Below are 57,671 nucleotides of genomic sequence, written 5' to 3' on the forward strand. Positions count from 1 at the left end.
CAGACCATTTTGGTAGGATAATCTTTTCTGTTCAATAACCATAGAACGCTTGCAGTGCATTACGAAAGATTGTTTCCGTTCTGTGGGGACACAGACCGGGGATTATGAATAAAGGTCATCAATCCATGGTCTGTGTCCTCACAGGCCATTTTGGTAGGATAATCTTTTCTGTTCAATAACCATAGAACGCTTGCAGTGCATTACGAAAGATTGTTTCCGTTCTGTGGGGACACAGACCGGGGATTATGAATAAAGGTCATCAATCCATGGTCTGTGTCCTCACAGACCATTTTGGTAGGATATCCTTTTTTTATTCCATAATTGATATCCTTTCAGAATGCTACGACTGGTTGGGTTCCGTTCCAATCCATGGTCTGTGTCCTCACAGACCATTTTGGTAGGATAATCTTTTCTGTTCAATAACCATAGAACGCTTGCAGTGCATTACGAAAGATTGTTTCCGTTCTGTGAAGGCACAGACCGGGGATTATGAATAATGGTCATCAATCCATGGTCTGTGTCCTCACAGACCATTTTGGTAGGATAATCTTTTCTGTTCAATAACCATAGAACGCTTGCAGTGCATTACGAAAGATTGTTTCCGTTCTGTGGGGACACAGACCGGGGATTATGAATAAAGGTCATCAATTCATGGTCTGTATCCTCACAGACCATTTTGGTAGGATAATCTTTTCTGTTCAATAACCATAGAACGCTTGCAATGCATTACGAAAGATTGTTTCCGTTCTGTGGGGACACAGACCGAGGATTATGAATAAAGGTCATCAATCCATGGTCTGTGTCCTCACAGACCATTTTAAAAATCCCTTTTTTATTCAATAATCGGTAAAGTCTTTCAGAATGCTACGACTGATTGGGTTCCGTTCTGTGAAGGCACAGACCGGTGATGATAAATAAAGGTCGGTGCGGTTTGTTGAGTCTTTGCAGCGTTGATGAAGTATCAGCATTTGAAACCGGGCCGAAAATACCAGTTACATTTTTTGCCATTTAGCCCCGGTTGAAGCGATACCCTGCAGCAACGAGGAACGAGGCAGTGAAGCGTAAAGCGTAAAACGGGAGGACACTTGGTCGTTTGCACAGGCATTGCGCTTCTAAAAAAAAAGCGTTTTTGAGAATTTGCAATCCTATTTTACATGCTAAATTGCTTTTAGCACCCAGGTTTCGCGGATTCTTCCAGTTTTATTGGCCTGCTCCTTCATTTTTTTTAACAATTCACTATCAATGTATTTTAACGAAGAAAGCTGATGCCAAACTGAGGTTGCTTTGGTTATCAATTTGAAACCCTGTGAGAGAAAGAACTGCTCTGCCTGCTTAAAACTTTCAAACTTATTATCTTCTACGTGATGCGCTTCCAAAAACTGGGAAAAATGATCATTGGTTTCATTTTTAAGCGCAGGTCGTTTAACGTAAACATCAGCAGTAATCCAATAGCCTCCTCGCTGTTTTAATGATTTATGGATGGTTTTACACAACGATATCTTTTCGTCGGTGCTTAGATACATCAATAAACCTTCGTTAATGATGCTTACCGGGCCAAGTGGCATCTGATTTATGGCATTTAAGAAAACCGGTTCATCCAATGCATTTAGCGCTTGGGTTTTGAGCTTACCTTTTAGGTCTAATTTCTCGTTGATAATTAAACGGTCAACCAGATCTTTTTTGATATCGATTACACCTGGTAAATCGGTATCTAAATAATAAATTGTGGGATGCCTTAAAACCAAATCGAGGCCTCTAAAAGAATAACCGGAAGAGATTTCCAAAATATTTAGAGAGCCTGATGCAAAAAGTAAACTATCCAGAGATAAATATCTACTTTCAAAATGTATGAGCCTTTTTAAAAAAACATCATCAAAATTTCTGTTCGATAAATGTTCAAGGGCATCATTACCATACATTAATTTAACGGCATCAGCAACAAAGGGGATATTGGTTAAGCTTTTAGCCAGTAGTAACGATTTTGCTGAAGGACTTATGGAATGGTAATCACGGCTCATTTGTAATAATAGCAAAAAAACTGCGTTTAAAACGGATGTTTATTAAAAGCCGACTGGCTCATTGCGCTTTTTTCGTACAGGGCAATGCAGTATTTATTAAATGTTGGATCAAAGTTTACTTCTCCAGGCTGTAAGGCATTTGGCACATTTTTGCCCTGCATGAAGAAGTAAACCTTGGTATTTCCATATTTGGTATGCGGCATTAAATTGCCATAATCTTCCATTTCTTTCCAAACAGAATCCTTAACTGTTATGATGTAAATCCGTTGTACAGGACCAGTATTGTTGGCATTCCTGTATTTTACTATTTCTTTAAAACCTGCGCTCATATCTTCAATGCCGGGTTGGTTAAAAGTATCCTTAACCATAAAGAAAACCAAGATTAAAACGATTGCAGTAATAATGTAAACCAGTGATTTTTTTGACATGGCTACAATAAAGGCAATATTTTTTCCATAACAGTCAAGCCTTCGTCAATATGTTTTTGTTCAATGCAAAGTGCCGGGCGGAAGCGGATGGTTTTCTCTCCACAGCCCAAAAACATCACATTATTTTCCAGTCCTTTGGCTATAAAAGCATTTCTCATTTCTTTGGTCGGAAAATCGAAAGAACATAACAGCCCTCTGCCGCGTACATTTGTCATTTGATCGAACTGATGGGACAGTTTTTCGAGATTATCCCTTAAATAGGCGCCAACCTTTGATGCATTTTCGCAAAGCTGATCTTCCTCTATAATCTGTAAAATCTGTGTAGAACGGACCATATCAACCAAATTTCCGCCCCAGGTAGAATTGATCCGGCTGGCCACTTTAAATACATTGGTTTCAATCTCATCCACCTTATTGCCAACCAGAATACCGCATACCTGCATTTTTTTTCCAAAGGCTACAATGTCTGGCCTTGCTTTTTCGCTAAAATGTTGGTGGCACCAAAACTTACCGGTTAAGCCTACACCTGTTTGTACTTCGTCGTAAATCAAAAAAGCATCGTTTTCATCGGCCAGTGCTTTTAACTGGATTAAAAACTCCTCGCGCAGGTGGTTATCCCCACCTTCTGATTGTATGGGTTCTACAATAATGGCACATATTTCATCTTTATTGTTGGCAAAGGCTTTCTTAATCTGTTGGATGGAAGTTTCTTCAGATTCGATAGCGTGAGTTAAATTGCCTCCAGAAAGCGGAAATTTAACTTCGGGAACCGAAACCCGAGGCCAATCGAATTTGGCAAACCATTTCGTTTTATCGGGCAGGGTATTGGTTAAGCTTAAAGTGTAACCTGTTCTGCCGTGAAAAGCTTTTTCAAAGTGTAAAACCTTAAAACCTTTTTCTTCAGTATATCCTTTGGCAAAGTTTTTCTGTACTTTCCAGTCCATAGCTACCTTAATAGCATTTTCTACAGCCAATCCACCACCTGCAATAAAAAAAGCATGGGGCAGATAATCCGGAATGCCAACCTTGGCGAACGTTTCTACAAACTGTGCATATTGCTGTGTATATACATCAGAGTTTGAAGGATTGGCCAAAGCCGCTTGAAAAAGATTTTTTTTAAACCCTTCGTCATTGATCATTTTAGGATGGTTGTAGCCCAATGGAACAGATGCAAAGCAGGTAAAAAAATCGAGTAGGGTTCTGTTGTATTTCGAATCGTAAATGTAGGCACCGTTACTTTTCTCCATATCGTAGGTCAGGTCGAAACCATCAGCTAAAATATGCTTACTTAATGCTTCGTTAACGCGATCTGCAGGTACTGTTAATTGATACATAAACTTGGTTTTGGTATATTCCAAATTTAGTTAAATGTGCCTAAAATTAAAATTTAAGCACTTTTTGTACCCATAAGGCAAAAAATAGGTTTAAACAGTTTAAAGTATGATTATAGACAATTTCGGATTTTGGACTGCGCAGATGTGGAAAACTTTTTAACATAAAAATCTGATTGAGACGCTCTTTTGTCTTAAAACCAACCCGCAATTTATCTCCATTACCGTTCAGAAACAGAATTAATTTTACTGCGATTAGCATACCTCATCTATACTTTAATTACGTTTTGGCTTGAATATTTTCAGACCTAAAGCGGCTTAAATGCAACATGCACAATTTTTTATATGCGCTATCGTTTTGAGTATATTTTGGGTAAAAAATGGTTTTCTAATATCGATTTTGGAACAGGTTAGTTGGGAAAATGCCATTGTAAGCCTCTAAATATTATTATTTTAGCACTTGAAAAAAGACAAATCCGCCTGGATTAATTAACCAAATAAATTTATAACAACAATCTACAGCTATCATTTACCTACCAATTTCTTTATGAAAAACAAAATTAACCCCAAACATCTTATCGTGCTTTGTTCGGTACTATTTTTTATCGGATGCGCTAAAACGGAACCTGTACCCGAAGTTACGGTGCCAACTTCACCAACTTATTCTTTTGCAGGCACATCGCCTGACGAGCTTATGTTTGAGGATGGTGAAGCCATGTCGGTAATGACAAGCGAAAGCAGAAGATTTAATGTTAGCAATGTTCTACGTGTTACTGCTGTGAACAATACAACCATCGAGGTTGCTAATTTTGCACCGGTTGATATCTCTGACGCCACAATCATTGCATCTATCGTTGGCCAGCCAGAGAAAATAAAATTATTGCATATCGGAACCATTAAGGGACACAGGATTAAGCAAATCCCTTATCCTTTTATTAGTGGGCAGGTTGAATATCCTGATATTAATAATAAAATGGTAAACCTATCAGCCTACAGGCAAGCAGGTATCAATCCAACCGCTATCAGTTTTGAATTTACGGGTACAACGCCATTAATCAACAAGCTTAAAAAGTTAAGTGTTATTAAATGGCAGCCCAAAATGCATGATTTTGATCCGGAGAATTTAGATAACAACTGGTTAGATGAGCCCACTGCAAAGCAATTTAGGATGTTTACCGGTTTCATAATCAATTTTGCTTACATGTACACCGATGCATCCATGCACGGACGTTTAGTTGATGAATTAGTAATAGGCAATGATGGTGTAACTGCACTTACTACGGCTGAAAAAGAGGCCGATTGGATAAAAGCCCAAACGCGTACAACAATCAATTGCGGTTTAACTGATACACGTAAAGTTTCTGGCCTAGGTGGCGGGAGTACTTTCGGTATCCCAGACTGGGTTACTTTAAATTTTATGACCAATAGCTATACCACACCTTTTCATGAAATGGGGCATGTTTTGGGTTATAATCACAGTTCATCCATGACATATCCCCAAAACAACAGGGGTAATGTACCGGTATTCATGGCCAGGCAGGATGAAATGAATAAAGCCGGTGATTTTCCGGTAACCATACGCAATTATTATAAACCTGATGATGTGCCGGCACCCAAAGCTGTTCCTTCGGGCTTTGTACAAAGGTTTGGCTTGAAAGACGAATGTATTTATTGATCTGCTGTTAATCTGTAATAGAGATCAGGACAACTAAAACCTGAAAAGTTTGAAATCTTAGGATTTTAGGTTTTTCAGGTACCAAAGTGTTATCCTTTTAATACCCGAAAAACCAGTTGCCGTATTTTTTAATATGATATTCGGCAATGTGTATAAATATGGGTATTACATCTATTATTTAATGGCCTTTGTCTATTTCGATCTCTTTAAAAAGGAATCAACAATACATTTACATTAAGAATCAAATCAACGGGACGATTTAGAAATCTTATTTAGGCTCCACAGTAATGTGGGGCCTTTTTTTTATCCACCAATTACATGCATTAAATAGTTCAGTGCTTCGGGCGAATGAAGCGCCAAAGTAGAAATTTTGTTCAAACTATTATACTGTGCTGACCATGTAGCTTAGAATTTATCCTTCATTCCAAATAGGCCCATCAAACCACCTGTGTGGATAGCAAGAATCTTTTCATCTTTGCCGACTGTTCCTTTCTCTTGCAGATCTTGAATGGCATAAAACATTTTTGCCGTGTAAACCGGATCTAAAAGCAAGCCTGTTTGTGCAGTAAAGCTTTTAATAAAACTGATCAGTCCGGGCGTGGTTTTGGCATAACCGCCAAAGTGGTAGTCGAGATGAAGTTGGAAATGGGTAGAAATTTTGGTGTGCTGCGCTATTTCATCACCAATAAAAGCAGCGCCTTTTAACACCGGAACAACATGAAGTTTGGTGTTTAATTGATGCTGTTGAATTCCTTTAAGTAAGCCCGCGGCAGTTGTGCCGGTTCCGGCAGCGCAAAATATATGGTCGTAGGATTCAGTTAATTCGCCGATTACTTCTGCACATCCTGTTACAGCTTCAGCAGAGGCGCCACCTTCATCAACAAAATAAGCTTGGGTATCATCGGCAAAATAGTGTTCAAAGAGATTTTGTTTATGGCGGTAGTGCTCGCGGTCGGTAAAAATAAGTTTCATGCCAAATAAACTACAGAGCAAAAGCATTTCATTTTTTACTTCTTCACCTCTTACAAAAGCGGTAGCTGTTAAGCCCGATCTTGCGGCTGCAGCCGCGGTAGCCACAAGGTGGTTTGAATAGGCACCCCCAAAAGTTACCAAATGTGTTTTGTTTTCTGCTGTAGCCTTTGCCAAAATATATTTCAGCTTGCGCCACTTATTGCCCGAAATATAAGGATCGATCAGGTCATCGCGTTTAACATAAAGGCTGTTAAAAGGAGCAAATTCTATTTTTTGTACTGGGCTGTATAATTCTTTAAACACGTGTAAAAATAAAAAACACCTGAGTATTTCAGGTGTTTTTGTGCATTATAAAATGTATGTGTTGGTTTATTGACCAATTCCCAAACCAATTCCGGCATTAACCATACTGTATTTTGCTGCGGTATAAGAGCCATAAAACTTAAAGAAACCAAATTTTAACTGGAAACCCAAGCTTGCCCTGGCGCCGTCTATATCGGTCTGTTTAACCGAAATCGGATCGGTGTAATTTACAGAACTGCCGTTTCCGGTATCGAAAGAATAAGTACCTAATGCTTTTAAATTGGTATTTGAGGTTTGGTAACCCACGCTGGCAAATGGAGTAAAGAATAAAATCTTTTTAGATACAATGGCATCAAAATTCACCCCGTTAAATTTGGCATCGATATGCTGATTTGAGCCTGTTGAGTTATTGATGTTTAATGGCAGGTCATATCTATATTGAGTAAAACCACCGGCAATGGCAATATCTACCGGAACAAGTTTTTCGGCTGTGCCGCTCATAAATAAAGGTAAAAGTTCAATTTTTGCACCGAAACCGATCATAGATAAGCTTCCCAGATCGCTGCCCAGTTTTACTTTTGGCATTGCCCTTAAGGTAACATCGATGTTTTTTGGTAAGCCCAATGTCGCCTGTATCTGTGCTGATGGAACAATGTGGAAGCCCAATCCTTTTGGAAGGTTAAAGAAGGTGGTGGTTGGCAATCCGTTGCTGGTGTAAATTTGCATGCGCCCGCCCACCTCGTCGTTACCAAAAGCCGTAGGGCCAATTGATGATGCACCAACTGCCGGCTTAATGTTGCTCAAGCCCAAAGCATTTACATCATAACTCCGCGAAGCCTGTGGTACAAAAGCACCCGATACCGAAAATCTTACATCGAATTTTAATAAGCCTTTTGATTTTGCGGTGTTGCTCCATCCATCTGTTAGGCCAACACCCAATCCTTTATAAAGTGGATCGAAATAGGCGTTAACTAATTTAGTCGCGTCTGCCGGACCAGATTTAAATAAATCTCCAACATTTTGCTGTGCACTTACTTTTTGAACACCAAAAAGTAAAACTAAAGCCATAACTGGCTTAAAAAGGAAAGGTTTTTTCATAATATACTGTTTAAACATAGTTAACTACAGTATAAAGATAGACGGATTTTTTAAAACTAAAATCATTCCAAAAATCTTGCATTTAAAAGTTTATTTTTGCGCCATGGAAAATGTGGTCGAATTGCAGGAATCAGAAGAGCAGGAATTATATGAACATTTAAAAATAATTGTCGATAAAGGGCAATCCTTGCTGCGTATTGATAAATTTTTAATGGTGCGTGTAGAAAATGCCTCGCGAAACCGTATCCAGAATGCAATTGATGCAGGTAATGTACTGGTTAACCAAAAACAGATAAAAGCAAGTTATAAGGTTAAGCCTTTTGATGAGATTTCTATTGTTTTGCCCCATCCACCACGTGATACCGAAGTTTATCCTGAAGATTTACCGCTCGATATTATTTATGAAGACTGCGACCTATTAGTGGTAAATAAAGCTGCCGGTATGGTGGTACACCCTGGCTTTAACAATTATACGGGCACGCTGGTTAACGCTTTGGCCTTTCATTTTGAGCAGTTACCGCAGTTGCCGGGTAACGATGGCCGCCCAGGTTTGGTACACCGCATTGATAAGGATACTTCAGGTTTATTGCTGATCAGCAAGAATGAAAAGTCGATTACACACCTGGCCCGTCAGTTTTTCGATCATAGCATTACCAGAAAATACATTGCCCTGGTATGGGGCGATATTGAAAATGATGGTACGGTTACAGGTTATATCGGCAGAAGTGCAAAAGACCGCCGTGTGATGGATATTTATGATGATGAAGAAAAAGGCAAATGGTCGGTAACGCACTATAAAGTATTAAAGCGTTTGGGTTACGTAACGTTGATCAGTTGTGAGCTTGAAACGGGCCGTACCCATCAAATCAGGGCGCATATGCAGCACATAGGGCATCCGTTGTTTAACGATGCCATGTACGGTGGTGATAAGATTTTAAAAGGAACTACGTTTAACAAATACAAGCAGTTTGTAGATAATTGCTTCGAACTGTTGCCGCGCCAAGCTCTGCATGCGCAAAGTTTGGGCTTTATCCACCCAACAACTAAAGAATACATGTACTTTGAATCGCCATTACCGGCCGATTTCAAAGCTGGCTTAACCAAGTGGGAAAATTATATCGCTACATCATAAAATATGCCTCAAGAGTACCTTTTATTTAATGATGAGTTTCATGCGGCAGATGCTCCAGTGCTGATGGCCTCGAACAGGGGTTTCAAATTTGGAGATGGCTTGTTTGAAAGCATGCGGATGATTAACAACAAGCTTCAGTTTGCCGATTTACATGCCGATAGGCTAACTGGAGGCATGAAAGCGCTGAAAATGGATGGTCATGCTTTGATGGATGATTACTTTCTGCGCCAAAAAACGGCCGATCTCGTTAAAAAGAACAGATGGAATGGAAATGTGCGTTTCCGGTTATCTGTTTACAGGGGAGGTGCAGGTGTTTACACGCCCGAATCAAATAAAGCCGGTTATGTTTTAGAAGGAATTCCGCTGAAAACAACAGCGTATGAGTTAAATAGCAAAGGTTTGATTATCGACGTATTTGACGAGATGACCAAGGCGGTTAACAAACTGTCTAATTTCAAAACTTCAAATGCCCTGCTTTACGTAATGGCCGGACTTTTTAAAAGCCAGAACCGTTTAGATGAGGCCATGATTTTAAACCAGCATGGTTTTCTTTGCGAAAGCATCAGTGCCAATGTATTTGTGGTATATAAAAACCAGATTTATACGCCTGCCTTAACAGAAGGTTGTGTAAGCGGGGTAATGCGTACGGCCATTATGCAGCTTTGCAAAATGAACGATATGGCACTTATAGAAGCGCAGATTAATCCCGAAATATTGAAAGAGGCCGAAGAGGTTTTTATTACCAATGCTACACAGGGTATTCAGTGGGTGATGGGCTATGGCCGTAAACGCTACTTTAACGAGGTAGCCAAGTTTTTGATCGATAAGCTGAATGCTTTTTAGTTCATTGGTTCATTAGTCATTAGTTGATTAGGAATTGGCTAATTGCATATAGCGACCAATTTTTAATACTTTTGCTTAAGGCGATAGTCATATTATCCCAATTCATTGGGATTAGTATCTCTCCCAATAGATAGACCCTGAAATAAATCCGATAGCTATCGGATTTATTTCAGGGTGACGATATTAAACTAAAAATCATCAGTAATAAGTTGTAATGGGAGCCCGCTAGGTGTTTTGGACTAACATTTACAAACGCATCCCCCTTAAAAAATCTTCGATCAGCATGCGTTTTTTACCCTCGTATTGGATGTCTAAAAGCTTAATAAAGCCATCTTTTGTGGCAAATTTTAGATAGGTTTTACCATCTGTTAAAAAGCCTCCGGCTGCAATGCCAGGTTCTTTATCTTCAATTTCGGCCTTAAACACTTTCAATGTTTTATCGTTGAGCATGGTAAAAGCAGTAGGGTATGGACTTAAGCCCCGGATTAAGTTATGAACGTTTTGCGCAGGTTTGGTCCAGTCTATTTTACAATCCTCTTTAAAAATTTTCGGGGCATGTTTCAAATCTTCGCTTTGCGGCTGCGGCTGTTCACTAATGTTGTTATCTTCAATGGCTTTAAGGGTTTTAACCAAAAGATTGGCGCCAACATGCATCAGTTTATCATGTAATTCGCCTGCGGTTTCATCATCGGCTATGGCAACGCTATCGCTGAGTATAATATTCCCCGTGTCAATTTCGTGTGTTAGGAAAAAGGTGGTTACCCCGCTTTCTTTTTCTCCGTTTATAATGGCATGGTTAATCGGTGCAGCACCGCGGTATTGCGGTAATAGCGAACCGTGTAAGTTAATTGTTCCTTTTGGAGGCATATTCCACACCACTTCTGGCAGCATCCTAAAGGCTACTACCACCTGTAAATCGGCCTGGTAAGATCTTAACTCTTCAATAAATTCGGGATTTTTAAGTTTTTCGGGCTGCAGTATAGGGATCTGTTTTTCCAGCGCATATTTTTTCACGGCACTTTCGTTAATTTTCTGTCCGCGGCCAGCAGGTTTATCTGGTGCCGTAACAACGGCAACAACATCAAAATTGGCCTGTACCAAGGCATCTAAAGAAGCTACAGCAAAATCGGGCGTACCCATAAAAACTATTTTCATAAGAAAGTGTTGTGTTTTAAAATAACGCGGATACCCGTGTTAAAGTTTTGCAAAATAACTAAAAATAAACCCATACTTATAGGCAAAAATGGTACAAGGTAAAGATGTTGTAAAGGCCAGTGGTTTAGTATATGTAACCGACAATATGCCTGGTATTTACCGAAAAGGTAAACCTGGTAAATTTCATTATGAAGATAAGGATGGAAATAAGGTAGCTGATGAAAAGCATCTCGACCGCATAAAATCTTTGGTTATACCACCTGCATGGCAGAATGTATGGATTGCCAATAAGCCCAATGCCTACCTGCAGGTTACCGGAACTGATGCTGCTGGCAGGAAACAGTACAAATACCATACAAAATGGACCAGCCGACGCTCTGAGGATAAATATTTCCGTTTGTTGGAGTTTGGCAGAGCCCTGCCAATAGCCCGTAAAAATTTACAGAAAGATTTAAGGAGAAAAAATTTAGACGAACGCAAGGTATTGGCCATTTCGGTAGATGTGCTGCAAAAAACACTCATCAGGGTGGGCAACGAAAGCTATAAGCAACTGTATGGCTCTTTTGGCCTAACCACACTCAGAGATAAGCACGTAAAAATAAATGGAAGCAAAATTACCATGGATTTTGTGGGCAAAAAAGGGGTGCAGCAAAAGGTAGAGTTAAACGATAGGCTGCTGGCCAAGCTGGTTAAAAAATGCAGGGATATTCCTGGGCAGGAGCTTTTTCAGTTTTACGCCGATGGAAAGGAGCACAAAAGTATCGACTCGGGGAAGATAAACAACTACATTAAAGAAATTACCGGCGATGACTTTACCGCAAAAGATTTCAGGACCTGGGGCGGAACCCTCGAAGCATTGCGCCAGTTTGCCAAATGCCAGATAAACGAGAATGCCGACCTGAATACAAAAAAAATGGTTGTTGCTGTTTTAGACTGTGTTGCAAAAAAATTGGGCAATACACGAGCTGTTTGTAAGAGTTCTTACGTATATCCCTTACTTATTACGGCTTACGAGAATAACCAGCTGGAGAAATATATCAAGAAGATGAACAAAAACTCGCTCAGTGGCAAACAGGGGTTGGAGCATGATGAAAAGGTTCTGTTGTCCTTTTTAAAAGCCAATAGTAAGTAAAAAACCATTTATATTTGTTTTTTATCATATTATGCAAATTAATAAAGAAGATAAAAGTGAAATCTTCAACATCCTGATTACCGAATCGCCAATGCCCATAGCGCTGTATGTTGGCGAAAAAATGATTATTAAAGTAGCCAATAAAGCCATTTTAAAAGCTTGGAACAAAGATGAGCGTGTAATTGGAATGGAACTGGCCAAAGCGCTGCCAGAGCTTAGCGACCAGCCCTTTCTAAAAATCCTTAACGAAGTTAGAAAAACGGGTATAGCTTATGAGGCTAAAGGAGATAGGGCAGATCTCCTCATCAACGGTAAAATGCAGACCTTTTATTTCGATTTTACCTACAAACCCTTAAAGGATGATGACGGCCATGTTTGGGGCATACTCAACAATGCAACCGATGTGACCGAACTGGTAAAAGCAAAGTTTAAATGCGAACAGAGTGAAGCACTGTTTAGGCAGATGATTTACGATGCGCCGGTAGCAATCGGTATTTTAAGGGGAAGAGAACTGATTATTGAAGATGCCAATGATGACCTTTTAAAAATATGGGGTAAAACAAAAGCCATAATCGGTTTAAAACTGTTAGAAGGCTTACCCGAAATTATCGATCAGCCTTTTCCACAATTGCTTCAGGAAGTTTACAACAGCGGTGTTCCGCATTATGGTTACGAAACCATGGCTATACTAGAACGGAATGGCGTTTTGGGCAATTATTATTTCAATTTCGTATACGATCCCATCCGCGATCAGAATGGAAATGTTTCGGGGATTATGGTGGTTGCCAATGAAATTACCCTTCAGGTTGCGTCTAAAATGGAGGCTGCAAAAAGCGAAGAGCGTTTCCGTAACCTTCTGATCGATTCGCCAATGGCTACCGGATATTATGAAACAGAAGATATTATCGTAAAACTGGCGAACGATGAAATGCTCAGCTTTTGGGGCAAAGATAAGCGCGTTATCGGTTTACCGATGATTGAAGCCGTGCCTGAGCTTAAAGACCAACCCTTTCTTGATATTTTAAAAGAAGTATACCGAACCGGTGTGGCTTACCATGCCGATCAGCAAGAAGCCATATTGCCCGTTAATGGCGTGATGCAAAAAATGTGGTTTAACTTTACGTATAAACCGCTAAAAGATGCCAATGGTAAAGTATATGCAATTTTGCATGTGGCTTTAGATGTAACCAAACAGGTACAGCTGCAGCAACAGAAAGATGAGTTTTTAGGAATTGCCAGTCACGAATTAAAAACCCCGGTAACCAGCATTAAAGCCTATGCGCAGGTACTGGAAAGGATGATCAGAAACGAGGGCGATGAAAAAAAGGCTGGTATGGTACGTAAAATGGACCTTCAGCTAAACCGCTTAACAGGTTTGATAGGCGATTTGCTGGATGTTACCAAAATTCAATCAGGTAAAATGACCTTTAACCCTACTGAATTTAATTTTGATACTGTTGTAGCAGATATTGTTGAGGAAATGCAGCACATTAGTTCAAAACATAAAATTAACAGCCATTTAAAGGGTAATGTAACAGTAATTGCAGATAAAGAACGTATCGGTCAGGTAATTACCAATTTTCTATCCAATGCCATCAAATACTCTACCGATGCCAATGCTATAGATGTTTTTACTTTTATCGAAGATGAAGAAGTAATTTTAAGCGTTAAAGATTATGGGATAGGGATTTCTGATGAATTGCAGCACCTTGTTTTTGATCAATTTTACCGCGTTGGGGGTAACCTGCAGCATACCTATCCGGGTTTGGGCTTGGGACTTTATATCTCCTCAGAAATTATAAAAAGCGAAGGTGGAAGAATATGGCTGGAAAGTAAAGCGGATGAAGGATCTACCTTTTCTTTTGCATTAAAATTGAAATAGCATAGGCGGGTAGTAAAGCTTACCCATACTATTTATTCTTTAGGTGCATTTTTTATAGGATGTACCGGTTGCTCTTCGTTTTCCCATTGTTTAGCCGGGTTATTGGTTTTGCTGGGCTTATTTGGCAAACTGTCGTTTTCCTTTCTAACCGTTTTATGGTCTTTGGGTTCCCTTCCTTTTGGTACTTCTTCTTGGTAATTGCTTCCGGGTTTATCACTTTTAACTTTAGGACCGCTCATAATAGTAAGGATTAAATGACTAAATTTTGAATTAATTAATGCTGTTAGGATTTGATGGAATTATTGTTCAACAAATCCTTTATTTAATAACAATTCCCGATCTGTTAAGTTTGAAAAATTGCTTTAGCATTCAATCATACCCTCAATAACTCATTCAACCAATCACTCATTCATTGAATCCATTCTGTCATTCATTCACTCAATCATTCTGTCATTCAATCCTTAATTATAAAGCAAATATTTCTTGCGCATGGTTTTATAGGCATTTAAGCCCGGTGCCCAGCTTGCCCGTATTTCTTCTTCAGTTTTTCCGTCAATAATCTGTTGCCTAAAATCTGCAACACCAACCAGGCGCTCAATGGTTCCCATCTCTTTGCTCAGCTTGGTATTAAAGAAGTCTTCTTTCCTGGGCGATGCTTTATATAGCTCGATTATCCAGCTTAAATTTACTTTTTTCGATTTCCTGAGTTCAGCTGTATCATAATTTCTTAAATCCAGTCCATAACACACCTGATCTTGAAATAAAGGCGTTTCTGACATGCCTTTTATGCTTTTTGGTGTAAAACTGAAATCGAATTTACCTTTTAAATAAGGCGCTCCTACAACGGTAAAAGGGAACATGGTGCCGCGGCCGTGGTTTAAATAAGTTCCCTCAAACAGGCAGGTAGATGGATAAAGCAAAATAGCTTGTTGGGTATTTAAGTTTGGAGAAGGCTTAACAGGCAAAGTATACTCCATGTCGTGGTTGTAATTGGCGTTTTTAATAATGGTAATCTTGCACTTTAACTTATCCTTTAACCAGCCTTCGCCATTAAGCATTTGTGCATATTCGCCAACGGTTAAGCCATGCGCAATAGGGATGGGCTGTATACCGATCCCCGACTTAAATTTAGGATCTAAAATGGGACCATCAATTAAATAGCCATTTGGGTTAGGCCGATCCAATATCAACAGCGGTTTATTGTTGGCGGCGCAGGCTTCCATTACGTGCTGCAGGGTATTAATGTAGGTATAAAAACGCACGCCAACATCCTGGATGTCAAAAACCATAATGTCAATATCGGCAAGATCTTCTGCCGTAGGCGTACTGTGTTTTCCGTAAAGAGAAATGGCTTTAATGCCAGTTTTAGCATCAATATCATCATTTACGGTTACACCTGCGCTGGCATTGCCCCTAAAGCCATGTTCTGGACCAAATATTTTCTGAATTTTAACACCAAGTTTTAACAAACTATCAACCGATGTTTGCATGCCGATAACCGAAGTAGGATTAACCACCATGCCCACTCTTTTCCCCTTTAAAATAGAAAGGTATTTTTCTGTTTGTTCGGCACCTGTTTTAAGTGCTGATGGCAATTTTGGCGTTCTGATCAGCAGTTTCCTGTTTTCGAGGCCTTTCTTGCCCGTAACTTCCTGTTCAAGCGGTTTTGGCTGCCCACAGGCCGATAATGCAATTAAACTGGTTAGCGCAAGGCTGATATATTTTTTCATCTGTTTATGTTGTTAATTGGCAATGAAACAGTAACAAAACAATTTACCCAAATTTTTGATTTATGCTATTGGTCATGCTTATTACAACTTGATCATTGATTTTTAAAGTTGGTTATTTATTTTTAAAAATGCCATTTTTAAAAAGGAATTGAGCATTTTTGTTACTTATAACCTTTTAAATTGAATTTCGAATATTTTATAGCAGGGCGTATAGCCGTTAAATCTGAGCGTACTTTTTCAAAGCTTATCGTTCGCATTGCCATAGCGGGTGTAATGTTAAGTTTGGCGGTGATGATTCTTTCCATCGCCATTATTAAAGGTTTCAAAACGGAGATTCAGGATAAGGTACGTGGCTACCTGGGCGATGTGCAGGTTACCCGCTATGATTTAAATAATTCTTTTGAACATTCTCCTTTTGTACTGGATAAAGCAACCGTTAATACGCTTAAACAAAATCCGGACGTTGAATATTTTTATCCTTTTGCCACCAAACCGGCCATTCTTTCGGCCAATAACGAAATTGAAGGCATTAATTTTAAAGGAATAGATAAAAACTATAAATGGGATTACATTAAACAGCACATCATCAGTGGAACAATAATCGATTTTGCTGATAGCACTGCTGCTATGCAAGAGCTCTTAATTTCCAATTACACAGCAAACCGGTTAAAACTTAAAACAGGCGATGATTTTATCATGTATTTTGTACAGAACCAGTTGCGGCCTCGCAAATTTAAGATTGTTGGTATTTACGATATCGGCGTTGAGGATATAGATAAAGGTTTTGTACTGGGCAACCTCAATATTATAAAACGCTTAAACAACTGGCAGCCCGATGAAATTGGTGGGATAGAGATCAGGATTAAAGATTTTAGCAAGCTTAAGCCTATTGCAGAGGGCATTTACGAAAAACTTCCCCGCAATTTGCGCTCTTATTCCATTGAAGAAAATTTCCCCAATATTTTTACCTGGTTAGGTTTGCTTGATGTAAACACGAAAGTGCTGTTGATTTTAATGCTTATTGTTGGTGTAATTAATATGGTTACCGCATTATTGATTATGATTTTAGAACGGACCAATATGATCGGCATGCTTAAATCATTCGGGGCAAGCAATTGGAGCATTATGAAAATATTTTTGTACAATGCGGCTTACCTTATCGGCATTGGTTTACTCTTGGGGAATATTTTAGGCCTTGGACTTGGATTTTTTCAACAGGCCACCCATATTTTTAAGCTTAACCAGGCTTCTTATTTTTTGGCATATGCGCCAATAGAGTTTCATTTTATCGATGTACTGCTGCTAAATATAGTAACGGTGGTGGTGTGTTTAACGGTACTGATTATTCCTTCGGTTTTGATCAGCAATGTTTCGCCATTAAAAGCAATCAGGTTTAAATAAAAAAACTTGGGTCATCGAACCAGATCGTATCCGATGCCCAAGCCAACCTTCAACCTAAATTTTTGTTAACTGTACCTTTGCAGTTTTTGTGTTTTCTTTTTGCAGTCCCTGTGGGTATGGCAACACATCAATAAGTTTTAATGAGTAACGGGCACCGTTTATAGTAACATCCGCGGTATTGCCAAGTGCGCCACATTCGCCTTGGCATAAAGTAATATCTTGAACGGTATTGTTGCTGGTAATGCTGAAATATGCTTTTGCCTCACCCATCCTTATGCAATTTGCATTTATGGGGCATCGGCTATCGCTTATCGTTGTTAGTTTTAAGGTAGAAGTGCCGATATATTTGGAAGTATTAACCGCAAATTCGTAATCAACTGTATTGCTTTCCATTTTCTTTTTGCAGCCCATTGCGCATAAGCTAAGAACTGTGTAAAGGATAAATAATTTTTTCATTGTATTGAGAGGTTAATCGGTTTTTTGTAAAATGTATTTGTAATCCAGATATGCATAAGAAGTGCTTGGCGAAAGATCAGTTTTGGTGTTAAACTTTTTGGTCAGGGTTAGATCGGTTGCGTTGCTTTGAATTTCGTATTCTCCATTTAAGATCAGGTTCCAGTCAAAATCGGCTGTCCATACATTTTCATCGGCAAAATGAGCAGTGCCATTTTTAAAGCTATAGCTACCTGAGCCTCCTGATGGTTTTAGGCTGGTATTGCCAGTTGGCGTAATATTAAACCGGCCATTTTTTAAGCTAATGGTAATGGGATAGGTTGATGGAACAGCTTTGGCACTATTGGTAACCACCAATACCCCTGTATAGTTTCCATCAATCAATCTATCAACATTTGTAGGTTTCTTGCACCCAAAAAATAGGAGCATAACAAATACCAGCAGGTATATTTTAGCTTTCATGCTCCTTAAACGGAGTTGAAAAAAGAAACGCTACAGTTTAAACAGAAATCCAATCAATACCCTGCGTAGCATGGATAAATTCGGTACGCGGTGTTAAATTTAAATAGGGGTAGGTAACTTTAGAAAGGTACAGGCCCGTTGGGTGGGCCGGATCTAACGTTTTGGGCGTTTTGAGGTTGATCAACAGGTTTTCAAATTCAGCTATACTTAGTTCTCCCTTGCCAACTTTTAAAATTTTGCCCATTAAAATCCTGATCATTTTACTCAAAAAACGGTTACTGGCAATGTGGAAACGGATTCGGTCGCCTTTACCGTTTACAAATAAATCTGCCTCCATTACATTGCAAATGGTATGTTCGTATTTATTCGGCTGCGTGCAAAAGGCTCTGTAATCTTTATATTTTGGCAAAAGATTTACCGCTGCTTTCATTTGGTGCAGATCGAGGTTGGGTTCTAGGTAAAAAGAACTCTGGTTACTCAAAAAAGGATCTTTATAGGTATGGATAAAATAATCGTATCTGCGCTGAACGGCATCAAAACGGGCATGTGGTAACCCTTCCATTTTAATGATATCAAAAATGGCAATGTTTTGTGGCAAGGCCTTATTTAACCTGTAAAGCAGATCGAAATCAAATTCAGTTTCAATATCGGCATGGAAAAAAAACTGACTGGCGTGTACGTGCGCATCCGTTCTTCCGCAACCGATTATGGCAATAGGAAATTTAAAAATCTGGTGAAGCGCCTTTTCAATAACATCTTGCACGCTAATGGCACCTGGCTGTTTTTGCCAGCCATTATAATGCTGACCTTGATAGGCAATATGGAAGAAATATCTCATTATTTTCGGCTGCAATTTTACACAAATTTTAGCATCAGGAATATTAAATTCATATTTGCCGTATAAATAATCTGTATGAATTTAACGAACTGCCCCTGCGGAAGTGGTTTGCAGTACCAAAACTGCTGCGGGCCCTACCACTTAAAACAACATGCAGCACCAACTGCCGAGGCTTTAATGCGTTCGCGTTACTCGGCTTTTGTGGTTTTAAATGCAGATTACCTGGTGGATACCACACATTTCAGTAAAAGAAAAGGAAATTCGAAAGAAGCTTACCTTAAAAGTGCAAAAAATACCAAATGGATGAAGTTGGAGATTTTGTACTCTGGTTTTAATGTAGTAGAGTTTAAGGCTTATTATCTGAATAAAAAATTACAGATTGAGGTATTGCACGAAAAATCCAATTTTAAGTTAGTTGATGGTAAATGGTATTATGTGGATGGAGAATTTTATCTATAGTAAAAAGTCATTTACATTGTCGGGTGTAACAGAATCGCAAATTTAATATGAAATTTGCGATTGTATTCGCAAAATTTATATAAAAATTGCGAATTTACTCCTTTTGGCTATAATTTCTTAGCCTCATTCCAATACACATCCATTTCGGCAAGCGTCATATCGGCAAGCGCCTTCCCGCTTTCTTTTGCTTTAGTTTCGAGATACTGAAAACGTTTTATAAATTTTTTATTGGTTTTTTCCAGGGCGTTCTCTGGATTGATATTGATAAAGCGGGCATAATTGATCAACGAGAAAAGTACATCTCCAAATTCCGACTCGGCCTTTTCAATGTCGATAGCGGTATTATCGGCTACATTAAATTCGGTTTTAAACTCCTGCAGTTCTTCTTCTACTTTTTCCCAAACCTGGTTTTTATCCTCCCAGTCAAACCCTACACCGCGTGCTTTCTCCTGAATCCTCGAAGCCTTTACCAATGCAGGCAATGAACCTGGAACGCCTGCTAAAACGGATTTGTTCCCTTCTTTCAGTTTTATCTGTTCCCAGTTGCGTTTAACATCTTCTTCATTCTGTACCTCAACATCGCCGTAAATATGCGGATGGCGGTTAACCAGCTTGTCGCAAACACCATTTAAAACATCTGTAATATCGAAATCATTGGTTTCTGATGCGATGCGGGCATAAAAGACCAGGTGCATCATTACATCGCCCAGTTCCTTTTTAACCTCGGCTAAATCGCCTTCTAAAATCGCATCGCTCAGCTCATAAGTTTCTTCAATGGTTAAGTGGCGCAAGGTTTCCATGGTCTGTTTTTTATCCCATGGGCATTGCGTACGTAAGGTGTCTAAAACAATAAGTAAGCGTGTAAAAGCATCTGCTGGGCTATTAGCGCTGGCAGGAATTGGATTGTTGGGCATGTTGGTATAATAAATTATCGAACGCTAAAGTACCAAACCCAAGCCATTAAGAAAAATTGAAAGGGAATTCTGAACCATAAATATTTTGGTCCTGGGCCCGGTTGATATAAGTTTTCGTAATTAATGCGGTGTTTTGCAGCATAAATATTTGCTGGCAATAGGCATATCAAGAAAACAATTAACACTATGCCGGTAAAATAGCGGGTGTAAACAATGGTTAAGCCTATGGCGAATAAGATTTCGAGCACGCCGGTCAATACTATTATTTCTACTTTTTTGGGGATGAAAAGAGGTATCATTGCGGCCATACTGGTTTTAAATTTAAAATGCCCAATGGCTGTAAAAAGCAGCATTACGCTCATGGCCATGTTGCCTGCAAAAATATTTCCTTTATCAAACTGGGTATGGCCACCAAATGCAAGTAATGCGATATAAACAATCAGTAAAACAAATAAGGGTTTCATTGTTTAAAATAAGCTTGTATCAGGTAATAATATTGAAAGCTATTAATATGGTTGCAATAAACAGTACAACCAATCCTGAAAGGAAAATAAAATCGGCAGTTTTTTCCAGGCGTTGGCTTACGCTGTTTCCTTTCCGCATAGAAATGAAGGATAAAATACAGCTGGTCATAAAAAACATTACCGCCGCCACGGCAAATTCATCAATGAGCGAGCCATCAGTAAGGTTCAGCTTTTTTAAAGAAGTGAGTACAATAAAGCATATGCCGAGCAAATTGGCCGAGGTACTTAAAATATGTGGCGAGCGGTTTTCGGCCATTAGTCTTTTTCTTCGAGTTTAATTCTTTTAGTGATCCGGTAAACACGCTTTTTCTTTTCGGGTTTATGCTCTTCGCCCATTAAAATGCCCCAAGGCTTCAGGGTATCAACCCTATCGAAGATTATTTTAAGCATAGCCAGGTATGGGATACACAAAAACATACCCGAAATACCCCAGATCATTTCGCCAACAACGATACCGATAAAGGCAAAAAGTGCATTGATTTTAACTTTTGAGCCCACCACCAGAGGCATTAAAATGTTGCCATCGATGGCATGAACGCCCACAAAAGCGACCAGCACAAGTAAAACCTTACCTGCGCCTGCAGTTGCAAAAGTGATTAAACAGCTGATCAGTAGGGCAAAGAATATCCCTAAATAAGGAACCACATTAAAAATACCGGCTACCAAGCCCAGTAAAACGGCGTATTTAACCCCCAGTAAACTTAATACAGCAATCATTAAAACGGTAACGATCAACATCTGTAAGAAAAGGCCAATAATGTACTTTTTAATGATATATTGAATCTGGCCGACAATTTCGGTTACTTTTTCCTTATGTTCTTCTTTAAAAACAGAAGTTAAAAAAGTAAACAATATCCTTCTGTAGTTCAGGATAAAAAAGGTGAACAAAAGTGTAAAGCCCAAGAACAATAGGGTAGAAGATAAAGTAGCCAATGTGGTGGCCACTATGGCTGCACTGGTGGCCAGTGCTTTCTCTGTACTATCATTTAAATAAGCAAGTTGTTTTTCTGAGTTTACGTGGAAGGTTTTCGAAATCCAGTGCTGCAGTTCGTGATAAGAAACATTGGCTTTTTCTTTTAACAAAGGCCAATCGGCCCATAAATCGCTTAGCTGATTGCCAAAAAAGTAAATAATGCCCCCAATTACGGCAATCATTAACACCACCGATAACAGGGTAGATAAACTTCTTTTGAACTTAAACCTCTGTTCTAAAAAATTGGCAACAGGCAGCAATAAAATACCCATTAAAAACGAAAATAGAAGAGGGGCCAGCAACGATTGCCCCAAAATAGCAATGTAGGTTAAACTGATTAAACAGAACAGAACAAGTGCTAGTTTTGGCAGAAAAGATAATTTGTCTTTCATAAAAAGTTTAAAATCCTGTTTAATACAAAATGCCTGATGAATTGTTTCGATCAGGCATTTAAATATAATAGATTATTCGCTTAATAAATGCTTGCCTTATCTAAAAGTGAAATATCTTCGGCATCGAGTTTTAAATTTGCGGCTTCGGTAAAGGATTTTAACTGACTTAAATCGGTAACACTGGCAATTGGTGCGGTAACCGATGGATGATAAATTAACCAGGCCAAAGCTACCGATGCCTGTTCTACTTGGTGTTTATCTGCAACCTGATCTAATGCTTTTAGGATGTTGAAACCACGTTCGTTAAGGTATTTCTTAATCCCGCCGCCGCGTTTACTTTTATTTAGATCGCTTTCACTGCGGTATTTTCCGCTTAAGAAACCGCTTGCCAGCGAATAGTAGGTAACCACTCCCAAATTATGTTCGAGACAGATTTTTTCGTGTTCGGCCTCAAACCCTTCACGGTCGTACAGGTTGTAGCCCGGCTGATAGACTTCGTAGCGCGGTAAGTTATGTTCGTTTGAGAAGATAAGTGATTCTTTTAAGCGGTTGGCAGAGAAATTTGAGGCCCCGATCCAGCGTACTTTACCATCTTTGATCAAACTTTCGTATGCACTTAAGGTTTCTTCAACGGGTGTTTGTTCATCATCGTAATGCGAAAAATACAGGTCAATGTAGTCGGTTTGCAAACGGCTTAAAGAGTGTTCTACTTCGTTGATGATATAATCTTTTTTAAGCGATTTGCCCTGGCCCATATCCGAGCCCACTTTGGTTGCAATAACCACATCGTGCCGTTTGTTGTGTTTTTTTAACCAGTTGCCTATTATGGTTTCCGATTCTCCGCCTTTATTTTCAGGTACCCAGCGCGAATACACATCAGCGGTGTCGATAAAATTAAAACCGGCCGCTATAAAATGGTCTAAAATGTCGAACGATTTTTGCTGGTCGATGGTCCAGCCAAAAACATTTCCTCCAAATACAATGGGCGCTATATTTAAATCTGATTTACCTAATATTCTTTTTTCCATGATATGAATGTTAATGGTATTTTAACAAATCTATTGGCCGGTAGTTTTTTTCGGAAGTCGAAATTGTGTCAAAATGATGTGATGATGTGAGTTGGATCGTTGATCTTATCATTCCATCCTCTCTCATCCATTTTCCATCTCACATCCCTTTTACTGCTCTTAGCATTTCTCTTTTTCCTGGTGCACCTGGTAATTTTTCGATGCTAAATCCATTGGCTTTTACGGCTCTTTTTAGTTTTCCGGTAATGGCATAGGTTACAAAAGTGCCTCCATCTTTTAAGAAACTGCAGGCGTGGGCAATAATTTCATCGCTCCACATTTCGGGCTGGTGCTGAACAGAAAAGGCATCGTAATAAATAAGATCGAATTTTTTGTCTGTATGGAAAGCCTCTAATGTGTTATGGGGTATTTCGAGCTGGCCAATTTGTGGGAGCGGTTGTGCAGCAAGCAATGCCTGATCGTAATTGTCCATAAAAGTATTCCAAACATTTTCTGGTACATATTCACTGTAGCCCGTTTGCTCGATGAGGTCTTTCGTTAAGGGAAAGGCTTCAATACTGGTATAATCGAGTTTTATGTTATTTTCTATGCAGTAGGCTAGGCTTAAAATAAAATTCAGTCCCGTGCCGAAACCAATTTCCAAAATAGCGATCTCAGATTTTCCGCTCGAAGCAAATTTCAATCCCGCATCAATAAAAACATGCTTACTTTCTTGCAACGCACCATGTTTGCTATGATAATGTTCGCCAATGGTTTCATTGTAAAGCGTGTTGGAGCCATCGGCTGTTTGGGTAATTACGTTCATAGTTCAGGATTTATTAATTTCAGGATAATGGTGTAAATATAGGCACAGGATTGATATGATTTCTGGATAAATCAGAAAGGCAGTAGTGTAGTACGGCCAATTTACTTTTCTCTTTAATGTTTTGTTGTTAGCTTTGAAATATGGATATCGAATCGTTTAGAGAATATTGCCTGGCTTTACCGGGTACAACAGAAGGCATGAAATGGGGGCATTTGTGCTTTATGATTGAAGAAAAAATGTATTTTATCATTGCGATTGATGAGGATAACAGCTTCTCTATCAAATGCGACCCTGAGGAGTTTGATGCTTTAACGGCAAGAGACGGCATACAGCAGGCACACCACATGGCCAAACGCCAATGGATACGCGTTGATAACCTCGAAGTTTTTAATGATACAGAGCTTAAAAAGAGGGTAGCAGCATCAAGGGCAATGGTTTTGGCCAAACTGCCAAAAAAAACTCAGGCCAAATATGCTTAATCTGACCTGAGTTTAATTTTTTGCTTTACGGCTGGGGTTGTTGATGAGTTCATTTTACATCTTGCACCTCACATTTTCCAGCTCTTTTATTGCTGTTCGTTTTTCGGTTCTTCTTTTTTTGTTTCCCCTGCTGCTTTCAGTTCTTTCGATTTCATGATATTAAATTTGTACATCTCTTCAATGCCTACCAATTTTCTGGTACATTTTTCAATATCTGTTCCTTCTTCCCATAAATACGGACGGAAACTATAGGTTTTACTACCATCTAAATTGGCAATAAACTGGTTCCATGTGCTCCAGCGTAAACCTTTGTAAAATTTAGACAGATCACTGTCAAAACAGAATACCAAAAACTCGCCATAGCCTGCACCAAGTGGCTGCCAGGTTAAACTGTTTGGTTCAAGGTAATACACGTTTTTGATATCTGGCCCGAGGCCGCCATAATTAATGGCAAAAAAGCCGCCCACTGCATCATCGGCTATCAGGAGGTAGGGCAGGTTATCACCATATTCTTTTATGGTTTTCCCTTTGTTCCATTCGGATACGGAACGTGGCAGGCGTTCGCTACCTGAACCTAAAATTCTGATCCAGCCGTTATCAACCATTATGCCGCCGGTATTGTAAATTACCGAGCCCAGTGTAGAGTAGGTAGAAATCTGCGTATTGTAAAGCACTTCTTTCGCTTTTGCGGTATCAAGCGGAAGAGTTTCGACCTTATTTTTAGCCGAATCGACCCATTTTTTTACCAGGGGCCATGCCGGATCTTTTTTGTTGATCAATTCTTCGGCACTAAATAGTTTATTTTGTGCCATACCGGTTAACGAAAGAAAGGTTAAGCCAATAATAGAAAGAGTTTTAATCGCGCTTTTCATGTAGTGGATGCTAATGTTTTTCCAAAGATAGAATGATAATTAAGAATTGCTGAAAGTAGTTGGCTGATTTTTTGATTGTTTTGGACACGGATTAGCGTGGCGGCTAGAAATGTCAGATGGTAACATAGATGGTTGGCATCACACCAATAAAAACAAAGCGTCCCGATTAATCTCGGGACGCTTGCAATATAGGGATGATATCAATATGTTTTAAAGCTCGAAAGGAAATCTTTCTAACTCAAAATTACCACATTCTGATTCTATCTTCTGGTTTTTTATAAAGCTTATCACCAGGTTTAACATCAAAAGCCGTGTACCAGGCATCCATATTTACCGGTGCACCAATGGTACGGTACGGGCCAGGTGAATGTGGATCGGTTTTAATTAACTGCGCAGCACTTTCTGGTAAAATATTGCCTCTCCATACTTGTGCCCAAGCCAGAAAGAAACGTTGATCTGGTGTAAAACCATCAATTTTTTCATTGCTTTGGCCTTGTTTAGTCATTTTAAAAGCAGTATAGGCCGCATTTAAGCCTCCTAAATCGCCAATGTTTTCACCCATGGTTAATTTACCGATTACATGAACGGTATCTAACACGGTATATGCATCAAACTGCTCGCCCAAAGCTTTGGTTTTGGCATCAAATTTAGCCTTGTCTTCTGCGGTCCACCAGTTTTTTAAATTTCCTGTCGCATCATATTGACTGCCGCTATCATCGAAACCGTGACTCATTTCGTGACCAATTACCGCACCAATTCCACCATAATTCAACGCATCATCAGCATTTGGATCAAAAAACGGGAACTGTAAAATTCCGGCAGGGAAAGTAATTTCGTTCATGGTTGGGCTGTATGAGGCGTTTACCGTTGGCGGTGTCATGCCAAAGCGGTTACGGTCAACAGGTTTACCCAATCTGTTTACGTTTTCATTATAAGCCCAAACACTTGCATTACGCAGGTTTTGAAAATAGGTATTTCTGTTTATTTCCAATCCGGTATAAGTTTCCCATTTGGTGGTATAGCCAACTTTCGGTTTAAAGGCAGCTAGTTTTTCCAGGGCTTTTTTCTTGGTTTCATCGCTCATCCATTCTAATCCTTTTATTCTGATTTCGAATGCTTTACGCAAGTTAACAATCATGGCGTCCATACGTGCTTTTGCCTCAGGCTTAAAGTATTTGGCCACATAAAGCTGACCCAATAATTCGCCAATTGTGCCATCGGTTAATGATGACATGCGCTGCCAGCGTGGTGTTTGCACTTTTTGGCCTGTTTGTGCCTGTGTAAATGCAAAGTTTGCCTTCACAAAAGGAGAGCTTAGGCTTGATGCCGAACCTTTTAAAATGTTCCATTCCAAATAGGTTTTCCAATCGGCTACAGGAACCGATTTTAACAGCCCATCTACACTTGCCAAAAATTTAGGCGATGAAACCAATAGAGTATCCTGGCCTTTAATTTTGAATTTAGGTAAATAAGTTGCCCAGTTAATATCGGGGGTTTTCTTATTTAAATCGGCAACGGTAAGTTTATTGTAGGTTGCATAAGGATCGCGCATTTCCAGTCTGCTCATTTGAGCTTCTGCAAACTGTTTTTCAATTTTAAATACCGTTGCTGCTTTCTGCTTGGCTTCTTCGGGGCTGCTTCCTGTTAAACTAAACAAGGTAACCATGTAGGTATTGTAAGCATCGCGGATTTTAACACTGCGGGTATCATCTTTTAAATAATAATCGCGATCTGGTAAGGTAGTGCCACCCTGACCAATATTAACCATGTATTTATTAACGTTTTTACGGTCTTGGCCTACACCAACGCCAAACATTGCGCCACCCAGGCCATTTACACGCATATAAGCTACCTGATCTAAAACGCCCTGAATATCCTTAATCTGTTTAATTTTTTCTAAATCGGCTTTAATTGGGGTGTAGCCTAATTTTTCAATCGTTACCGAATCCATTGCGGCGGCAAAAAAATCGCCAACCCTGCGTTTAACTGATCCGGTAGGCGCAGATTTATCAGCTGCAGCATCTTCAACAAGCGTTTTTACGGCATTGATGTTAAAATCGCGAAGTTCGTTAAAAGAACCCCAGCGTGTTTCTTTGGCGGGAACGGGATTGTTTTTTATCCAGGTACCACTTGCGTATTGGTAAAAATCATCGCCAGGCTTAACAGATAAATCCATATTGGCCGGATCGATAAATTTTCGGGTGGTTTGTGCATTTGCAGAAAAGCCAGCAGCGACTATACCCAGTGCCGCAAAATATCTTTTCAAATTTTGGTATTTCATTCGCTTAATAAGTTAGTTTATAATGCGAAATTTATGAAATACTAATCAATACTATGGCAATATATTAGAAATATTACTTGTTAAACCAGTAGTAAATTTTAGCTAAACCCAAACGCCTAATGAGCTCGGATGCTGAAAATGAAATTTTAATCGATTTCATGATTTTGAACTTTTTATACTGTATTAACATTTTTTAACACTATTTATTGTGTTCTTGTAAAAATAATTGCTATTAAGAATGATTCGGGATAAACCATTTTATTTTCCATAAATTTGATTTTTAGGTTGTGATACCTTAACGCAACGCAATCCGAAAAGACGTTAAAACATAGACGTTTAGCATAAGATAATAATGAGCCACACACACGATAAAGAAGACAGTTGTTGCAGTAGTAAAGCACATTCCGAAGCCCAACATCATCACGGTCATGATCATTCGCACGGTGAAGATGATGCGCACGACCACGATCATGGTGGAGATCCATCTGCATTTCAAACTTATTTGCCTGCCATTGTAACACTGGTTATGCTCCTGATCGGAATTGCCTTCGATCAACTTTTTAAAGTTCATGCTTTTCAGATAATTAGACCATACTGGTATATTTTGGCTTATCTGCCTGTGGGTATCCCGGTTTTAAGAGAAGTTTGGGGAACTTTTAAAGCCAAAGATTTTTTTACAGAATTTTCTCTGATGTCAATCGCTACGATTGGTGCTTTTGCCATTGGCGAATACCCGGAGGGGGTAACGGTAATGCTTTTTTATACCATTGGCGAACTGTTCCAGATGGCTGCGGTAAACCGTGCAAAAAGAAATATTTCGGCACTGCTTGATGTGCGGGCAGCTGTTGCACATGTTTTAAGAAACGGTAAATACGAAACCACAGATCCTGAAAAGGTAGAGATCGAAGAAATTATCCAGATAAAAGCAGGCGAAAAAGTTCCTTTGGATGGCGTGCTGCAATCGGAAAAAAGTAGTTTTAACACCGCTGCATTAACCGGCGAAAGCAAACCGAAAACTTTTTACACAGGTGAAACTGTTTTGGCCGGGATGTTAAATTTAGATCAGGTTATCGAAGTAAAGGTAAGTAAGGCCTTTGCCGATAGTGCATTGTCGCGCATATTGAAAATGGTTCAGAATGCAACTGCCCGTAAAGCTAAAACGGAGCTTTTTATCCGCAAGTTTGCAAAGGTTTACACACCGATTGTGTTTTTTCTGGCGCTTGCACTGGTTACCATCCCGGTTTTAATATTGGGCAGCGAATATCATTTTCAAACCTGGCTGTACCGTTCGTTGGTTTTTCTGGTTATTTCCTGTCCATGCGCTTTGGTTATTTCTATTCCGTTAGGTTATTTTGGTGGTATAGGCGCCGCATCGGCAAATGGCATATTGTTTAAAGGATCTAATTTTTTAGATTTAATTACCAAACTCAATACGGTTGTAATGGACAAAACCGGAACCCTGACCAAAGGTGTTTTCAAGGTGCAAAAAGTAGCCAGTAAGATTGATGAAACGCAATTTATGCAATTACTGACAGCAGTTGAGGCTAAATCGACACACCCAATTGCCAAAGCCATAGTAGCGCATGCCGGTAAACTAGAAATCCACCCAGCAGAAAATATAACCGAAATTCCTGGAATGGGTTTGAAAGGAATGGTTAAGGGCAAAGAAATCTTGGCTGGAAATGTAAAGCTATTAGCAAAATTTAATATTGATTTTGACCGGGAAATTGCAACTATTGAAGAAAGTATTGTTGTGTTGGCTGTTGATAAAATATATGCTGGTTATGTTTTGATTGCGGATGAAATCAAGGAAGATGCCGCAGAAGCCGTTAAGCAGTTGCATAAAAGTGGCATCGGGCAGGTGGTAATGCTAAGCGGCGATAAAACCTCAATAGTTAAAAAAGTGGCTACTACGTTGGGTATCGATTCTTATTTTGGTGATTTATTGCCTGAAGATAAGGTGGCCAAACTGGAAGAAATTAAAAAAGACAAAGACCGTGTAGTGGCTTTTGTTGGCGATGGGATAAATGATACCCCTGTTTTAGCCATTAGTGATATTGGTATTGCGATGGGGGCGATGGGAAGTGATGCCGCAATTGAAACCGCTGATGTGGTTATTCAAACAGATCAGCCTTCAAAAATTGCAACAGCCATTAAAATCGGTAAGGCTACTAAAAATGTGGTGCTGCAGAATATTATACTCGCCTTTGCTGTAAAGGCCCTGGTGCTGATCTTAGGAGCAGGTGGAGTGGCAACCATGTGGGAAGCCGTATTTGCAGATGTTGGTGTAGCTTTGCTGGCCATATTAAACGCAGTTAGAATTCAAAAAATGAAATTTTAAGTAAATCTCTTTGTTTTGTATTGCTATTAATTTTAGTATATTTGGTTGTGTCAAAAAAAACAGTTCCATATCCAATACTAGATGAAATAGATAAGCCTGTTAAGCAGTTCAACGAGCTTGATGTATCTTTAATCTATAGCTACGCAAGTTACCTAAATTGGCTTTTTCCTGAAAGGGTAGAGTTGGTAAAGGGCAAGGTTTTTAAAATGAGCCCGGCACCATCAAGGGTACACCAGGTTATTGCACGGAATATTTCAAATGCTTTAATTAACTATCTTAAACGCAAGCCATGCGAGGTTTATTTTGCTCCTTTTGATGTCCGTTTTCCGAAAGGAAGCAAGGCCGACAAAGATGTTTACACTGTATTGCAGCCAGATATCTGCGTTATCTGTGATAAAAGTAAATTGGATGCCCGTGGTTGTATTGGCGCACCTGATATTGTTGTCGAAATTTTATCGCCGGGCAATACCAAAATGGAACTGCTCCATAAATATAAGGTTTACGAAGAATTTGGGGTTAAAGAATATTGGGTGGTTAGCCAAAGCGATCAGAGTATTTTAATCTACACTTTAAATGATGAGGGCAAATTCCAGCCTTCCAAAATATTTACATTGAGCGAAAAAATAACATCTTCTGTATTACCGGGTTTTGAGTTGGCTTTGGATGATGTTTTCGAAGAAATTAAATAATTTATCATTTTCATTACTAAACAAATTAGTATATTTGGGTGATGTCAAAAAAAACGTTTCCATATCCAATATTAGATGAAATAGATGAGCCTGTTAAGCAGTTCAACGAGCTTGATGTATCTTTAATCTATAGCTACGCAAGTTACCTAAACTGGCTTTTCCCAGAAAGGGTAGAATTGGTTAAGGGCAAGGTTTTCAAAATGAGTCCGGCGCCATCAAGGGTACACCAGGAAATTGCAGGCAACATATTTCTTAAATTGGGTAATTTTTTAGACGGTAAATCCTGCAAGGTATATTCTGCTCCATTTGATGTGCGTTTTCCAAAAGGAAGCAAGGCCGACAAAGATGTTTATACCGTACTACAGCCAGATATCTGCGTGATTTGTGATAAAAACAAGTTAGACGCCCGTGGCTGTATCGGCGCACCTGATGTTGTTGTCGAAATTTTATCGCCGGGCAATACCAAAATGGAATTGCTGCATAAATATAAAGTTTACGAAGAATTTGGAGTTAAAGAATATTGGGTGGTTAGCCAAAGCGACCAAAGTATTTTAATCTATACCTTAAATGATGAGGGCAAATTCCAGCCTTCCAAAATATTTACACTTAGTGAGAAAATCCATTCATCTGTATTGCCGGGTTTTGAGTTGGCTTTGGATGATGTTTTCGAAGATATTAAATAACCTGTTACGTTTGCTAAACAAATCAGTATATTTCGGTAATGTCAAAAAAAACAGTTCCATATCCAATATTAGATGAAATAGATGAGCCTGTTAGGCAGTTCAACGAGCTTGATGTGTCGTTAACCTATAGCTACGCAAGTTACCTAAATTGGCTTTTTCCTGAAAGAGTGGAGCTAATTGCTGGCAAAATCTTTGAGATGAGCCCTGCTCCGTCTAGGGTACACCAAGAAGTATCCATAAACCTACTAAACCCATTAGTCAATTTTTTAAAAGGCAAGCCCTGTAAAGTTTATGCTGCTCCTTTTGATGTCCGTTTTCCAAAAGGAAGCAAGGCCAACAAAGATGTTTATACTGTACTACAGCCTGATATTTGCGTTATCTGTGATAAAAGTAAATTAGACGCCCGTGGCTGTATTGGCGCACCTGATATTGTTGTCGAAATTTTATCGCCGGGCAATACCAAAATGGAACTGCTGCATAAATATAAAGTTTACGAAGAATTTGGGGTTAAAGAATATTGGGTAGTTAGCCAAAGCGACCAAAGTATTTTAATCTACACCTTAAATGATGAGGGCAAATTCCAGCCTTCCAAAATATTTACACTGAGCGAAAAAGTAACTTCCGCTGTTCTGCCTGGTTTCGAACTGGTTTTAGATGATGTTTTTAACGATTTAGATTAATAAACTTCACCGATATTTTAGGTCAATTAGTAAATTTGATTTCATAAATGATTGCTCCTGAATTCTTCCGCCGCATCTTTTAGTGTTTTTCCTACATTTAGTTTAAACCAAGCCATAAAAGTTCGGTTATTTTTCCAATCTGCGCCAAAATGCGATTGAAAATAACGCCTAACATTTTGAGTGTTTTTGTAACTTTTGGTAATTACCGTCTCGTTATTTAACGGCTCCGAATGCCAATCAAATTTGACCATAAACTAATTTGGGTATTTTATATTGATTTTAAGTGTATTTGCTACAGGGTATTTAATCTTTCATAAGTCTTTCAGCTTTAGTCAGGCTCTGCTTTGGTCTTTCAGCTTAATTAGCTATTTTTGGGCTTTTAATATAATTCATGAGCATTTCCACCAAGTACAATCCTGCAGAAACAGAAGATAAATGGTATAGCTATTGGCTATCGAAAAAGTTTTTTCATTCAGAACCTGATGAGCGCGAGCCTTACACCATCGTAATTCCGCCGCCAAATGTTACGGGTGTGCTGCACATGGGGCATATGTTAAACAATACCATTCAGGATGTGCTGATCCGTAAAGCACGTATGCAGGGCAAAAATGCTTGCTGGGTACCCGGAACCGACCATGCTTCTATCGCTACCGAGGCAAAAGTTGTAGCCATGTTAAAAGAACAGGGCATCAACAAGAAAGACCTTTCGCGTGATGAGTTTATGAAATACGCCTGGGAGTGGAAGGAAAAATACGGCGGTATCATTTTAGAACAGCTTAAAAAGCTGGGTGCAAGCTGCGATTGGGACCGTACGCGTTTTACCATGGAAGAAGATCTTTCTGAAGCGGTAATCGATTCGTTTATCCATTTGTACAAAAAAGGGTGGATTTACCGTGGCATCCGGATGGTAAACTGGGACCCTGCGGGTAAAACTGCCGTTTCTGATGAAGAAGTTATCCGTAAAGAGGTAAATCAAAAACTTTATTATATTAAATACCACGTATCAGGTAATCAGAATCAAGATGAACCAGAATATTTAACTGTAGCTACAACGCGGCCGGAAACAATTATGGCCGATGCTGCAATCTGTATCAACCCGAACGATGAACGTTTTACGCACTTAAAAGGTAAAAAAGTTTTTGTGCCGCTTGTTAACCACGAAATTCCGGTTATTGAGGATGAATATGTTGATATTGAATTTGGTACGGGCTGTTTAAAGGTTACACCGGCACACGATTTAAATGATTATGAGCTTGGCGTAAAACACAATTTGCCAGTTACCGATATTTTAAATGATGATGGAACTTTAAACGAACTGGCGGTAATTTTAGTGGGCGAAGATAGGTTTGTAGCCCGTAAAAAAATTGCCAAAATGCTCGAAGAAGCTGGTCATTTGGATAAAGTTGAAGATTATAAATCGCAGGTTGGCTTTTCTGAACGTACCGATGCTGCCATTGAACCTAAACTTTCCATGCAATGGTTTGTGAAGATGAAAGAGATGGCACAGCCGGCTTTGGATGATGTGCTAAACGGCGATGTAAATCTGATTCCGAATAAATTCGAAAACACCTACCGCCATTGGATGGAAAATGTTCGCGATTGGAACATTTCGCGCCAGTTATGGTGGGGGCAAAGGATTCCGGCCTGGTATGATGATAAAGGGAACTGGGTGGTTGCCAAAACCAAAGATGAAGCCCTGGAAGAATTCTGGAAGAAAAAACATTTGGATGAAAACTGTTCAGATACAGAAAAATTAGGTTTCAAACACCAGTTAGAGCCGTTTTTAAGACAGGACGAGGATGTAATGGACACTTGGTTCTCCTCTTGGTTATGGCCAATTTCGGTTTTTGATGGTTTTAAAGATCCCAACAATAAGGATATTAATTATTACTACCCAACCAACGATCTGGTTACCGCACCAGAGATTTTGTTTTTCTGGGTTGCGCGTATGATTATGGCCGGACATGAGTTTATGGGCAAAAAGCCTTTTACGAATGTTTATTTAACCGGCATTGTACGTGATAAATTAGGCCGTAAAATGTCTAAATCGTTGGGTAACTCGCCCGATCCGATTGGCCTGATTGAAAAATACGGTGCAGATGCGGTTCGCGTGGGGATGCTGATGTCATCGCCTGCTGGTAATGATTTGATGTTTGATGAGAGCTACTGTGAACAGGGCCGTAATTTTGCATCGAAAATATGGAATGCCTTCCGTTTGGTGAAAGGCTGGGAGGTTGATGAAAACCTGATCAATCCAAACACACAGGCCATATCGTGGTTCGAAAACCGCTTTAACGAAGCTTTGGTAGAAATTGAAGACAACTTTAAACAATACCGTTTATCGGAAGCCTTAATGACAACCTACAAACTGGTTTGGGACGATTTCTGTGCCTGGTACCTGGAAATGGTTAAGCCAGCTTATCAGCAGCCAATTGATGCTGAAAGTTACCAGGCAACCATAGGCTTCTTCGAAAATATTATTAAGCTATTGCACCCAAATATGCCTTTCCTAACAGAAGAGCTGTGGCACGATGATCTGTTTGTCGAGCGTGGCGAAATGGATTGCTGTATTGTGGCAGAATTTCCTAAAGGCGGTGCAATTGATGAGCAGTTGTTAAAAGATGCTGAGGTAATTAAAACTGTTGTAGCCGAAATCAGGAATGTGCGCAATCAAAAGCAGATTTCACCGAAAGAAGCACTGCCTTTAAGTTTAAAGGTAAATTCGGATATCGATTACGAAAAATGGTTAAATATAGTGTTCAAATTGGCCAACGTATCAGAGGCCGAAATTGTGAATGATAAAATTGTTGGCGCAACGGCTTTTATGGCCGGTAAAGACGAATTCTTTATTCCTTTAACCGAAAATATTGATGTAGAGGCAGAACGTACGCGCTTAAATGCAGATCTGGTTTACCTCCAGGGATTTTTGAAATCGGTTGATGCGAAGCTGAGCAATGAACGTTTTGTTCAGAATGCTAAACCAGAAATTATCGCCAACGAGCGCAATAAAAAGGCTGATGCTGAAGCAAAAATCAAGATTATTGAAGAAAGTTTAGCAATTTTAGGCGAATAATCATCTCACAGGCCTATAAGTTTTAAAACCTAAAGGTCTTTAGGCCTCTCATTAAAAGCCCTTCAGAAAACAAATTCTGAAGGGCTTTTCTGTTGCATATAATTGATAAATGCATTATTTCAATCGTTTTCCTAAAATTTTTTATTAAAATAAATACCATTTAAAAATGCTCCAAATCATTTGCTGGTTTTAAATTTGGCAAGAATAATCGAAATAATAGGCTTAAGGTTTCAAAAAAATTACTCATTGGGTGGTGGTTATTAACTATTTAAAATACTATTTTAGGTCGGTAAATTTAATTACTGCAATATATTATCAATCTAACCTAATATCCTGAAATGGAAAATTCCAGAAGAAAATTTATTAAACAATCTGCAATATTTGCTGCAGCAACCTATGCGGGTACCATGGGGATGAGCGCAAAAAGTTATGGCCGCATTATCGGCGCTAACGATCGGGTAAGAGTAGGCGTTGTTGGCTTTTCCGACCGCTTTAGAGAAACACTTTTGCCTTGCTTTTTAAACCACAATAAAGAACTGAACTTTGATATTGTAGGCCTTTCTGATTTATGGAATTACCGCAGGGATTTAGGGATAGCCCATTTAAAAGAAAAATTCGGTCACGATATTAAAGCCTGCCGCAACAATGATGAGCTCTATGCCACCAAAGATCTGGATGCGGTAATTATCAGTACAGCTGATTTTCAGCATGCTTTACACACCATAGAAGCCGTTAAGGCCAATTGTGATGCTTATGTAGAGAAACCTTTTGCCGAAACCATGGACGATGCCAAAGCTGCCTTTAAGGCCGTAAAAGCAAGTAAACAGATTGTACAGATCGGCTCTCAGCGCCGCAGCGGAGAAAACTACACCAATGCTGCAAAATACATCCAGGAAGGTAAATTTGGTCCCATAACAGCTGTTGATCTGGTGTGGAATGTAAACCAGCCAGGCAGATGGCGCAGGCCTGACCTGGTGGCTAAACTAAAAGAAGAAGATATTGACTGGAAACGCTTTTTGCTCAATCGCCCGGTTGAAGCTTTCGATCCAAGGAAATATTTGGAATATAGGCTGTTCTGGCCATATTCGTCGGGTATGCCAGGGCAATGGATGTCGCACCAAATCGATACCGTACACTGGTTTACCAATTTGAAACATCCACGGAGCGTTGTGGCAAACGGCGGAATTTACACTTGGAAAGATGGCCGTAGGAATTGGGATTCGATGGTTGCTGTATTCGATTACGGCCAGCCCGATACAACAGATGGTTTTCAGGTTACTTTTACTTCGAGGATGCAAAATAGTGTTGGAGATGTTGGCGAGGTGTATTATTCCAACGGTGGAGAATTGAATTTAATTACCAACAAAGTATCGCCTAAAGGTGGCTTGAAAGAAAGAGAGGCAGCAGCCATGGGCATGAAAGCCAATCTTTTACCTGAATTCGATTTAAGTAAAACCGAGATCAAAACGGCTACTGGCGCCAGTATGGGTGGCGATGCGCTTACTTCTGGCCACATGCGGAACTGGATGGAATGTGTACGCAGCCGTAAAACACCAAACGCACCTGTTGAAGCAGGTTATTCGCATTCAATTGCCAATATTATGACCAATGCAGCTGTAAGAACGGGAGCAAAAGCAGTTTTCGACGAAAGCAGGCAAGAAGTAATTGCAAACGGAAAAGTATTTAAATATTAATATAGCCTAGAAATACAAACATGTTAAAAATTAAAAAATATAGTGTTTTAGCCCTATCCCTAATCAGTTTATCAGCAGCTGCCCAAAAAGCAAAACCTTTGTTTGATGGTAAAACCCTAACCGGCTGGAAAGCGGTAGCAGGTGCCGCACCTTACAAAGTAGAAGACGGAATGATTGTAGGAACCATGACCAAAGGAACGCCAAACTCATTCTTGATTACCGAAAAAGAATATGGCGATTTTGTTTTGGAACTGGATGTAAAATTAGAAGGCGAAACCACCAATTCGGGTGTGCAAACGCGCAGCCATATCAAACCTGAAGGAAACAATGGCAAAGGATTGGTTTATGGCAGGCAGGTAGAAATCGATCCTACGCCCAGAGCATGGACAGGTGGGATTTACGATGAAGCCAGAAGGTTATGGTTGTACCCTTTAGAGCTTAACCCAACGGCCAAACCTTTATATAAAAAGAACGAGTTTAACCATTATAAAATTGAATGTACTGGCAACGAAACCAAAACCTGGGTTAACGGATCGCCGGTTGCCTATGTGATTGATACCTTGGATAAAACGGGGTTTATTGGTTTACAGGTTCACGGCATTGGGAACAACCTGGATAACGATGGCAAAAAAGTGTATTTCAAAAACATCAATATTCAAACAGAAGGTTTAAAGGCCAAAACTTTTCCGAAAGGGATTTATACCGTAAACTTAACACCAAATACCTTGTCGGCTTACGAAAAATCGGAAGGTTACAAACTTCTTTTTGATGGTAAAACCAATAATGGGTGGATTGGCGCCTACAAAACGGCCTTCCCTGCAAAAGGATGGAAAATTAGTGATGGCGTAATCAGTGTGGAGCCATCAGGTGGTGCCGAATCTACAAATGGAGGTGATATTGTAACCAAAGAGGAATTTGCGGCTTTCGATCTGTCGTTTGAATTTAAGCTTACACCAGGCGCCAACAGCGGGGTAAAATATTTTGTTACTTTAAGCGAGAAAAATACCGGTTCTGCCATCGGTTTGGAGTATCAGGTTTTAGATGATGTTTTACATCCTGATGCAAAATTGGGAAGAGATGGGAACCGTACTTTGGCCTCGCTGTACGATTTAATGACTTCGAAAAAAGAAGCCCGTTATCTGCGCCCAATTGGAAGCTGGAATAACGGCCGCTTGGTGGTTTATCCGAACAATAAGGTAGAACATTATTTAAATGGTGTGAAAGTGCTGGAGTACACACGCGGATCGGAAGAATTTAAAAAATTGGTGGCCATCAGTAAATATAAAGATTGGAAAAACTTTGGCGAAGCACCAAAAGGGCATATTCTTCTACAGGATCATGGCAATAAGGTAGATTTCAGAACCATTAAAATCAAAACTTTATAGATGCAACGCAGATTGTTTGTTAAAAAATCGGCATTGTTAAGCTCTGGTTTACTTTTAGGTAACCAGAGCTTTGCAGGTTTAATGGCCGAGGAGAATATTAATGTGGCCATGATCGGTTGTGGCGATCGGGGCAAAGGTGTATTATCGGTGATAAAATCGATGCCAACTAAATACAGTATCAAAGCGTATTGCGATCTGCTTGATTTTAGGCTTAAAGAGGCCGAAAAATATGTTCCTGCCGGTGCAAAAGCCATTAAAGATTACCGAAAGGTTTTAGACGATAAAACCATTCATGCTGTTTTTATTGCCACACCTTTGAGCGAGCATTTTAAAATTGCCGCAGCTGCCGTGCTTGCCGGAAAACATGTTTATGTAGAAAAAACCATGACCTACGATATTGCGCAGGCACTGGAACTTAAAAAGCTGGTAAAGCAGCATCCTGATCAGGTATTTCAGGTTGGTTACCAGTACCGGTATTCACCTTTGTACTTTAAAGTGAAGGAGATGATCCAAACCGGTTATCTGGGCAAGGTTACGCAGATAGATTGCCGCTGGGATAGAAATGGAAATTGGCGCAGGGCGGTTCCGGAACCATCATTAGAACGGAAAATTAACTGGCGCATGTACAAAGAATATTCTGGCGGACTGGCGGCTGAGCTTTTATCGCATCAGATTGATTTTATCAACTGGGCTTTCGAAACGCAACCTGATGAAATTATGGGATCGGGCGGGATAGATGTTTTTAAAGATGGGCGCGAAACCTATGATAATATTCAGGCCATTCTCCGTTATAAGGAAAAAGGAATGATCGGGAATTTTGGGGCTACCTGTGGTAATGCGCACGATGGCTACCTGTTTAAAATTAAAGGAACCAAAGGCTCGGTATCCTTACTTACTAATACTGGGCTCTTTTATCCGGAAGAGCAGACCAAAAAGGAGCTGGGCATTGTAGATGGCGTAACCGGGGCTACCAAAATTGTGGTCAATAAAGATGGGGGAATCCCGATTTTGGATAAAGCCACGATTGATGGGACCAACTATGCTCTGGATGAATTTTATAAATCGATAACCACCAAAAAGGAACCTGCATCCAATATCAATACAGGTACGCAGGCGGCTATTTGCGTAGCCATGTGTAACGAAGCCATTTACAGTGGCAACAAGCAGGTTTGGAAAGCTGAGTATAATGTGTAGTTTTTAGCCTGAGCTAGTAAAATGATTGTTGAAGTTCTTAAAAAGGCTCAGATAGACAATTTTTTTGATTTAGTGTAGAATATTTTATCGTTTCCAAAGTTGTCATTGCAATGACGATTATTCTTTTGGGGATTGTTAAAGATAGGAGAAGCCCGAGTTTGACTACTGCTGCATCAAAATCCTTTAGCTACAACCCTAAATACTCCGGCATTTCAGGCAAAAATTTAAAGCTGCCATTCTCCAGATCCATCTTGGCATAAACATGCTGTAAACCATTGGTAAGTACAATCCATTTGGCCTGGTGGATGGAATTGTACCTTGCTGCCTGATCGAAAACCGATTGGGTAATTTTTACTTTGGGCGCTTTGCATTCAATCAACATCAGTTTTTCGCCAGCTGTGTTGTACACCAAAATATCGCTCCGTTTTTGGAGCTGGTTTAGCACCAGTCCACCCTCAATCTGGATCAAAGTTCGTGGGAATTTCTTTTCTAAAATGAGGTGCTGTATAAAATGCTGGCGTACCCACTCTTCGGGCGTAAGCACCAGGTGCCTTTTCCTCAGCTCATCAAAAATAAAAACCACATCGTCTTTCTGGGTAATTTTAAATGGGTATGGCGGAAGATGAAGCGGGGTAGGGTTGAACATTTCAGTTATCAGTTGGCAGTTATCAGTTGGTAGTTCTCAGTTAACAATGCAACAATAAAACAATTTACAATGAAGCAATAAAACAATTAAACCCCAAAGTTAATTAATTTTACGGCACGCACGGAAATCTCCCATCTAACTTCTCAAATCTTACATTCTTTAACTTATAAACATTTATCCAAATCATAAAACCTAAATCGTAATTTTACGGCAATGACTGCTGCCGAAATTATTAAAGATATTAAAGCCCGAAAGTTCAAACCCGTGTATTTACTGCATGGAGAAGAATCTTACTATATCGATCAAGTAACAGATTATATTGAGGATAAATTGTTGAATGATGCCGAAAAGGGATTCAATCAAACTGTGCTTTATGGTAAAGATACCGATATGGCTACGGTTTTGGGTGCTGCAAAGCGATATCCAATGATGTCTGATTATCAGGTGGTGATTGTTAAAGAAGCACAGGATCTGAAATGGGGGAAAGAAGATGGTGGCAGCAAAGAGGGAGAATTTGTACTCAATTATTTTGAAAAACCCTTACCCAGCACCATTTTGGTATTGGCTTATAAATATGCAAATTTCGATAAGCGTAAAAAAATCTATAAAGCCATAAGTAAAAGTGGCTTGATTTTTCAGTCAGACCCGGTGCGCGATTATAAACTGGTGCCCTGGATTGAAGAATTTATCAAGGAAAAAGGGTATAAGATCGATCAGCAGGCATCGGCTTTAATGGCCGAATATTTAGGTACAGATTTGTCCAAAATAGCCAACGAGATTGAAAAACTGATGCTTAACGTACCTAAAGAGGTGACCATCAATAGCGATCTAGTTCAGAAAAATATTGGGATAAGCAAAGAATACAATGTTTTTGAACTGCAGAAAGCCCTGGCCATACGTGATGTATTAAAATGCAATAAAATTATCAACTATTTTGCCAGTAATCCAAAGGCCAACCCCACGGTAATGGTTCTGGCCAATTTGGGCGGTTATTTTACCAAGCTGTTAAAATATCATTATATTCCAAATAAAGCCGATGCAGCATCGGCATTGGGGGTACCTCCTTTTTTTATTAAAGATTACGAAGTTGCCGCCAGAAACTACCATACCGGTAAGGTTTTTCAGGTAATTGGCCTGCTCCGCGAGTATGATTTAAAAAGCAAAGGCTTAGACAGTACCGGCAATGTGGATGACGGAGAGCTGTTGAAAGAACTTGTTTTTAAGATTGTGCACTAATCTTTTTTTAGCAAAATACGATTCTATATTACCCATCAAACGTTTGCGCAGATTTTAGGCATTTTTACTTCGGTTAAATATCATTATTTTAGAAAATGATACCTCAAAACTGGGGCTAACCATTTCTAAGAATAGATGAAGAATACAATTATCTCAATCTTATTGCTGCTGTGCTTTTCAACAGTTTGCTGCGCGCAATCGTTAAAAAACTATAATCTTTCTTTTCCAAAACTGGCCAATAAATGGGATGAGGCCATGCCTTTGGGCAATGGAATGCTTGGCGTATTGATATGGGAAAAAAACAGTAAGCTCCGCCTTTCTTTGGACCGCGCAGATTTGTGGGACGAGCGGAAAGCTTTGGATATTTCTAAACTTACTTTTAAATGGGTAGAAGAACAGGTGCATAAAAATAATTATAGTGCTGTTCAAAAAATAGGCGATGAACCTTATGATAATAGTCCTTATCCAACTAAATTGCCAGCTGCGGCGCTTGAGTTCGATATTGCCAAACTGGGGAAAGTGGTATCGAACCAACTTGATATTGAAACAGCTTTAAACACGGTTAAATTTGAAGATGGAACTGTTTTTAACTGTTATATCCATGCAACTGAACAAAGGGGTTACTTTGGCCTGGAAAATTTAAAATCTACAGACCTATTGCCTGCACTTATTGTTCATAACTATAACAATGGGCAAACTGAAAATGGCGATAACAGCCATTCGGGTGCCGGTTTACAGAAACTGGGATACGGTAAAGGCACCGTAACCAAAACCGCCAATAGCGTTCGCTATCATCAACCTACTTATGATGGACATTATTTTGAAGTACTGGTGCAATGGCAAAAAATGGCTAACCGTAAAATAATCGGTTCGTGGACCATTACCAGTGATAAAGCAGCATCACTGCCGGTTATTTCTTCAACTGCCAAAGAGCCTACAGGCTGGGATAAGCACGTGGCCTGGTGGAAAGATTTCTGGGGCAAATCGAGTATTTCCATTCCTGATAAGCTGATCCAGAAACAATATTATTTAGAAATGTACAAGTTAGGCTGTGTGGCCAGAAAAGGTGCCCCGGCCATTACGCTACAGGCCGTTTGGACAGCAGATAACGGAAGTTTACCCCCCTGGAAAGGAGATTTTCATAACGACCTGAATACACAGTTGAGCTATTGGCCAACCTATACTGCCAACCATTTGGCTGAGGGGGCAACATTTACCGATTGGCTATGGAAAATTAGACCGCGAAATCTGGAATATACCAAACAATATTTTGGCGTAAATGGCTTAAATGTTCCAGGGGTAATTACCTTAAACGGCGATCCAATGGGTGGATGGATCCAGTATTCACTATCGCCAACAGTAAGCGCCTGGACCTCGCAGCACTTTTACTGGCAATGGAAATATGGAATGGATGAGGTGTTTTTAAAAACAAGGGCTTATCCATATATCCACGAAGCGGCAAGCTACCTCGAGCATATTACCACTTTAAAGAATGGTAAACGTACGCTGCCTTTAAGTTCGAGTCCGGAGTATAACGACAACAGCATTAAAGCCTGGTTTTTAAACTGGACGAATTTCGATTTATCATTGGCTAAATTTTTATTTAAAGCAGCAGCCGAAGTAAGCAAAGCGGATGGTAAGCCCGATGAAAGTAAGCACTGGCTGGAAATATTGGGGCAATTGCCAGATTATGAGGTAAATGAAACCGGTTTTACCATCGCCCCAGGAGCAAATTTAACCAGTTCGCACAGGCACATGTCGCAGTATATGGCCATTTACCCGCTTGATTTGCTCGATGTTAACAAAGAAAAAGATAAAACCATTATCGATAATTCCTTAAAACGTTTAGAAGAAATAGGCACAAGAGCATGGTGTGGTTATTCTTTTAGCTGGATGGCTTCTTTGTACGCCCGGGCCTACCAGGCAGATAAGGCCGTAAAACAACTGGAAATTTTTGCCAGTAATTTCTGTTCGCCTAATAGTTTCCACTTAAATGGCGATCAAAAAGGAGGGCAGTACTCGGGCTTCACTTATAGGCCTTTTACCCTTGAGGGGAACTTCGCTTTTGCTCAGGGCGTGCAAGAACTTTTGGTACAAAGCCGAAATGGTTACATACAGGCTTTTCCGGCCGTACCGCAAAGCTGGGCAAACGCCTCATTTAAAAATCTGCGCACAGAAGGGGCATTTTTGGTCAGCGGCATTAAAGAAAATGGAGTACCCATCAGCGTCAAAATCTATGCAGAAAAAGCCGGATTACTGCGTATAAAGCTTCCATTTAAAACCTATGTAGTTAAAAATTTACCTGCCGGAAGTGTAAAAATGGGTAATGATGGCATTGCAGAAATAAAGCTTAAACAAAAACAGACCATTCTTTTTGAGAATGGCTATGAATAAATTTTATACTTAAATTGTTATCGCGAAAAACCGATTGAAATCATATAACGGCTATTCAAAAACAATCTTTTCAGTTTAGCGATACGTATTTTATTCGAAAATTAAACCCATGCGGGGAAGATATTTCATCGCAATGGTAAGGGCATTGCTGTGTATTAAATAACAGCGAATAATTGCCCCTATAATATCCAATTTTGGGAGTTTTTTGGCTTTTTTGTCTTTGTAGTACTATGTTTATCACGCCCTTTCGTTGATCATTCAGCAATATTGGTCTTTTATTACTCCATACTCATTTTTTGTAAACAACTGGAATTTAGCTAATTGTGTTATCCATTAACTTGGGAAGATAATGGGCAAGGCGTCTAATCATTTGATTTGGATTATGCCATAATTTTGTGCTTCAATAATACGCTTACCGTTGTAAGCAAGGAAGTTAAGTCAAAATTTAAGTTGTTTGTTAATCCCTGTATCCTCTTCTTTTAACGCTGGTATAGTAAAATTTATATGGCATGTTTAAAAAAAATGCAGCTATATTTTTGTGTATCGCACCGTGGTTTTTAAGACTTGCTCTTTACCGCTTAACATCCTGTTTTTCCTTGTCTCATTTTTATGCTAAACGTCGATTAGCTTTTGAAAGTATCCGGCTTCACGTTTGCCTCCACCCCATAATTATCCATAATTACTCCAATATAATTTCTGGCATTTGTTAATGCGCTCGCTTATGAAAAAAAGGTTACTCTTCTCCACTTTTATCTTTTTACTTTTTTGTATCGATGTTTTTGGGCAATCGCCCAGATATTTAATCAATGCAGGTTTTGAAGTACCCGGTTTAAATTGCACGTCGGCGAGTTATTCCATTTTGGCCGAAAGTGAAGTGCCAGGTTGGGTAACCAGCGATATTGCAACACGAAATAGAGTGGTTTGTGGTACAACTTCTGGAACCATGCAGAATGGGATCGAAATTTGGTCCAATAATTATGGCAGCGTGCCAGCACATAGTGGAAGCCAGTTTGCTGAAGTAAATGCTTATATCGCCTCTGGGCTTTATCAAAATCTATGTTTATTACCCAATGAAACTGTTACTTTTTCGATTTGGCATCGAAAAAGAGAAAATGATGATACTAGAGAAAATTTAATTGTTGAGTTGATCGATCCCGCTACTGGTGTTACAGTTGGGAGAGCTTCAAGCAGTCACGATGCGGTTTATGGTTCTTGGACTTTATATTCTGGTACGGTAACCAATAATGGGGTGCAGGGCACCAGAAGGTTAGGTATTTTTGGGCGCCGTTACGCTAGCAATGGTTCAACTTCGGGTATTGATCAAAGTAGAGGTAACCTAATTGATGATGCGGATATAGACCTTAAGCCATTGGCCGATATTAGGCGTTTTACTTCACAGGTTGTTACCGAAGGCAGTGTAACCAATAGTGCTACCAGTTTGGAGCTGTACATTAGTGGTAATTTAAAAGATGCTGCTACCGTAACCTTACAAAAAAGCGGAAGCGCCACTTATAATACCGATTATACTATAGGAACACCTACCAAGGGATCGATATCAGTAGATGCGAATGGGAACATCGTATTAACCTTACCTCCAGGCGATTATGATTCGAGCAACAGTACGGGCGCTAACCAAGGTATTATATCCATCCCATTTACCGCAGTTAATGATGCCGTTACCGAAAGTGGTGGTGAAAGTATAACCTATACCGTAACCAATACTGCTGGTGGCGGTGGCGGCAATTCGAACCTAGATATGGCCTATAATATTGGCGGTTACAGTGCGGGCTGTTCGGTGCGGGTTGGTACCGCAACTTTTAATATTACCGATAGTCCGATTGTGCTCTCTGGCGAGTTATTTAATGATGCAGATGGGTTGAAAGACAATGCCATTAACGGTACAGGTACCAATATAGCCAATGGGATGTTTATTACCGTACTTAACGGTACAACTGTGGTGGCCACCAAAGCCATTCCCGCGTGTGGGCATGGTGCAGCTGGGCATAGACGGTTCCATGCTGAACCCGAACAGCCCCGAGCCCAACCAGCCGGTGGGCATGCAGAGCACCATTGTACCCGATGCAAGGGCAGGGGTGTGCTTTGCCAACAATAAATTTTATGCGGGCTTCTCGGTAGATAACCTGATTGCCACCTACATCAATATCGGCCGTTACGCCTTTATCCCACAGCCCAAACCGCATTATTACCTAACTGCAGGGGCACTTTTTCCGCTTTCTGAGGACTTTCAGATCAAACCCTCATTCCTGTTGAAGGACGACCGTGGCGGTCCGACGAGCTTGGACGTAAATGCGTTTTTATTGATCCGGGATGTTTTATGGGTTGGCGGCTCTTACCGTACCGGTGTAAAGCTGTACGATAAAAGTTACCTGCAGAAAGACCTTACCCAAAGAAATTCCATAGTAGCAGCGATCCAATTTTTTCCTTCCGAAAAGATCAGGATCGGTTATGGCTACGACTTTTCGATCGGGCCGTTGCAGGGCTACAGCAGTGGTACGCACGAGATTTCTATTGCTTATTCCTTTATTAAACAGGATATCAGATTGGCTACGCCAAGGGTTTTCTAGGATGAACAGTTCAGTTTTTGACCTAACTAGTTAAACAACATAATGAAGAAAATTTTAATAGGCACCTGCTTTTCTGCATACTGTTTCTTTGCCCTTGGTTTTTCGGCAAATGCGCAATATGTTTTAAAAGATGCTGACAAACAATACGGGCTGTTCAACTACAGCAAAGCGATAGACCTGTACGAGCAGGCCTATAAAAAGAAAGCGACCCTGCATGCGGCAGAGCGTTTGGCCAGTGCATACGCAATGGTGTACAACTACAAACAGGCCGAGAGCTGGTATGCCATTGCGGCGAAGATGCCTGGCAGCAGTCCCGAAAATACCCTTGGTTATGCCAGGGCGCTGCAGGGCAATTCTAAATACAGCGAGGCCAAAGTGCAGTACCTGGGCTATATCGAAAAAAAGAAGGATGTTTCCGAAAAGCAGCAGGCCGTTTGGGTAGCTTCCTGCGATTCGGCACTGAAATGGATCAAAACCCCCAAAAAGATAGAGCTCGTAAACCAGAAAGCGCTGAACAGCAGCCAGTCAGACTGGGGCGCCGTTAATTACCAGGGCGGTGTGGTGTTTACCTCCGATAGGTCGGACAGCAAACTGGAGAGCAGCGAGGGCAGGCCTTTTTTAAGGTTCGACGGATCGAAGGAACCCGATAAACAGGTTTACGGCTGGACTGGTAACGGTTACCTGAAACTGTACTTCAAGGCTTCGCCGAACGATAGCCTGCAGCTGTTCCCCATCAAGGCCGGTACCAGGTACCATGTGGGCTCGGCAAGCTTTACCGCCGATGGCCGTACCATGTACTTTACCCTGACTAGGATCTCCGATGAACTGGAGCGCTTAAAAAAACAGCCCACAACGGTCAATGTAGAGATCTTCAGCAGCACAAAAGGCAGTGATGGCAAATGGGGCGAACCCGTTTCCTTTGCCTATAACAACGTAAACGAATATTCGGTAGGCGATCCCTTTATCACCACCGATGGCAACAGCCTTTACTTTGCCTCAAATATGCCTGGCGGGCTTGGCGGTACCGATATCTACGTGTGCCTAAAAACAGATGCCGGAGAATGGGGCAAGCCGATCAACCTGAAAGAAGTGAACACGGAAGGGAACGACCGCAGTCCGGTACTAGATGAAAAAGATAATTTCTATTTCTCCAGTGACGGAAGAATAGGTATGGGCGGACTTGACGTTTATCGTGCCCGAAAATCAAATAATCTTATCCAAGAAATAGAAAATCTGGGCTATCCTTTCAACTCACCACAGGATGATTTTGGCTTTAGCCTGAACGAAAAAGGCGGTATTGTTTACCTTTCTTCCAACCGCGATGGCGGTGTGGGCAGCGATGACATTTATACCATCGACCAGAAAATGATCTTGGCCTTTAAACTGGAGGGCAGGGTGTTTGATAGAGGGAGCAACCAGCCTATTGCCGGTGCACTGGTAACCCTGACCAAAGTTAACGGTGGCATTTTAAAAACAGAAACCGATGATAACGGTGACTATAAATTTAACCTGGCCAAAGAGGCAGAATACAATGTTTCGGCAGAAAAAACAGGCTACCGTTCGGATGTGGAAAAACTAACCACCATTGGTTTAATTGCCTCCGGTAAGCTTACCCAAAATCTATATCTGGAAAATGTGGTAATTGATAAGGCCATCAGAATTGAGAATATTTATTACGACTTCGATAAATGGAATATCCGTGCAGATGCTGCGGTAGAACTGGACAAGCTGGTAAAGATCATGAAAGATAACCCAACCATCTGGATCGAGCTTGGTTCGCATACCGACAGCAGGGGCAAGGACGGCTACAACCTCAGCCTATCACAGAAAAGAGCCGAATCTGCTGTGCAGTACATCATCTCCAGGGGGATCGATAAAAACCGCATCGCGGCCAAAGGTTACGGCGAAACCCAGTTGCTGAATAAATGTGCAAATGGTGTAGACTGTACAGATGCAGAACACCAGCTAAACAGAAGGACCGAGTTTAAGATTGTAAAACAGTAAATAAAAAGAGTTGTCAGCTTTAATATTTTGCCTCCGGTTTTAACCGGAGGCATTTTTTGTTTTATTCCGCATCCCTAGTCATTTAACCACAGAGTCACAAAAAACACAATGAAAATAACAGAGAATGTAGAAAAAAAACGTGTTTTCTGTGCTTCCGTGACAAAACAAACCGTTACAAAAAGGTCTTAGCAGGACGCTAAGACCAGTAATGGTTTCAATCTGAGCCTACCCAAGGGCCGTTAATTTCCGTACTTTTTTGCTGTATACCCAGTAAAATACAATCGGATACACAAACAGATTAAAAAATGTATTGGTAATCAGTCCGCCAATTACAACAATGGCCAGCGGTTTCGATGCCTCAGAACCAATTCCGGTTGATAATGCCGCTGGCATCAAACCTATTGCAGCCATAAGGGCGGTCATCAATACCGGCCTGAACCTGCTGGCCACCCCGTCTCGCATGGCATCGGTAAAAGTCCAGCTGGGGTGGAACTTTAGTGCAGCGATATTGCTTTTAAAACGCGTAATTAAAATTACTCCATTTTGCACGCAGATACCAAAAAGAGCAATAAAACCTATCCCTGCCGAAATGTTAAAGTTTACACCCGAAATCAGTAGGGCCAGTATTCCACCGATCATGGCGAAAGGAACATTGTTCAATACCAATAAAGCATCGCGGATATTCCCAAAAAGTACAAACAGAATAAAGAAAATGAGCAATAAACTCACCGGTACAGCTTGCGATAAGCGGGTAATGGCCCTTTGCTGATTTTCAAAATCTCCAGCCCATTCCAGTTGATAGGCTTTGGGCAGTTTAATCTGATCGTTTACTTTTTGTTGCGCCTCTGCAATTACACTTCCCATATCACGGCCCCGGATAGAAAATTTAATCGCCCCATAACGTTTATGTTTATCGCGGTAAATCATGCTAGGGCCTGTAATTTTTTTAATGGTCGCGATTTCTCCCAGTTGAACATTAGTGCCCGATAGCGTGGGGATGCGGAGTTTGCCAATAGCGCTTTCATCATTCCTGAAATCTTCAGGGTAGCGGATAATCAGGTCAAATTTACGCTCGCCTTCATAAATCTGAGTAGGGGCTTTTCCGCCTATGGCCATTTCAATTACGGCATTTGCATCGGCTGTGCTTACCCCATAAAGTGCCATTTTCTTTTGATCAAGGTTAATTTGAAGTTCTGGCTGCCCAAGATTGCGCAAAATCCCCAGATCTTCAATCCCATCAACAGTTTTTAGAATCTGCTCGATTTTTTCTTCTTCCTTTTCAATAAAACTGAAATCATCCCCAAACATTTTTACTACGATTGAACCCTTAACCCCCGAAACGGCTTCTTCCACATTATCAGAAATCGGTTGGGAGAAATTTAAGCTAATACCCGGAAAACTTTTCAGTTTCTCCTGCATCCGCTCAATAAGCTGCTCTTTGGTCTGTTTGCGTTTCCATGCTTTGCGCGGGTAAATATCTACATGGAATTCCATATTGTAAAATCCTGTGGCATCTGTTCCATCATTTGGCCGGCCAGTCTGCGACATTACCTGTTTCACTTCTTCGAAACTCAAAAAAACTTTACGCATTTCGTTAGAAAGCTTTTTGGTTTCATTTAAAGAAATGCTCAATGGGCCTGTTGCCCTAACATAAATGGAGCCTTCATCCAAAGTAGGTAAAAATTCGGTGCCTAAAAATTTAAAGCTGAACGCACCTAAAATCAATATAATGATGGATATGGAAAACACGAGTTTCTTTTTGCCAAAACAGCTATTGTAAAATTTCATCGTTCCGCTTGTCATCCATGCTAAAAAGATATTGTGCTTTTCTTTTACATCTTTTTTGAGCAACAGCCCAGCCATAGCGGGCACCAAGGTAAAAGTGAGGATTAAAGCACCCAGTAATGCAAAACTTAATGTCCAGGCAAGCGGAGAGAACATTTTGCCTTCAACTTTTTCGAAGGTAAAAATGGGAAGCAATCCGGTTATGATAATTAATTTGGCAAACAGAATGCCTTTTCCGTTTTCTAAACAGGCTTTCTTAATTAAACCAAGCTTGCTCATTTTGTTGAAACGCTCCATCCCAACTTTTTTGGCCCTGATATCCAAAGCAACGAAAATGCCTTCAACCATTACCACAGCTCCATCGATGATAATGCCAAAATCGATCGCACCCATAGAGAGTAAATTGGCTGGCATGCCCTTTAATTTCAAACAGATAAAAGCAAAAAGTAAAGCTAGCGGGATAATGATGGATACTATGAGGGTGGTCCGCCAGTCGGCCATAAAAAGGAACACAATCAGCGTAACAAACAAAATTCCTTCAAGCATATTGCCCATTACCGTATGAACCGAATAGTTGATGAGATCTTCGCGGTCGTAAAAGGCTTTTATTTGGACATCATCAGGCAAAATGCCGTTGTTTATGGTATTTATTTTTTCTTTTAGCCGGGCAATTACTTCGCTCGGGTTGCCACCTTTACGCATCACCACTATTCCTTCCACCACATCTGGGTCTTTATCTCTCCCTACCTGACCCAAGCGTGGTAAGGCCGATTCGGCAACTTCGGCAATGGTTTTTACATAAATTGGTGTTCCGTTAACATGATCAACTACTACGTTTCTGATTTCGTCAATATTGTTGAGCACACCGATTCCGCGTACCACATACGCCTGACCGCTCTGAACAATTACATCGCCGCCTACATTGATATTGCTCTTGGCAACAGCCTCGAAAAGCTCGGTAGCGGTAACGCCATATTGGATTGATTTTAAGGGGTCAACCGTAATCTGGTAAGTTTTTACCTCACCACCGAAACTAACCACATCGGCAATGCCAGAAACCGATAACAATTCCCTTTGTATTACCCAATCTTGTAAGGTTTTGAGCTCGCGTACCGATTTTTTATCGCTGGTTAAGGTATACCTGAAAATTTCTCCCGTTGGACCATACGGGGGCTGCACTTCTGGTTGGATACCCGCTGGAAGATCGGCTTCGGCCAAATGGTTGTTTACCTGAACGCGGGCCTCGGCATAAGCTACATCATCCTCAAAACTTACTTTAACAATCGATAATCCGAAAAGGGAAGAAGAGCGGATACTCACCCTTTTTTCGGTTGGGTTCATGGCAATTTCGAGCGGTCTGCTTACAAACTTTTCTACCTCTTCGGCACTGCGGCCAGGCCATTGGGTAATAATGGTAATGTTGGTGTTGGTAACATCCGGAAAGGCATCAATGGTAGTACTTTTAAAACTCAGGTAACCCGCCAAAATGAGTATGAAAGTTGCGAAAAAGATAAAATATTTGTTCTTCAGCGAAAAGCTGATTATGCTTTTTATAAATTTATTCATCACAGAATAGGCTAAAAATGAAGGGAGTTTATTGCGTTTTCAGGTTCTCGAACAGAAATACCTGTTTTGATGCGATTACCCTATCGCCGGCTTTTACACCTTTGCTAACGTAGATTTTATCGGCAGTTTTACGCCCGATTTCGATCTGTTGGATGCGCACTTTATTTTCTGCGCCCAGCACCAGAACATAATTTTTATTGTCATCGAAAATTACAGCCCTTGCATTGACCACCGGAAGGTCTACATCTGTATTGGCCGATACTTTAACCGTTCCGAGCATACCAGGTTTTAATAAATATTTAGGATTGGAAATAACCACCCGCGCATGCATTACTTTGCTATCCTGATCGATGAGATTGTAGATTTTATCTATTTTTCCACTGAAAACCTGTTCCGGATAAGCGAGTGTAGTGAGGTTTACCTCATTGCCCGTTTTAATGCGCGAGATGTCTGATTCATAAATATTGATCATTGCCCAAACATGGGAGAGGTCGGCTATGGTAAATAAACTTTTGTCGTTATCGGCCCGGAGCTGCATATTGTCGGTTACGTTTTTTTCAATAACAAAACCATTTATGGGCGATTTAATTGCGTAAGCGCCACTATGGCTGCCGCCATTTAGTTTCAACACCGAACCAGCGCGTTTAAGCTCGGCTTTTTTGATCTGATAATCATTTTTAGCCTCTTCCAGTTCTTTTGCCGATGATAAACCACTTGCATAAAGCTGTTCGACCTGTTGGAGTGTACGTAGAGCGGTTTTAAGATCGGCATTGGCAGCCGTTAATTCCTTATCGAAACCGGCCATCTCAGCACTGTTTACCGTAGCCAGGATCTGGCCGGCCTTAACCTCATCGCCCAACCTTACCTTAACCTGGCTAACCGAGCCGCTCACCATGGGGAAAAGCGCCGACTGGCGATCTTGATTGGCCGTTATTTTTGCCGAAAAGATAATGTCGGCTCGGCTGTTGGCTTCTTGTACTGTATCAATTAGCAGGCGGTTTAATAGAGAATCGGTGATGGCCAATTTTTCGGGCGCAGTTTCGGCTTTGTTGCTGCTGCAGGCAAGTGTTAAACCAATAACCGAAAATATAGTGGCCCGTAATAGGTTTGTAAATGTAGTTTGCATGGTGTTATCTAAAAAGGTTAGTGCCTGTTACATAATTTAATTCTTCTCTCGAACTTCTATTTTCGAACTGCAGGTTGTTTAACCTGAGTGTATTTTCTTTGTAAGATTCGTACAGATCTAAAAACTCTAACAGATTGATATTTCGCTCCTTTAGGTTTTTGATGAGGCCAGTGATGAGCTTATTGAAATCGGCATTAAAGCCCGTATCGATATCTACCAGCAGTTTTTCATTCCTAATTGCTGTGCGGTAGGCATTAAAAACTTCGTTTTCCAACAAAAGCACCTGTTTTTTAATGGCGAGCTCAGCCGCATCTATCCCAATTTTGGCCTTCTTAATTTCGCCTTGGTTCCGGTTAAAAAGTGGAATGGGAATTTTTATCCCTAAGCCGGTATACTTTTCGGGGTAGTTTCCCTTTAAATCATAACTGAGCGAAATTTCGACATCGGGAACAGCCATTGCTTTTTGCAGTTTTAAGTTAACCTCGCTGTATTCGAGCCTGGCGTTCGCTAATTTTAAATCGCTTCTGTGGTTTTTTGCCGAATCGAGCAGGGCGGTATAAGTGATCTGATTTAAAGCCAAATGGTTATTTTCTGTAGGCAATAGCAGCAATAGATTAGCCCTTGGCTGTAATCCGCAGAGCAATCTTAAATCCTTATAGTTGTCTTCCAGATCGTTTAAAAGTGCTTGATGCTCGGCTTTAAGTGAAATTAGAAGCGATTTGATGCGGATTACCTCTTTCAAGGCAACGTTGCCCATCTTAAACTGAACGTTGTAAGCATTGAGCAGGTTTTCTGTTGAGGAAATCTGTTCGGTATAAACCTTTAGCGATTGCGCAGAGAAATAGGTTTTGTAAAAGGTATTTCTGAGTTCGAACTTTAGGCTGCGTACCAGATCGAAGTATTCCATTTCGGCAAGCTTAACCCCGGCCTGCGCCTGTTTGATGTTTTTATTTCTTTTGCCTGCCAGTTTGAAGAGTTGAGAAACAGCACCGGCATACTGGCCATAAGCAAACGAGGTTTGAAAAAACTTCTTTGTTTCGCGGTTGTAAAAAAGGTTTTCGTACTCCAACTGCGGGTTATCGAACAATTTGGCCGTAATGATATCGGCTTTGGCCTGTTCTATCTGAAACTGACTGGCCAGGAGATCGAGATTATTTTTGAAAAAATAACTTTCGGCCTGTGGTAAACTGAGCTTAAGTGTATCGGTTTGTGCAAAAGTTGGCTTAGCCAGCGTAAGCAAAACCAGCAAACAAGATGTCCCTATTCTGATCATGCGGCAAAGCTATCCTTGCCGGATTAAAGGCCGATTAAACCGGGATTAAAAGCGGATTAATTTGCGGGAGTGTGATGGTAAAAGTACATGTTGAGGTGTCGGCAGCTACTTCTATTTTCCCTTCAAATAGCGCAATAATTTTTTGCGCCATATAGAGCCCCATGCCTTCGCCTTTTTGTCCGGCTTCTTCTGCTAAGGTGTAAAATGGCCTAAAAATTTCTTCGCGCTGCTGCACCGCTACGCCTTTACCTTGATCGCTGATGTGGATCAATAAATGATTATCGCGTTTGATTAAAAGGCAGCTTACTTTTTGGTTGTTTGAAAATTTAAAAGCATTCGAAATAACATTGTCCAGTGCAATCTGTAATAAGGTAGCGTTGGCTAAAATCAAAGGGTTAACCGCAGGGTCAGATTCTTGCAGCACTTCGAGTTCGAGGTTTTGCTTTGACCATTCTGACTGGATTTTGAGCAGCAGGGTATCTAATTGAATAACAGAAAGCTGCGAGTTGATTAAATCGAGATCCATTTTTGCCAAAGCAAGAAGGCCTGTAATCATGTGGTCCATTTTTTCCGTATCTTCTAAAACCGAGCGGATTACCTGTTGGTATGCTTCCGCATCGCGGTTTTTTGATAAGGAGAGTTCTGCTGCCATCATCATCCTGGTAATGGGGGTGCGCAGTTCGTGCGAAGCATTGGCAATAAATGTTTTTTGCAGGATAAATGCCTGTTCCAGTTCTTCCATCAAGTGGTTAAAGCTCTGTGCAATCAGGTTAATTTCATCTTTGGTCTGGTTTTCAGCAACCCTAAAGCCCAGATTCTGCGAGCCTACCTGTTTCACATCATCCATAAATTTTTTCAAAGGCTTCAGCATTTTTTCGGCAATCCATCTGCTCAGCAACAGTACAATGGCCGATATGGCGATGAAAACAACCACCATAATTTTTAACAGTCCGTTTAGGCGGTTGCGCGAACCCTGATCGGTGGCTGCGGCCAGAATCACAAAATCGCCCTGGTTATCTTTGTAATAAATGCCCACAACCTGCCTTTCACCATCGGTATATTGCAGGTGTTTTTGCTTCCGCACCAGGTTAATGGTCGTTTTTGTCCAGTACTGGGCCGAATCGCCAATAAAGGTTGCGCGGTTTTTATCATCGTAAATGCGGATAACTTCGCTGTTTAACTTTTGTAAATATTTATGGCGTACATCGGTTAGCGCATCGCGGCTAATTTCGTCGGCCTCTAAATAAAGTTTGGCCGTAACCATTGTTCTATCGGTTAACCTTTCGAAAAAATCAGCCTGCAGAAATTTCATAAAAGTAAAATACACTACGCAGAGTACCGCCAACAGTAAAGAAGTACTGATCAGGGTAAAATACAGCGCAATCCGGTCTTTTATTTTCATTACTTTAAAATATAGCCCATGTTTATTTTGGTGTGGATGAGCTTTCGGTCGAAATCCTTATCTATCTTTTTTCTCAAAAAATTAATGTACACATCGATAACGTTGGTGCCGGTTTCAAAATTGATGTCCCAAACCTGCTCAGCAATAAACTGGCGGGAAAGCAGGCGGTTTGGATGGCACAGAAAGAGCTCGAGCAGTACAAATTCTTTCGCGCTCAGTTCAATTGCTCTGCCTGCACGCGTAACCTCTTTACTGTAACTATCCAGGCAAAGATCTTCAAAACACAGTTTTGGCTCCGTTTTTATGGTGGATATAGCATTACGCCGCAATAGGGCCGAAACCCTTGCCAATAACTCCCGTAAGTGGAAAGGCTTAACCAGATAATCATCAGCGCCAGCTTCCAAACCGGTAACCTTATCATCAATAGTGCCCATTGCGGTAAGCATAAGGATAGGGGTATGTACGCCATTACTGCGGAGGTGTTTGCATAGCTGAAGACCATTTAAACCGGGCATCATAATGTCGATAATCAGCAGATTGAAGCCTGTATCAGGAAAGGCTTCGAGGGCAGCAATCCCGTTATTTATGTTTTGCACTTCATAGCCATTCTCTTCCAATGCCGACTGTAAAAGTGCGGCAATTTTAACATCATCTTCTGCTATTCCAATTTTAAGCATGCTGCAAAAATAAGTATCTCAGCTTAAAACCACATTAAAATGGAACGGTTCGATTACTTCGTGGTTTCAGGCCCGATTTAATTATTCGGGTAGATAACCTCGATAAAGTTTACTGTAATTAATATGCAGGGCCCGGACAATCGTTTATTGAATTCCGTAATCTAAAGAATAATAAAGTGCTAGTTACAAGCGCTACTGTTAGGCCTTTTGTGACTAATTGGTTATGGTGTATGCATTTACCAAGTTAGTTTGGAATTCAAGTATAATAAAAAAGAACCATATTGCCTCCGCGTTAAAATTTAACCAGCCTATATAATTATTTCCTAATCCGTTCTCTTTTGTTAGTTTTGGGCTTTAAACATTAGCAATAAACAAGGGCTTATTTTGCATTTGCAGAAGCTGTAAGCCCATTAAACTCCAAAATAAATGAACCATTGGTTAGTCAAATCAGAGCCTTTTAAATACAGCTGGGAAAAATTTAACGAAGATGGGCGTACCTTTTGGGATGGCGTGCGCTGTTTTTGAACCGTTTTATAGTTTGGTTCAAGGCTTTTTCTGCCACTCATTTCCTCTGATTTTGCTCTAAAATCGCTCTTTTTTACTCATTTTGTCGGCTGTTTTGTCGCCAATTTGAGGCTCAAAATGATTCAGTATATATCCGTTTAAAGAACTTGGAACACGCTTATCGACAAGCGTAGCGGAGTTAATAATTTGTTATTTGTCGCTAAGTTAATTAAATTTCGCCTTCATCAGCAAAGCTATAATAACTGTCTTCGCTTAAAATAATGTGATCCCACACAGTAATATCCAACAGCTTTCCGCACTCTACCAATCTCTTTGTTAACTTAATATCCGATTCACTCGGCTTAGTTCCTCCACTGGGGTGATTATGTACTAGGATCAAGGATGAACAGTTAGCTTTTAAAGCAGTAGTAAACACTACCTTAGGATCAACATAAGTACCACTGACACCACCCATTGAGATATCTACAATGCCAAGCACTCGGTTACTTCTGTTTAGTAGCAATACTTTAAATTCTTCGAGGAATGCAATCTTCCCCATATCCCATTGACTCTTTAAAAGCTGAAATGTTTGGTTTGATGAGGTAATCCGAGGGCGATCATTAATGTTGTAATCTGGCTTGTAGCTTACCTGAACTTCAGCTACTTTGTAAACTTGTGTTTCTTGTACCATAGTTGTATCTATTTAAATATGGCACTTGTATCAAGCTTTCAAACCAATTAAGTAAAGGAGGAACGGAATAAATGGACAGTGCGGTTGCTACATGAGCGTTTATGCCGTAGTTCCTTTAAACGTATTGGGAGGATAAGCTTAAATTGGTGGAATAGTTAGATAGATGTTATATATCTATACTCCTCAATATCCAGTTTTCAATCTATTTCTTTCCTTTAAGGGGTAGGTTTAAGTTTTGGATATTCAAACTTGTATGGATACTGGCCATCTGTGCTTGCTTTGATAAAAGTGTACACTCTTAAAGAAGAACTGGCACTTACCTAAATACCTCATTGCCACTAACCTGAAAGATAGCTTGCCTTTACGATCAATATCCAAAAGTCTTACTGATTCTTAACTTTAAGGGGAAGTTTTAAATCTTGGATATTGGGGTTGTAAGCTCCCCTGTTTTTCAGACCATTCA

At 40.3% G+C, this 57,671-nt stretch carries 48 protein-coding genes and 1 pseudogene; 22 read left to right on the top strand and 27 right to left on the bottom strand.

Going from position 1 to position 57,671, the window contains the following annotated elements:
• Nucleotides 1-1,157 precede the first annotated feature (1,157 nt).
• Genes ACS5PU_RS23450 through lat form a run of 3 tightly spaced genes read right to left on the bottom strand, consistent with a single transcriptional unit; the run spans nt 1,158 to nt 3,780 of the window.
• Nucleotides 1,158-2,033, bottom strand: coding sequence for a hypothetical protein (locus ACS5PU_RS23450; RefSeq protein ID WP_439461588.1), 876 nt, complete (start codon nt 2,031-2,033; stop codon nt 1,158-1,160).
• An 11-nt stretch (nt 2,034-2,044) separates the two neighbouring features.
• A complete protein-coding gene (locus ACS5PU_RS23455; RefSeq protein WP_439461589.1) occupies nt 2,045-2,446 on the bottom strand; it encodes a hypothetical protein in 402 nt (133 codons plus the stop codon).
• 2 nt (nt 2,447-2,448) lie between these two features.
• Nucleotides 2,449-3,780 (bottom strand): L-lysine 6-transaminase, encoded by a 1,332-nt coding sequence (lat, locus tag ACS5PU_RS23460; RefSeq protein ID WP_439461590.1) that lies wholly within the window; start codon nt 3,778-3,780, stop codon nt 2,449-2,451.
• 544 nt (nt 3,781-4,324) lie between these two features.
• Between lat and ACS5PU_RS23465 the strand changes: the two genes are divergently transcribed.
• The gene (locus ACS5PU_RS23465; RefSeq protein ID WP_439461591.1) at nt 4,325-5,452 is read left to right on the top strand and encodes a hypothetical protein; all 1,128 of its coding nucleotides are present in this window, start codon (nt 4,325-4,327) and stop codon (nt 5,450-5,452) included.
• Nucleotides 5,453-5,857: 405 nt separating this feature from the next.
• Here the strand turns inward: ACS5PU_RS23465 and ACS5PU_RS23470 are convergent, their stop codons facing one another.
• Both ACS5PU_RS23470 and ACS5PU_RS23475 read right to left on the bottom strand, forming a co-directional pair.
• On the bottom strand, nt 5,858-6,727 hold the full coding sequence (locus ACS5PU_RS23470) for a 1-aminocyclopropane-1-carboxylate deaminase/D-cysteine desulfhydrase (RefSeq protein ID WP_439461592.1): 870 nt from the start codon (nt 6,725-6,727) through the stop codon (nt 5,858-5,860).
• Nucleotides 6,728-6,793: 66 nt separating this feature from the next.
• A complete protein-coding gene (locus ACS5PU_RS23475; protein WP_439461593.1) occupies nt 6,794-7,825 on the bottom strand; it encodes a DUF6588 family protein in 1,032 nt (343 codons plus the stop codon).
• A 103-nt stretch (nt 7,826-7,928) separates the two neighbouring features.
• On the opposite strand from ACS5PU_RS23475, the gene ACS5PU_RS23480 reads away from it, so the two are divergent.
• Together ACS5PU_RS23480 and ACS5PU_RS23485 are read left to right on the top strand one after the other, a co-directional pair.
• On the top strand, nt 7,929-8,957 hold the full coding sequence (locus tag ACS5PU_RS23480; RefSeq protein WP_439461594.1) for an RluA family pseudouridine synthase: 1,029 nt from the start codon (nt 7,929-7,931) through the stop codon (nt 8,955-8,957).
• A gap of 3 nt (nt 8,958-8,960) precedes the next feature.
• Entirely contained in the window at nt 8,961-9,800 is an 840-nt protein-coding gene (locus ACS5PU_RS23485; protein ID WP_439461595.1) for an aminotransferase class IV, read from the top strand.
• A gap of 246 nt (nt 9,801-10,046) precedes the next feature.
• Here the strand turns inward: ACS5PU_RS23485 and fmt are convergent, their stop codons facing one another.
• On the bottom strand, nt 10,047-10,955 hold the full coding sequence (gene fmt / locus ACS5PU_RS23490) for a methionyl-tRNA formyltransferase (protein ID WP_439461596.1): 909 nt from the start codon (nt 10,953-10,955) through the stop codon (nt 10,047-10,049).
• A gap of 88 nt (nt 10,956-11,043) precedes the next feature.
• Between fmt and ACS5PU_RS23495 the strand changes: the two genes are divergently transcribed.
• Both ACS5PU_RS23495 and ACS5PU_RS23500 read left to right on the top strand, forming a co-directional pair.
• Nucleotides 11,044-12,087: a DNA topoisomerase IB gene (locus tag ACS5PU_RS23495; RefSeq protein ID WP_439461597.1), complete on the top strand. Its 1,044-nt coding sequence runs from the start codon at nt 11,044-11,046 to the stop codon at nt 12,085-12,087.
• Between the two features lie 31 nt (nt 12,088-12,118).
• On the top strand, nt 12,119-13,969 hold the full coding sequence (locus ACS5PU_RS23500; RefSeq protein ID WP_439461598.1) for a PAS domain-containing sensor histidine kinase: 1,851 nt from the start codon (nt 12,119-12,121) through the stop codon (nt 13,967-13,969).
• Nucleotides 13,970-14,001: 32 nt separating this feature from the next.
• On the opposite strand, the gene ACS5PU_RS23505 is transcribed toward ACS5PU_RS23500, so the two are convergent.
• Both ACS5PU_RS23505 and ACS5PU_RS23510 read right to left on the bottom strand, forming a co-directional pair.
• Nucleotides 14,002-14,208: a hypothetical protein gene (locus ACS5PU_RS23505; protein WP_439461599.1), complete on the bottom strand. Its 207-nt coding sequence runs from the start codon at nt 14,206-14,208 to the stop codon at nt 14,002-14,004.
• 222 nt (nt 14,209-14,430) lie between these two features.
• Entirely contained in the window at nt 14,431-15,699 is a 1,269-nt protein-coding gene (locus ACS5PU_RS23510; protein WP_439461600.1) for an exo-beta-N-acetylmuramidase NamZ family protein, read from the bottom strand.
• 180 nt (nt 15,700-15,879) lie between these two features.
• Between ACS5PU_RS23510 and ACS5PU_RS23515 the strand changes: the two genes are divergently transcribed.
• Nucleotides 15,880-17,100 carry an ABC transporter permease gene (locus ACS5PU_RS23515; protein ID WP_439461601.1) on the top strand — a complete coding sequence of 407 codons (1,221 nt, stop codon included), beginning with the start codon at nt 15,880-15,882 and terminating at the stop codon, nt 17,098-17,100.
• A gap of 54 nt (nt 17,101-17,154) precedes the next feature.
• Here ACS5PU_RS23515 and ACS5PU_RS23520 read toward each other — a convergent pair whose 3' ends face one another.
• The 3 genes from ACS5PU_RS23520 to ACS5PU_RS23530 are packed head-to-tail and all read right to left on the bottom strand — an operon-like array spanning nt 17,155 to nt 18,853.
• Entirely contained in the window at nt 17,155-17,556 is a 402-nt protein-coding gene (locus tag ACS5PU_RS23520) for a hypothetical protein (RefSeq protein ID WP_439461602.1), read from the bottom strand.
• 12 nt (nt 17,557-17,568) lie between these two features.
• Nucleotides 17,569-18,015 carry a hypothetical protein gene (locus tag ACS5PU_RS23525; RefSeq protein ID WP_439461603.1) on the bottom strand — a complete coding sequence of 149 codons (447 nt, stop codon included), beginning with the start codon at nt 18,013-18,015 and terminating at the stop codon, nt 17,569-17,571.
• A gap of 37 nt (nt 18,016-18,052) precedes the next feature.
• Nucleotides 18,053-18,853 (bottom strand): tRNA pseudouridine synthase A, encoded by an 801-nt coding sequence (locus ACS5PU_RS23530; protein WP_439461604.1) that lies wholly within the window; start codon nt 18,851-18,853, stop codon nt 18,053-18,055.
• Nucleotides 18,854-18,928: 75 nt separating this feature from the next.
• Between ACS5PU_RS23530 and ACS5PU_RS23535 the strand changes: the two genes are divergently transcribed.
• Entirely contained in the window at nt 18,929-19,312 is a 384-nt protein-coding gene (locus ACS5PU_RS23535) for a YchJ family protein (RefSeq protein WP_439461605.1), read from the top strand.
• A 107-nt stretch (nt 19,313-19,419) separates the two neighbouring features.
• On the opposite strand, the gene mazG is transcribed toward ACS5PU_RS23535, so the two are convergent.
• The 6 genes from mazG to mnmD all read right to left on the bottom strand — a co-directional run bounded on the left by mazG (nt 19,420) and on the right by mnmD (nt 23,948).
• The gene (gene mazG / locus ACS5PU_RS23540) at nt 19,420-20,226 is read right to left on the bottom strand and encodes a nucleoside triphosphate pyrophosphohydrolase (RefSeq protein WP_439461606.1); all 807 of its coding nucleotides are present in this window, start codon (nt 20,224-20,226) and stop codon (nt 19,420-19,422) included.
• 14 nt (nt 20,227-20,240) lie between these two features.
• Entirely contained in the window at nt 20,241-20,690 is a 450-nt protein-coding gene (locus ACS5PU_RS23545) for a DoxX family protein (protein ID WP_439461607.1), read from the bottom strand.
• A gap of 19 nt (nt 20,691-20,709) precedes the next feature.
• Nucleotides 20,710-21,006: a hypothetical protein gene (locus ACS5PU_RS23550; protein ID WP_439461608.1), complete on the bottom strand. Its 297-nt coding sequence runs from the start codon at nt 21,004-21,006 to the stop codon at nt 20,710-20,712.
• Entirely contained in the window at nt 21,006-22,115 is a 1,110-nt protein-coding gene (locus tag ACS5PU_RS23555; protein WP_439461609.1) for an AI-2E family transporter, read from the bottom strand. Before ACS5PU_RS23555 ends, ACS5PU_RS23550 begins: the two co-directional genes overlap by 1 nt.
• Nucleotides 22,116-22,195: 80 nt before the next feature.
• Complete coding sequence (locus tag ACS5PU_RS23560) at nt 22,196-23,143, bottom strand: aldo/keto reductase (RefSeq protein ID WP_439461610.1); 948 nt, start codon at nt 23,141-23,143, stop codon at nt 22,196-22,198.
• 139 nt (nt 23,144-23,282) lie between these two features.
• Entirely contained in the window at nt 23,283-23,948 is a 666-nt protein-coding gene (gene mnmD, locus ACS5PU_RS23565) for a tRNA (5-methylaminomethyl-2-thiouridine)(34)-methyltransferase MnmD (protein ID WP_439461611.1), read from the bottom strand.
• A gap of 140 nt (nt 23,949-24,088) precedes the next feature.
• Between mnmD and ACS5PU_RS23570 the strand changes: the two genes are divergently transcribed.
• Entirely contained in the window at nt 24,089-24,427 is a 339-nt protein-coding gene (locus ACS5PU_RS23570) for an MmcQ/YjbR family DNA-binding protein (protein WP_439461612.1), read from the top strand.
• Nucleotides 24,428-24,513: 86 nt separating this feature from the next.
• Here the strand turns inward: ACS5PU_RS23570 and ACS5PU_RS23575 are convergent, their stop codons facing one another.
• Nucleotides 24,514-25,299: a DUF2625 family protein gene (locus tag ACS5PU_RS23575; protein WP_439461613.1), complete on the bottom strand. Its 786-nt coding sequence runs from the start codon at nt 25,297-25,299 to the stop codon at nt 24,514-24,516.
• Between the two features lie 244 nt (nt 25,300-25,543).
• Entirely contained in the window at nt 25,544-27,580 is a 2,037-nt protein-coding gene (locus ACS5PU_RS23580; protein ID WP_439461614.1) for a M13 family metallopeptidase, read from the bottom strand.
• A gap of 352 nt (nt 27,581-27,932) precedes the next feature.
• On the opposite strand from ACS5PU_RS23580, the gene ACS5PU_RS23585 reads away from it, so the two are divergent.
• Genes ACS5PU_RS23585 through ACS5PU_RS23600 form a run of 4 tightly spaced genes read left to right on the top strand, consistent with a single transcriptional unit; the run spans nt 27,933 to nt 31,973 of the window.
• Nucleotides 27,933-29,921 carry a heavy metal translocating P-type ATPase gene (locus tag ACS5PU_RS23585; RefSeq protein ID WP_439461615.1) on the top strand — a complete coding sequence of 663 codons (1,989 nt, stop codon included), beginning with the start codon at nt 27,933-27,935 and terminating at the stop codon, nt 29,919-29,921.
• 47 nt (nt 29,922-29,968) lie between these two features.
• A complete protein-coding gene (locus ACS5PU_RS23590) occupies nt 29,969-30,610 on the top strand; it encodes a Uma2 family endonuclease (RefSeq protein ID WP_439461616.1) in 642 nt (213 codons plus the stop codon).
• Between the two features lie 41 nt (nt 30,611-30,651).
• Entirely contained in the window at nt 30,652-31,293 is a 642-nt protein-coding gene (locus ACS5PU_RS23595; protein ID WP_439461617.1) for a Uma2 family endonuclease, read from the top strand.
• 38 nt (nt 31,294-31,331) lie between these two features.
• Nucleotides 31,332-31,973 carry a Uma2 family endonuclease gene (locus tag ACS5PU_RS23600; protein ID WP_439461618.1) on the top strand — a complete coding sequence of 214 codons (642 nt, stop codon included), beginning with the start codon at nt 31,332-31,334 and terminating at the stop codon, nt 31,971-31,973.
• A gap of 41 nt (nt 31,974-32,014) precedes the next feature.
• Here ACS5PU_RS23600 and ACS5PU_RS23605 read toward each other — a convergent pair whose 3' ends face one another.
• Nucleotides 32,015-32,224: a DUF6434 domain-containing protein gene (locus tag ACS5PU_RS23605; protein ID WP_439461619.1), complete on the bottom strand. Its 210-nt coding sequence runs from the start codon at nt 32,222-32,224 to the stop codon at nt 32,015-32,017.
• Between the two features lie 140 nt (nt 32,225-32,364).
• On the opposite strand from ACS5PU_RS23605, the gene ACS5PU_RS23610 reads away from it, so the two are divergent.
• The 4 genes from ACS5PU_RS23610 (at nt 32,365) to ACS5PU_RS23625 (ending at nt 39,319) form a co-directional block, all read left to right on the top strand.
• Complete coding sequence (locus ACS5PU_RS23610; RefSeq protein WP_439461620.1) at nt 32,365-35,046, top strand: valine--tRNA ligase; 2,682 nt, start codon at nt 32,365-32,367, stop codon at nt 35,044-35,046.
• Nucleotides 35,047-35,384: 338 nt separating this feature from the next.
• Nucleotides 35,385-36,740 (top strand): Gfo/Idh/MocA family protein, encoded by a 1,356-nt coding sequence (locus ACS5PU_RS23615; protein ID WP_439461621.1) that lies wholly within the window; start codon nt 35,385-35,387, stop codon nt 36,738-36,740.
• Nucleotides 36,741-36,760: 20 nt separating this feature from the next.
• On the top strand, nt 36,761-38,125 hold the full coding sequence (locus tag ACS5PU_RS23620) for a 3-keto-disaccharide hydrolase (protein WP_439461622.1): 1,365 nt from the start codon (nt 36,761-36,763) through the stop codon (nt 38,123-38,125).
• Entirely contained in the window at nt 38,126-39,319 is a 1,194-nt protein-coding gene (locus ACS5PU_RS23625) for a Gfo/Idh/MocA family protein (RefSeq protein WP_439461623.1), read from the top strand.
• A gap of 187 nt (nt 39,320-39,506) precedes the next feature.
• Here ACS5PU_RS23625 and ACS5PU_RS23630 read toward each other — a convergent pair whose 3' ends face one another.
• Nucleotides 39,507-39,965 carry a type I restriction enzyme HsdR N-terminal domain-containing protein gene (locus ACS5PU_RS23630; RefSeq protein WP_439461624.1) on the bottom strand — a complete coding sequence of 153 codons (459 nt, stop codon included), beginning with the start codon at nt 39,963-39,965 and terminating at the stop codon, nt 39,507-39,509.
• A 213-nt stretch (nt 39,966-40,178) separates the two neighbouring features.
• On the opposite strand from ACS5PU_RS23630, the gene holA reads away from it, so the two are divergent.
• The 5 genes from holA to ACS5PU_RS23655 all read left to right on the top strand — a co-directional run bounded on the left by holA (nt 40,179) and on the right by ACS5PU_RS23655 (nt 48,184).
• Complete coding sequence (gene holA, locus ACS5PU_RS23635) at nt 40,179-41,201, top strand: DNA polymerase III subunit delta (RefSeq protein ID WP_439461625.1); 1,023 nt, start codon at nt 40,179-40,181, stop codon at nt 41,199-41,201.
• A 135-nt stretch (nt 41,202-41,336) separates the two neighbouring features.
• Nucleotides 41,337-43,595 carry a glycosyl hydrolase family 95 catalytic domain-containing protein gene (locus tag ACS5PU_RS23640; RefSeq protein WP_439461626.1) on the top strand — a complete coding sequence of 753 codons (2,259 nt, stop codon included), beginning with the start codon at nt 41,337-41,339 and terminating at the stop codon, nt 43,593-43,595.
• Between the two features lie 721 nt (nt 43,596-44,316).
• Entirely contained in the window at nt 44,317-45,708 is a 1,392-nt protein-coding gene (locus ACS5PU_RS23645; RefSeq protein ID WP_439461627.1) for a hypothetical protein, read from the top strand.
• Nucleotides 45,611-46,180 carry a PorP/SprF family type IX secretion system membrane protein gene (locus ACS5PU_RS23650; protein ID WP_439461628.1) on the top strand — a complete coding sequence of 190 codons (570 nt, stop codon included), beginning with the start codon at nt 45,611-45,613 and terminating at the stop codon, nt 46,178-46,180. Before ACS5PU_RS23645 ends, ACS5PU_RS23650 begins: the two co-directional genes overlap by 98 nt.
• 42 nt (nt 46,181-46,222) lie before the next feature.
• Nucleotides 46,223-48,184, top strand: a complete 1,962-nt coding sequence (locus ACS5PU_RS23655; protein WP_439461629.1) for an OmpA family protein — start codon at nt 46,223-46,225, stop codon at nt 48,182-48,184.
• 225 nt (nt 48,185-48,409) lie between these two features.
• Here ACS5PU_RS23655 and ACS5PU_RS23660 read toward each other — a convergent pair whose 3' ends face one another.
• Genes ACS5PU_RS23660 through ACS5PU_RS23680 form a run of 5 tightly spaced genes read right to left on the bottom strand, consistent with a single transcriptional unit; the run spans nt 48,410 to nt 56,013 of the window.
• Nucleotides 48,410-51,535 carry an efflux RND transporter permease subunit gene (locus tag ACS5PU_RS23660; RefSeq protein ID WP_439461630.1) on the bottom strand — a complete coding sequence of 1,042 codons (3,126 nt, stop codon included), beginning with the start codon at nt 51,533-51,535 and terminating at the stop codon, nt 48,410-48,412.
• Nucleotides 51,536-51,563: 28 nt separating this feature from the next.
• Nucleotides 51,564-52,661: an efflux RND transporter periplasmic adaptor subunit gene (locus tag ACS5PU_RS23665; RefSeq protein WP_439461631.1), complete on the bottom strand. Its 1,098-nt coding sequence runs from the start codon at nt 52,659-52,661 to the stop codon at nt 51,564-51,566.
• Nucleotides 52,662-52,665: 4 nt separating this feature from the next.
• A complete protein-coding gene (locus ACS5PU_RS23670) occupies nt 52,666-53,934 on the bottom strand; it encodes a TolC family protein (protein ID WP_439461632.1) in 1,269 nt (422 codons plus the stop codon).
• 34 nt (nt 53,935-53,968) lie between these two features.
• Nucleotides 53,969-55,336 carry an ATP-binding protein gene (locus ACS5PU_RS23675; protein ID WP_439461633.1) on the bottom strand — a complete coding sequence of 456 codons (1,368 nt, stop codon included), beginning with the start codon at nt 55,334-55,336 and terminating at the stop codon, nt 53,969-53,971.
• Nucleotides 55,336-56,013, bottom strand: a complete 678-nt coding sequence (locus tag ACS5PU_RS23680) for a response regulator transcription factor (RefSeq protein WP_439461634.1) — start codon at nt 56,011-56,013, stop codon at nt 55,336-55,338. The genes ACS5PU_RS23675 and ACS5PU_RS23680 overlap by 1 nt, the downstream gene beginning before the upstream one ends.
• 426 nt (nt 56,014-56,439) lie before the next feature.
• On the opposite strand from ACS5PU_RS23680, the pseudogene ACS5PU_RS23685 reads away from it, so the two are divergent.
• Nucleotides 56,440-56,529 (top strand): annotated as a pseudogene (locus ACS5PU_RS23685) (EVE domain-containing protein); the annotation flags it as partial.
• A 217-nt stretch (nt 56,530-56,746) separates the two neighbouring features.
• Here ACS5PU_RS23685 and ACS5PU_RS23690 read toward each other — a convergent pair.
• Complete coding sequence (locus ACS5PU_RS23690; RefSeq protein ID WP_439461635.1) at nt 56,747-57,208, bottom strand: JAB domain-containing protein; 462 nt, start codon at nt 57,206-57,208, stop codon at nt 56,747-56,749.
• Between the last annotated feature and the right edge of the window lie 463 nt (nt 57,209-57,671).

It is taken from the genome of Pedobacter sp. GSP4 (genome assembly GCF_051857575.1).
GTDB lineage: Bacteria > Bacteroidota > Bacteroidia > Sphingobacteriales > Sphingobacteriaceae > Pedobacter.

What these genes read in the sequence shown, in the direction of transcription:
- ACS5PU_RS23455 (WP_439461589.1), bottom strand. Translation starts at nt 2,446, where the DNA reads ATGTCAAAAAAATCACTGGTTTACATTATTACTGCAATCGTTTTAATC.
- lat (WP_439461590.1), bottom strand. Translation starts at nt 3,780, where the DNA reads ATGTATCAATTAACAGTACCTGCAGATCGCGTTAACGAAGCATTAAGT.
- ACS5PU_RS23465 (WP_439461591.1), top strand. Translation starts at nt 4,325, where the DNA reads ATGAAAAACAAAATTAACCCCAAACATCTTATCGTGCTTTGTTCGGTA.
- ACS5PU_RS23475 (WP_439461593.1), bottom strand. Translation starts at nt 7,825, where the DNA reads ATGAAAAAACCTTTCCTTTTTAAGCCAGTTATGGCTTTAGTTTTACTT.
- ACS5PU_RS23480 (WP_439461594.1), top strand. Translation starts at nt 7,929, where the DNA reads ATGGAAAATGTGGTCGAATTGCAGGAATCAGAAGAGCAGGAATTATAT.
- ACS5PU_RS23485 (WP_439461595.1), top strand. Translation starts at nt 8,961, where the DNA reads ATGCCTCAAGAGTACCTTTTATTTAATGATGAGTTTCATGCGGCAGAT.
- fmt (WP_439461596.1), bottom strand. Translation starts at nt 10,955, where the DNA reads ATGAAAATAGTTTTTATGGGTACGCCCGATTTTGCTGTAGCTTCTTTA.
- ACS5PU_RS23495 (WP_439461597.1), top strand. Translation starts at nt 11,044, where the DNA reads ATGGTACAAGGTAAAGATGTTGTAAAGGCCAGTGGTTTAGTATATGTA.
- ACS5PU_RS23500 (WP_439461598.1), top strand. Translation starts at nt 12,119, where the DNA reads ATGCAAATTAATAAAGAAGATAAAAGTGAAATCTTCAACATCCTGATT.
- ACS5PU_RS23505 (WP_439461599.1), bottom strand. Translation starts at nt 14,208, where the DNA reads ATGAGCGGTCCTAAAGTTAAAAGTGATAAACCCGGAAGCAATTACCAA.
- ACS5PU_RS23510 (WP_439461600.1), bottom strand. Translation starts at nt 15,699, where the DNA reads ATGAAAAAATATATCAGCCTTGCGCTAACCAGTTTAATTGCATTATCG.
- ACS5PU_RS23520 (WP_439461602.1), bottom strand. Translation starts at nt 17,556, where the DNA reads ATGAAAAAATTATTTATCCTTTACACAGTTCTTAGCTTATGCGCAATG.
- ACS5PU_RS23525 (WP_439461603.1), bottom strand. Translation starts at nt 18,015, where the DNA reads ATGAAAGCTAAAATATACCTGCTGGTATTTGTTATGCTCCTATTTTTT.
- ACS5PU_RS23530 (WP_439461604.1), bottom strand. Translation starts at nt 18,853, where the DNA reads ATGAGATATTTCTTCCATATTGCCTATCAAGGTCAGCATTATAATGGC.
- ACS5PU_RS23535 (WP_439461605.1), top strand. Translation starts at nt 18,929, where the DNA reads ATGAATTTAACGAACTGCCCCTGCGGAAGTGGTTTGCAGTACCAAAAC.
- mazG (WP_439461606.1), bottom strand. Translation starts at nt 20,226, where the DNA reads ATGCCCAACAATCCAATTCCTGCCAGCGCTAATAGCCCAGCAGATGCT.
- ACS5PU_RS23545 (WP_439461607.1), bottom strand. Translation starts at nt 20,690, where the DNA reads ATGAAACCCTTATTTGTTTTACTGATTGTTTATATCGCATTACTTGCA.
- ACS5PU_RS23550 (WP_439461608.1), bottom strand. Translation starts at nt 21,006, where the DNA reads ATGGCCGAAAACCGCTCGCCACATATTTTAAGTACCTCGGCCAATTTG.
- ACS5PU_RS23555 (WP_439461609.1), bottom strand. Translation starts at nt 22,115, where the DNA reads ATGAAAGACAAATTATCTTTTCTGCCAAAACTAGCACTTGTTCTGTTC.
- ACS5PU_RS23560 (WP_439461610.1), bottom strand. Translation starts at nt 23,143, where the DNA reads ATGGAAAAAAGAATATTAGGTAAATCAGATTTAAATATAGCGCCCATT.
- mnmD (WP_439461611.1), bottom strand. Translation starts at nt 23,948, where the DNA reads ATGAACGTAATTACCCAAACAGCCGATGGCTCCAACACGCTTTACAAT.
- ACS5PU_RS23570 (WP_439461612.1), top strand. Translation starts at nt 24,089, where the DNA reads ATGGATATCGAATCGTTTAGAGAATATTGCCTGGCTTTACCGGGTACA.
- ACS5PU_RS23575 (WP_439461613.1), bottom strand. Translation starts at nt 25,299, where the DNA reads ATGAAAAGCGCGATTAAAACTCTTTCTATTATTGGCTTAACCTTTCTT.
- ACS5PU_RS23580 (WP_439461614.1), bottom strand. Translation starts at nt 27,580, where the DNA reads ATGAAATACCAAAATTTGAAAAGATATTTTGCGGCACTGGGTATAGTC.
- ACS5PU_RS23585 (WP_439461615.1), top strand. Translation starts at nt 27,933, where the DNA reads ATGAGCCACACACACGATAAAGAAGACAGTTGTTGCAGTAGTAAAGCA.
- ACS5PU_RS23595 (WP_439461617.1), top strand. Translation starts at nt 30,652, where the DNA reads ATGTCAAAAAAAACGTTTCCATATCCAATATTAGATGAAATAGATGAG.
- ACS5PU_RS23600 (WP_439461618.1), top strand. Translation starts at nt 31,332, where the DNA reads ATGTCAAAAAAAACAGTTCCATATCCAATATTAGATGAAATAGATGAG.
- ACS5PU_RS23605 (WP_439461619.1), bottom strand. Translation starts at nt 32,224, where the DNA reads ATGGTCAAATTTGATTGGCATTCGGAGCCGTTAAATAACGAGACGGTA.
- ACS5PU_RS23610 (WP_439461620.1), top strand. Translation starts at nt 32,365, where the DNA reads ATGAGCATTTCCACCAAGTACAATCCTGCAGAAACAGAAGATAAATGG.
- ACS5PU_RS23615 (WP_439461621.1), top strand. Translation starts at nt 35,385, where the DNA reads ATGGAAAATTCCAGAAGAAAATTTATTAAACAATCTGCAATATTTGCT.
- ACS5PU_RS23620 (WP_439461622.1), top strand. Translation starts at nt 36,761, where the DNA reads ATGTTAAAAATTAAAAAATATAGTGTTTTAGCCCTATCCCTAATCAGT.
- ACS5PU_RS23625 (WP_439461623.1), top strand. Translation starts at nt 38,126, where the DNA reads ATGCAACGCAGATTGTTTGTTAAAAAATCGGCATTGTTAAGCTCTGGT.
- ACS5PU_RS23630 (WP_439461624.1), bottom strand. Translation starts at nt 39,965, where the DNA reads ATGTTCAACCCTACCCCGCTTCATCTTCCGCCATACCCATTTAAAATT.
- holA (WP_439461625.1), top strand. Translation starts at nt 40,179, where the DNA reads ATGACTGCTGCCGAAATTATTAAAGATATTAAAGCCCGAAAGTTCAAA.
- ACS5PU_RS23640 (WP_439461626.1), top strand. Translation starts at nt 41,337, where the DNA reads ATGAAGAATACAATTATCTCAATCTTATTGCTGCTGTGCTTTTCAACA.
- ACS5PU_RS23645 (WP_439461627.1), top strand. Translation starts at nt 44,317, where the DNA reads ATGAAAAAAAGGTTACTCTTCTCCACTTTTATCTTTTTACTTTTTTGT.
- ACS5PU_RS23650 (WP_439461628.1), top strand. Translation starts at nt 45,611, where the DNA reads ATGCTGAACCCGAACAGCCCCGAGCCCAACCAGCCGGTGGGCATGCAG.
- ACS5PU_RS23655 (WP_439461629.1), top strand. Translation starts at nt 46,223, where the DNA reads ATGAAGAAAATTTTAATAGGCACCTGCTTTTCTGCATACTGTTTCTTT.
- ACS5PU_RS23660 (WP_439461630.1), bottom strand. Translation starts at nt 51,535, where the DNA reads ATGAATAAATTTATAAAAAGCATAATCAGCTTTTCGCTGAAGAACAAA.
- ACS5PU_RS23665 (WP_439461631.1), bottom strand. Translation starts at nt 52,661, where the DNA reads ATGCAAACTACATTTACAAACCTATTACGGGCCACTATATTTTCGGTT.
- ACS5PU_RS23670 (WP_439461632.1), bottom strand. Translation starts at nt 53,934, where the DNA reads ATGATCAGAATAGGGACATCTTGTTTGCTGGTTTTGCTTACGCTGGCT.
- ACS5PU_RS23675 (WP_439461633.1), bottom strand. Translation starts at nt 55,336, where the DNA reads ATGAAAATAAAAGACCGGATTGCGCTGTATTTTACCCTGATCAGTACT.
- ACS5PU_RS23680 (WP_439461634.1), bottom strand. Translation starts at nt 56,013, where the DNA reads ATGCTTAAAATTGGAATAGCAGAAGATGATGTTAAAATTGCCGCACTT.
- ACS5PU_RS23690 (WP_439461635.1), bottom strand. Translation starts at nt 57,208, where the DNA reads ATGGTACAAGAAACACAAGTTTACAAAGTAGCTGAAGTTCAGGTAAGC.